The organism is Nitrosomonas sp., from assembly GCF_019635155.1.
Taxonomy (GTDB): Bacteria; Pseudomonadota; Gammaproteobacteria; order Burkholderiales; family Nitrosomonadaceae; genus Nitrosomonas.
In genome coordinates this window covers 1-57,671 of sequence record NZ_JAHBZY010000007.1, presented here as the reverse complement: position 1 = coordinate 57,671, position 57,671 = coordinate 1, and the positions used below count along the sequence as shown (strand labels likewise).

Annotated in this window: 52 protein-coding genes and 1 pseudogene (1 of these 53 running past the window's edge); 31 read left to right on the top strand and 22 right to left on the bottom strand. The window is 46.0% G+C overall.

Annotated elements, in window-relative coordinates; translation table 11 throughout:
- Window positions 1–646, bottom strand: the 5' portion of a protein-coding gene (gene nadA / locus KF839_RS06475) for a quinolinate synthase NadA (RefSeq protein ID WP_292917024.1). It extends 452 nt beyond the left edge of the window; only the first 646 of its 1,098 coding nucleotides appear in the window; its start codon is at window positions 644–646; its stop codon lies beyond the left edge, outside the window.
- Window positions 647–873: 227 nt separating this feature from the next.
- Between nadA and lptC the strand changes: the two genes are divergently transcribed.
- The 8 genes from lptC to KF839_RS06435 all read left to right on the top strand — a co-directional run bounded on the left by lptC (window position 874) and on the right by KF839_RS06435 (window position 6,795).
- Window positions 874–1,440, top strand: a complete 567-nt coding sequence (gene lptC / locus KF839_RS06470) for an LPS export ABC transporter periplasmic protein LptC (RefSeq protein WP_292917023.1) — start codon at window positions 874–876, stop codon at window positions 1,438–1,440.
- Window positions 1,441–1,452: 12 nt separating this feature from the next.
- On the top strand, window positions 1,453–1,983 hold the full coding sequence (lptA, locus tag KF839_RS06465) for a lipopolysaccharide transport periplasmic protein LptA (RefSeq protein WP_292917022.1): 531 nt from the start codon (window positions 1,453–1,455) through the stop codon (window positions 1,981–1,983).
- A 24-nt stretch (window positions 1,984–2,007) separates the two neighbouring features.
- Window positions 2,008–2,730 (top strand): LPS export ABC transporter ATP-binding protein, encoded by a 723-nt coding sequence (gene lptB / locus KF839_RS06460; RefSeq protein WP_292917021.1) that lies wholly within the window; start codon window positions 2,008–2,010, stop codon window positions 2,728–2,730.
- Window positions 2,731–2,784: 54 nt separating this feature from the next.
- The gene (locus KF839_RS06455) at window positions 2,785–4,239 is read left to right on the top strand and encodes an RNA polymerase factor sigma-54 (protein WP_292917020.1); all 1,455 of its coding nucleotides are present in this window, start codon (window positions 2,785–2,787) and stop codon (window positions 4,237–4,239) included.
- A gap of 18 nt (window positions 4,240–4,257) precedes the next feature.
- Window positions 4,258–4,581, top strand: a complete 324-nt coding sequence (gene hpf, locus KF839_RS06450; RefSeq protein ID WP_292917019.1) for a ribosome hibernation-promoting factor, HPF/YfiA family — start codon at window positions 4,258–4,260, stop codon at window positions 4,579–4,581.
- Between the two features lie 126 nt (window positions 4,582–4,707).
- A complete protein-coding gene (locus KF839_RS06445) occupies window positions 4,708–5,178 on the top strand; it encodes a PTS sugar transporter subunit IIA (protein ID WP_292917018.1) in 471 nt (156 codons plus the stop codon).
- Entirely contained in the window at window positions 5,165–6,124 is a 960-nt protein-coding gene (gene hprK / locus KF839_RS06440) for an HPr(Ser) kinase/phosphatase (protein ID WP_292917017.1), read from the top strand. Before KF839_RS06445 ends, hprK begins: the two co-directional genes overlap by 14 nt.
- Before the next feature lie 44 nt (window positions 6,125–6,168).
- Window positions 6,169–6,795 carry a flavin prenyltransferase UbiX gene (locus KF839_RS06435; protein ID WP_292917016.1) on the top strand — a complete coding sequence of 209 codons (627 nt, stop codon included), beginning with the start codon at window positions 6,169–6,171 and terminating at the stop codon, window positions 6,793–6,795.
- A 19-nt stretch (window positions 6,796–6,814) separates the two neighbouring features.
- Here the strand turns inward: KF839_RS06435 and KF839_RS06430 are convergent, their stop codons facing one another.
- The 5 genes from KF839_RS06430 to prmB all read right to left on the bottom strand — a co-directional run bounded on the left by KF839_RS06430 (window position 6,815) and on the right by prmB (window position 10,935).
- Window positions 6,815–7,426 (bottom strand): 5-formyltetrahydrofolate cyclo-ligase, encoded by a 612-nt coding sequence (locus tag KF839_RS06430; protein ID WP_292917015.1) that lies wholly within the window; start codon window positions 7,424–7,426, stop codon window positions 6,815–6,817.
- Window positions 7,419–8,507 carry an A/G-specific adenine glycosylase gene (gene mutY, locus KF839_RS06425; protein ID WP_292917014.1) on the bottom strand — a complete coding sequence of 363 codons (1,089 nt, stop codon included), beginning with the start codon at window positions 8,505–8,507 and terminating at the stop codon, window positions 7,419–7,421. Before mutY ends, KF839_RS06430 begins: the two co-directional genes overlap by 8 nt.
- Before the next feature lie 67 nt (window positions 8,508–8,574).
- Entirely contained in the window at window positions 8,575–8,829 is a 255-nt protein-coding gene (locus KF839_RS06420) for a Rho-binding antiterminator (protein ID WP_292917013.1), read from the bottom strand.
- Between the two features lie 79 nt (window positions 8,830–8,908).
- Entirely contained in the window at window positions 8,909–10,039 is a 1,131-nt protein-coding gene (locus KF839_RS06415) for a lytic transglycosylase domain-containing protein (RefSeq protein WP_292917012.1), read from the bottom strand.
- Window positions 10,036–10,935 carry a 50S ribosomal protein L3 N(5)-glutamine methyltransferase gene (gene prmB / locus KF839_RS06410; RefSeq protein ID WP_292917104.1) on the bottom strand — a complete coding sequence of 300 codons (900 nt, stop codon included), beginning with the start codon at window positions 10,933–10,935 and terminating at the stop codon, window positions 10,036–10,038. The genes KF839_RS06415 and prmB overlap by 4 nt, the downstream gene beginning before the upstream one ends.
- A 135-nt stretch (window positions 10,936–11,070) precedes the next feature.
- Here prmB and tadA point away from each other — a divergent pair, with 135 nt between their 5' ends.
- Genes tadA through KF839_RS06390 form a run of 4 tightly spaced genes read left to right on the top strand, consistent with a single transcriptional unit; the run spans window position 11,071 to window position 16,612 of the window.
- Entirely contained in the window at window positions 11,071–11,553 is a 483-nt protein-coding gene (tadA, locus tag KF839_RS06405) for a tRNA adenosine(34) deaminase TadA (protein ID WP_292917011.1), read from the top strand.
- On the top strand, window positions 11,543–12,022 hold the full coding sequence (locus tag KF839_RS06400) for a L,D-transpeptidase (RefSeq protein WP_292917010.1): 480 nt from the start codon (window positions 11,543–11,545) through the stop codon (window positions 12,020–12,022). The genes tadA and KF839_RS06400 overlap by 11 nt, the downstream gene beginning before the upstream one ends.
- A 58-nt stretch (window positions 12,023–12,080) precedes the next feature.
- Window positions 12,081–13,736 (top strand): FecR domain-containing protein, encoded by a 1,656-nt coding sequence (locus KF839_RS06395; RefSeq protein ID WP_292917009.1) that lies wholly within the window; start codon window positions 12,081–12,083, stop codon window positions 13,734–13,736.
- Entirely contained in the window at window positions 13,733–16,612 is a 2,880-nt protein-coding gene (locus KF839_RS06390) for an EAL domain-containing protein (protein WP_292917008.1), read from the top strand. The genes KF839_RS06395 and KF839_RS06390 overlap by 4 nt, the downstream gene beginning before the upstream one ends.
- An 8-nt stretch (window positions 16,613–16,620) precedes the next feature.
- On the opposite strand, the gene ppk1 is transcribed toward KF839_RS06390, so the two are convergent.
- Both ppk1 and KF839_RS06380 read right to left on the bottom strand, forming a co-directional pair.
- Window positions 16,621–18,702 (bottom strand): polyphosphate kinase 1, encoded by a 2,082-nt coding sequence (gene ppk1, locus KF839_RS06385; protein WP_292917103.1) that lies wholly within the window; start codon window positions 18,700–18,702, stop codon window positions 16,621–16,623.
- A 57-nt stretch (window positions 18,703–18,759) separates the two neighbouring features.
- Entirely contained in the window at window positions 18,760–19,878 is a 1,119-nt protein-coding gene (locus tag KF839_RS06380; protein ID WP_292917007.1) for a PQQ-dependent sugar dehydrogenase, read from the bottom strand.
- 506 nt (window positions 19,879–20,384) lie between these two features.
- Between KF839_RS06380 and KF839_RS06375 the strand changes: the two genes are divergently transcribed.
- Window positions 20,385–20,777, top strand: coding sequence for a hypothetical protein (locus KF839_RS06375; RefSeq protein WP_292917006.1), 393 nt, complete (start codon window positions 20,385–20,387; stop codon window positions 20,775–20,777).
- A gap of 69 nt (window positions 20,778–20,846) precedes the next feature.
- Here KF839_RS06375 and KF839_RS06370 read toward each other — a convergent pair whose 3' ends face one another.
- A complete protein-coding gene (locus KF839_RS06370) occupies window positions 20,847–22,310 on the bottom strand; it encodes a dynamin family protein (protein ID WP_292917005.1) in 1,464 nt (487 codons plus the stop codon).
- Between the two features lie 360 nt (window positions 22,311–22,670).
- Here KF839_RS06370 and KF839_RS06365 point away from each other — a divergent pair, with 360 nt between their 5' ends.
- On the top strand, window positions 22,671–23,378 hold the full coding sequence (locus KF839_RS06365; RefSeq protein ID WP_292917004.1) for a DUF502 domain-containing protein: 708 nt from the start codon (window positions 22,671–22,673) through the stop codon (window positions 23,376–23,378).
- Window positions 23,379–23,408: 30 nt separating this feature from the next.
- Here KF839_RS06365 and ygfZ read toward each other — a convergent pair whose 3' ends face one another.
- Window positions 23,409–24,449: a CAF17-like 4Fe-4S cluster assembly/insertion protein YgfZ gene (gene ygfZ / locus KF839_RS06360; protein ID WP_292917003.1), complete on the bottom strand. Its 1,041-nt coding sequence runs from the start codon at window positions 24,447–24,449 to the stop codon at window positions 23,409–23,411.
- A 114-nt stretch (window positions 24,450–24,563) separates the two neighbouring features.
- On the opposite strand from ygfZ, the gene KF839_RS06355 reads away from it, so the two are divergent.
- Entirely contained in the window at window positions 24,564–24,983 is a 420-nt protein-coding gene (locus KF839_RS06355; RefSeq protein ID WP_292917002.1) for a protein YgfX, read from the top strand.
- 149 nt (window positions 24,984–25,132) lie between these two features.
- Window positions 25,133–25,597, top strand: a complete 465-nt coding sequence (locus KF839_RS06350; RefSeq protein WP_292917001.1) for a hypothetical protein — start codon at window positions 25,133–25,135, stop codon at window positions 25,595–25,597.
- A gap of 94 nt (window positions 25,598–25,691) precedes the next feature.
- Here KF839_RS06350 and KF839_RS06345 read toward each other — a convergent pair whose 3' ends face one another.
- The 3 genes from KF839_RS06345 to KF839_RS06335 all read right to left on the bottom strand — a co-directional run bounded on the left by KF839_RS06345 (window position 25,692) and on the right by KF839_RS06335 (window position 27,416).
- Window positions 25,692–26,054 carry an exosortase system-associated protein, TIGR04073 family gene (locus KF839_RS06345; RefSeq protein WP_292917000.1) on the bottom strand — a complete coding sequence of 121 codons (363 nt, stop codon included), beginning with the start codon at window positions 26,052–26,054 and terminating at the stop codon, window positions 25,692–25,694.
- Window positions 26,055–26,131: 77 nt separating this feature from the next.
- A complete protein-coding gene (locus tag KF839_RS06340; protein WP_292916999.1) occupies window positions 26,132–26,656 on the bottom strand; it encodes a hypothetical protein in 525 nt (174 codons plus the stop codon).
- A 220-nt stretch (window positions 26,657–26,876) separates the two neighbouring features.
- A complete protein-coding gene (locus KF839_RS06335) occupies window positions 26,877–27,416 on the bottom strand; it encodes a hypothetical protein (protein ID WP_292916998.1) in 540 nt (179 codons plus the stop codon).
- A gap of 502 nt (window positions 27,417–27,918) precedes the next feature.
- On the opposite strand from KF839_RS06335, the gene KF839_RS06330 reads away from it, so the two are divergent.
- From KF839_RS06330 to KF839_RS06305, 6 genes are all read left to right on the top strand, one after another.
- Entirely contained in the window at window positions 27,919–28,788 is an 870-nt protein-coding gene (locus KF839_RS06330; RefSeq protein ID WP_292916997.1) for a phosphoribulokinase, read from the top strand.
- A 146-nt stretch (window positions 28,789–28,934) separates the two neighbouring features.
- Window positions 28,935–31,139 carry a UvrD-helicase domain-containing protein gene (locus KF839_RS06325; RefSeq protein WP_292916996.1) on the top strand — a complete coding sequence of 735 codons (2,205 nt, stop codon included), beginning with the start codon at window positions 28,935–28,937 and terminating at the stop codon, window positions 31,137–31,139.
- Between the two features lie 33 nt (window positions 31,140–31,172).
- Complete coding sequence (locus tag KF839_RS06320) at window positions 31,173–31,511, top strand: cupin domain-containing protein (RefSeq protein WP_292916995.1); 339 nt, start codon at window positions 31,173–31,175, stop codon at window positions 31,509–31,511.
- A 29-nt stretch (window positions 31,512–31,540) separates the two neighbouring features.
- The gene (locus tag KF839_RS06315; RefSeq protein ID WP_292916994.1) at window positions 31,541–31,894 is read left to right on the top strand and encodes a Spx/MgsR family RNA polymerase-binding regulatory protein; all 354 of its coding nucleotides are present in this window, start codon (window positions 31,541–31,543) and stop codon (window positions 31,892–31,894) included.
- 174 nt (window positions 31,895–32,068) lie between these two features.
- Window positions 32,069–34,600 carry a 3-hydroxyacyl-CoA dehydrogenase/enoyl-CoA hydratase family protein gene (locus KF839_RS06310; protein WP_292916993.1) on the top strand — a complete coding sequence of 844 codons (2,532 nt, stop codon included), beginning with the start codon at window positions 32,069–32,071 and terminating at the stop codon, window positions 34,598–34,600.
- Window positions 34,601–34,622: 22 nt separating this feature from the next.
- Window positions 34,623–35,822, top strand: coding sequence for an acetyl-CoA C-acyltransferase (locus tag KF839_RS06305; protein WP_292916992.1), 1,200 nt, complete (start codon window positions 34,623–34,625; stop codon window positions 35,820–35,822).
- Between the two features lie 23 nt (window positions 35,823–35,845).
- Here KF839_RS06305 and KF839_RS06300 read toward each other — a convergent pair whose 3' ends face one another.
- The 4 genes from KF839_RS06300 to KF839_RS06285 form a co-directional block, all read right to left on the bottom strand.
- Window positions 35,846–36,826, bottom strand: coding sequence for a BPSS1780 family membrane protein (locus tag KF839_RS06300; protein WP_292916991.1), 981 nt, complete (start codon window positions 36,824–36,826; stop codon window positions 35,846–35,848).
- Window positions 36,827–36,872: 46 nt separating this feature from the next.
- Window positions 36,873–37,826 carry a homoserine kinase gene (locus KF839_RS06295; protein ID WP_292916990.1) on the bottom strand — a complete coding sequence of 318 codons (954 nt, stop codon included), beginning with the start codon at window positions 37,824–37,826 and terminating at the stop codon, window positions 36,873–36,875.
- Window positions 37,827–37,905: 79 nt separating this feature from the next.
- Window positions 37,906–38,310 carry a DUF2782 domain-containing protein gene (locus KF839_RS06290; protein WP_292916989.1) on the bottom strand — a complete coding sequence of 135 codons (405 nt, stop codon included), beginning with the start codon at window positions 38,308–38,310 and terminating at the stop codon, window positions 37,906–37,908.
- 58 nt (window positions 38,311–38,368) lie between these two features.
- Entirely contained in the window at window positions 38,369–39,088 is a 720-nt protein-coding gene (locus KF839_RS06285; protein WP_292916988.1) for an LOG family protein, read from the bottom strand.
- A 15-nt stretch (window positions 39,089–39,103) separates the two neighbouring features.
- On the opposite strand from KF839_RS06285, the gene polA reads away from it, so the two are divergent.
- The gene (gene polA, locus KF839_RS06280) at window positions 39,104–41,845 is read left to right on the top strand and encodes a DNA polymerase I (RefSeq protein WP_292916987.1); all 2,742 of its coding nucleotides are present in this window, start codon (window positions 39,104–39,106) and stop codon (window positions 41,843–41,845) included.
- Window positions 41,846–41,885: 40 nt separating this feature from the next.
- Here polA and KF839_RS06275 read toward each other — a convergent pair whose 3' ends face one another.
- A complete protein-coding gene (locus KF839_RS06275) occupies window positions 41,886–44,387 on the bottom strand; it encodes an Rne/Rng family ribonuclease (RefSeq protein WP_292916986.1) in 2,502 nt (833 codons plus the stop codon).
- 456 nt (window positions 44,388–44,843) lie between these two features.
- Between KF839_RS06275 and KF839_RS06270 the strand changes: the two genes are divergently transcribed.
- A complete protein-coding gene (locus KF839_RS06270) occupies window positions 44,844–45,908 on the top strand; it encodes an RluA family pseudouridine synthase (RefSeq protein ID WP_292916985.1) in 1,065 nt (354 codons plus the stop codon).
- On the opposite strand, the gene KF839_RS06265 is transcribed toward KF839_RS06270, so the two are convergent.
- Window positions 45,899–46,546, bottom strand: a complete 648-nt coding sequence (locus tag KF839_RS06265; protein WP_292916984.1) for an arylesterase — start codon at window positions 46,544–46,546, stop codon at window positions 45,899–45,901. The genes KF839_RS06270 and KF839_RS06265 overlap by 10 nt on opposite strands.
- Here KF839_RS06265 and KF839_RS06260 point away from each other — a divergent pair.
- The 7 genes from KF839_RS06260 (at window position 46,545) to KF839_RS06230 (ending at window position 54,735) form a co-directional block, all read left to right on the top strand.
- A complete protein-coding gene (locus KF839_RS06260) occupies window positions 46,545–47,234 on the top strand; it encodes an ABC transporter ATP-binding protein (RefSeq protein ID WP_292916983.1) in 690 nt (229 codons plus the stop codon). The genes KF839_RS06265 and KF839_RS06260 overlap by 2 nt on opposite strands.
- Window positions 47,235–47,280: 46 nt before the next feature.
- On the top strand, window positions 47,281–49,791 hold the full coding sequence (locus KF839_RS06255) for an ABC transporter permease (protein WP_292916982.1): 2,511 nt from the start codon (window positions 47,281–47,283) through the stop codon (window positions 49,789–49,791).
- 4 nt (window positions 49,792–49,795) lie between these two features.
- Entirely contained in the window at window positions 49,796–50,989 is a 1,194-nt protein-coding gene (gene hemW / locus KF839_RS06250; protein WP_292916981.1) for a radical SAM family heme chaperone HemW, read from the top strand.
- A gap of 45 nt (window positions 50,990–51,034) precedes the next feature.
- Window positions 51,035–51,832: a formate/nitrite transporter family protein gene (locus KF839_RS06245; protein WP_292916980.1), complete on the top strand. Its 798-nt coding sequence runs from the start codon at window positions 51,035–51,037 to the stop codon at window positions 51,830–51,832.
- 70 nt (window positions 51,833–51,902) lie between these two features.
- A complete protein-coding gene (locus KF839_RS06240; protein ID WP_292916979.1) occupies window positions 51,903–52,136 on the top strand; it encodes a hypothetical protein in 234 nt (77 codons plus the stop codon).
- A gap of 628 nt (window positions 52,137–52,764) precedes the next feature.
- Window positions 52,765–54,090 (top strand): HNH endonuclease, encoded by a 1,326-nt coding sequence (locus tag KF839_RS06235; protein ID WP_292916978.1) that lies wholly within the window; start codon window positions 52,765–52,767, stop codon window positions 54,088–54,090.
- Window positions 54,091–54,120: 30 nt separating this feature from the next.
- Window positions 54,121–54,735 carry a hypothetical protein gene (locus KF839_RS06230; RefSeq protein WP_292916977.1) on the top strand — a complete coding sequence of 205 codons (615 nt, stop codon included), beginning with the start codon at window positions 54,121–54,123 and terminating at the stop codon, window positions 54,733–54,735.
- A gap of 419 nt (window positions 54,736–55,154) precedes the next feature.
- Here the strand turns inward: KF839_RS06230 and KF839_RS06225 are convergent.
- The 3 genes and pseudogenes from KF839_RS06225 to KF839_RS06215 form a co-directional block, all read right to left on the bottom strand.
- Window positions 55,155–56,054 (bottom strand): annotated as a pseudogene (locus KF839_RS06225) (IS110 family RNA-guided transposase); the annotation flags it as partial.
- Between the two features lie 66 nt (window positions 56,055–56,120).
- Entirely contained in the window at window positions 56,121–56,867 is a 747-nt protein-coding gene (istB, locus tag KF839_RS06220; RefSeq protein ID WP_292916976.1) for an IS21-like element helper ATPase IstB, read from the bottom strand.
- Window positions 56,857–57,671 (bottom strand): Mu transposase domain-containing protein (locus tag KF839_RS06215; RefSeq protein ID WP_416362351.1); only part of this gene is annotated, 815 nt, incomplete at its 5' end. The genes KF839_RS06215 and istB, both read right to left, overlap by 11 nt.

The window sequence follows — 57,671 nt, the reverse complement described above, 5'->3', positions numbered from 1 at the left end:
CATTCTTGATTTGTTCCGGTGTCAATCCGCCCATCGGCTCGTCAAAATTCCATACCGGCATTTCTTCAAGTGAGATACCTAGCTGATGACCGCTCCATCGGCCAAGATGCTGATCCGGAAAAAACAATACTTTTTCCCGTTGTTTGAATGACCACTGCAAAACCTTGCCAGCATTGCTGGAAGTACAAACGATACCGCCATGTTCACCGCAAAAGGCTTTCAAATCGGCAGAAGAGTTAATATAAGTCACTGGTGTGATCATTTCATCGGGATCCAGCACTTCAGCAAGCTCACGCCAGGCTCGCTCGACATTTGATAAATTAGCCATATCGGCCATTGAACAGCCGGCAGCCATGTCCGGCAAAATGGCAATTTGCTTGGAGCTTGAAAGCATGTCTGCGACTTCCGCCATGAAGTGCACGCCGCAAAAAACCAAATAATCAGCGCTAGTTTGCGCAGCCAAAAAAGAAAGCTTTAAAGAATCGCCGGTTAGATCTGCGTGCCGGTAAACATCCGCGCGTTGATAATGATGCGCAAGAATGGCAGCACGTTCACCTAATGTTTTTTTTGCCGTGATGATGCGTTGCGCGCACGCTTCATCCTGTAACTGCTCATATTTTTCAAAATCGATAGCTTCTTGAGGCATTGTAATTTGTATCTTCCTATCAGGTTATCAAAATTATCTTCGTATTTTATGCCAAGACATGATGGCAGGTTTGGTATTTAAAGACTTGCAATGAAACTGGCAACCAGGATGATTCGTAAAATGGCGATAAGTGTTCTGTTATAATTCAACAAATAAATAAAGAAAGTTATACATCGGAACTAAGCTTAAATAAAAAAAGTGAAAACAAAGATACGAGCAATATTCTAATGATCAAGCGCCCGTTTATTAGTTCACCGGTAATTCTACTTTTTATTTTGGCATTATTGACATACTGGCTTGATCTCATGACTCGCCCTCCTGAGTACATTAAAGATGAAAGTTTGAATTTGAATCCCGACTATATTGTTGAAGAATTGTCCGGTATTCGAATGGATTATGAGCGCCAGATACGGCGCAAATTTACAGCGCATAAGTTATTCCATTTTTTAGATACGGAAGTTACGCAACTGGAACAGGTGAGTTTCGTTAATGTCGATCCCAAAAATCCCCTGATGCGCCTATATGCCAACCGTGCTGAGGTCATGAACAAAGGAGAGGATGTTTATCTGACCGGGAACGTGACGGCAGTCAGAGGTGCTGAAGAAGATAATAGCAATATCAAAATGATAACTGATTTCTTACATTTGATTCCTAAAGAGAATTTTGTAAAAACAAACCAACCGGTCACTATCGTTCGGTTCGACACCACCATTCAGGCAATCGGCTTGGAGTTTGATAACCGTATCGGCGAGGTGCAGCTTCTATCCAACGTAAAAGCAGTCAATACAAAGTAATTTAAATCTATGATGAAAATAATTCTCGCTATAAGTTTGTTGGGTTTATTGTTTACTAATACGGCCCATGCCGAACGGGCCGATCGGAAAAAGCCAATCTACCTGGAAGCGGATCGCGCCACCGTTGAAGATGTTAATCGTAAAGAAGGCAGCCGAATCAGTACCTTTATCGGTAATGCGATTCTGACGCAAGGGACTTTGCGGATTACCGCCGATAAAATGATCATGAAAGAGGATGTGCAAGGATTTCGTCATGCGACAGCTATAGGTGATCTTGTTACGTTCCGGCAGAAGCGGGATGGACTCGATGAATATGTAGAAGGCTGGAGCGAACGTGCGGAATATGATAGCAAAACGGACAAGATTGAGTTGTTTCGGCAAGCACGGCTTAAACGCGGAACGGATGAAGTTCAGGGAGATTACATTTCTTACGATATGAATAGCGAATTCTTCCAGGTAAAAAGCAGCAAGGAACGTGGAGTGGATTCGGGTCCGGACAAGCGGGTGCGAATAACGATTCAACCTAAAAACAAATCTGAATAAATTATTTTAAGATTGTGCAATCCGATGAGTGAGTTAAGAGCCAGTAATTTAAAAAAGCGATATAAATCGCGAACGGTTGTGCAAGATGTTTCTTTTTCGCTCGGAAGCGGGGAAGTGATCGGATTATTGGGCCCGAACGGTGCAGGTAAAACGACTTGTTTTTATATGATCGTTGGATTAATTTCACTGGATAGCGGTGGTGTTTTTCTGGATGACCAAGATTTAAGCCGATTGCCGATACATCAAAGAGCAAAATTAGGTTTGAGTTATCTGCCACAAGAGGCGTCGATATTCCGGCGTTTGACGGTCGAAGAAAATATTCTCGCAGTATTAGAACTGCAAGACTTGAATGAAGAGACGAAACAGCGGTATTTAGACGATTTATTACACGATTTGCATATTAGTCATTTGCGGGATAATACTGCTATCAGTTTGTCCGGAGGTGAGCGCCGCCGAGTTGAAATAGCTCGCGCTTTGGCATCGCAACCCCGTTTTATATTGTTGGATGAGCCTTTTGCGGGCGTTGATCCAATCGCTGTGATGGATATTCAGAAAGTAATCGCTTTCCTGCGGGAACGGCAAATCGGTGTACTGATTACCGATCATAATGTGCGTGAAACTTTAGGAATTTGCGATCGTGCGTATATCATCAGTGATGGACATGTTTTGGCTCAAGGTCGATCGGAAGAAATTATTGATAATGAGAAAGTTAGAGAAGTTTATTTGGGTGAACACTTCCGGATGTAGTGTTGTGGAACGGGTTGTGTTGTTATTTTTTGTAATGGTTGTGTTTTCAGAATCATGAAACCAGCGCTCCAACTCAAATTGTCGCAGCAATTGCGGCTCACCCCCCAGTTACAGCAATCTATCCGTTTGTTACAGTTGTCGACACTTGAACTGAATCAGGAAATAGAGCGAATTGTTCAGGACAATCCACTGCTGGAGGTGTATGAAGAATGGAATACAGCAACCGTTGACAATAATACTTTCGAAAGTCCATTGGCTCCCAATGCGGAAGAGTTTAATAATGATGCTTCTGCAGAAGAAACCGCACCGCTGAATGACGCCGTGGCGGAAGACAGTTTCGATTCCGGATCGGAATGGCCGCAGGAAAATATTTCGGCAGCGAATGATTATGACGATAATGATCGTGATTCATTACAACTACCGGCCAAGCCGCTGAGTTTGCGGGAACATTTGAATTTCCAAACCTCTTTAAGTCAAATTTCAGAACAACAGAAAAATCTCGTACGGTTATTGATCGATAGCTTGGATGAGGATGGTTATCTGTTGCAGGATTTAGGCGAGTTGCTGGAAATGCTCCCTGAAGAATTGGAAATTGATTTAACCGACTTGGAAAATGCGCTTGGCTGCTTACAGCATTTTGATCCGGCTGGCATCGGCGCGCGCAATTTAAAAGAGTGCTTGGTATTACAGCTGAAAGCATTGCCTGGTGAAGTGTGCCACCGGGAACAAGCCATTAAAGTCGTGCAGGAATATTTGGAAATTCTGGCATCGCATGATTTTATACAAATCAAGCGGTTGCTGGAATGTGATGATCAAAGTTTACGGGCGATACAAAAGCTAATCACTCATTTAAATCCGAAACCGGGCGCACAGTTTAATTCGCACAACGAACGCTATATCGTTCCGGATATAACGGTTACCAAAAAAGCCGGAACCTGGATAGCGAGCCTGAATCAGGCTGCAATTCCACGCCTCAATATTAATCATCTCTATGCTAATATATTAAAGCAGGAACATCATTCTGAACGTGGGTTGATAAACCAATTGAATGAAGCCAAATGGCTGATTAAGAATATTCAGCAACGCTCAAGCACCATTCTCAAAGTAGCCAGTGTAATCGTGGAGCGTCAACAGCAATTTTTTGAGCATGGAGATGTTGCTATGCGGCCACTTGTATTGCGGGAGATCGCGGAAGTGTTGAATCTGCATGAATCAACGGTATCCCGGGTAACCACGCAAAAATTTATGTATACTCCGCGGGGCATTTTTGAACTGAAATATTTTTTTGGTAGTCATGTTGCTACCGATTCAGGAGGGGCTTGTTCTGCAACGGCTATCCGTGCATTAATCAAGCAATTGGTACAGGAAGAAAATCCAAGGAAACCACTCAGCGATAATAAAATTTCAAGCATTCTGGAACAACAAGGAATTGTTGTTGCTCGTCGCACTATTGCAAAGTATCGGGAATCGTTACAGATTCCTGCAGCCAATCTTCGTAAATCCATTTAACAGAATAAGGGAACAATAATGAACTTAAAACTTACCGGCAACCATGTAGAAATTACTGATGCAATGCGTGATTATGTCACTTCGAAAATTGGGAAGATTACACGGCATTTTGATCATGTCATTGATGTCAGCGTCATTCTATCGGTCGAGAAACTCAGGCAAAAGGCCGAAGCGAATGTTCATATACGTGGCAAAGATATTTTTGTCGAAACCGATAGTGAAGACATGTATGCATCCATCGACAGCCTGATCGATAAACTGGACCGGCAGATACTGAAGCACAAGGAGAAAAATTTGGAGCGGCGAAATCACGGTGCCTTAAAAGATCAAGAGTTGGAGTGATCCGGAATATAAAGCTTTTTCTTTCTTTGCATTTTTTAGCAATTTCTGAATACTTTTCTCGAAAGCATTTTGACTGCAATTCAAGAAACTGCAGACTTAATTTTTTGTTTATAAAATCTATTTTACATGAATCAGATTTCGCAATTGTTACCATTATCGAATGTCATCGTCGATCTGGATGTTACCAGCAAGAAACGTGTTTTCGAGCAAGCCGGATTGTTATTTGAGAACACCAATCACATTGCGCGGAGTCAGGTTTTTGATAGCTTGTTTGCACGCGAGAAGCTTGGTTCGACAGGGCTGGGGCAGGGAGTTGCGATTCCGCATGGCCGCATTAAAGGCCTGCGTGAAGCTGTGGCTGCGCTGGTGACGATGAAAGAAGGGATACCGTTCGATGCACCCGATGGGCAACCGGTCAATATTGCTTGCATCTTATTGGTGCCGGAAAAAGCGACTGACAAACATTTGCAGATTCTGAGTGAATTAGCACAGATGTTCAGCGATAAACAGTTTCGTGAAAGTATCCTGCAATGCAAGGATGCTGCCGCGATTCACAAACTCATTGCTGATTGGGAGTCACCCGGTGTCGCGAATTAGCATTGCACAACTTTTTGAAGACAAAAGGGATAAACTCAAGCTCAGTTGGATTGCGGGTCAAAGCGGCAGTTCGATTGAACTGAGTGAAGACGAAATTTCCCAATCGGGTCAGGGTATGATTGGTCATCTGAATTTTATCCATCCGGATCGCATTCAGGTGATTAGCAGTGATGAAATTCACTATCTGAACAAGCAGGAAGCTGCTTCTTTAGAGAAGAAGATCAATCAGCTTACGCATAGCAATTTGGCCTGCATCATTGTTGCGGATGATGCGGAGGTTCCCATCGCGATTCTCGACATGGCCAATACGTACAATATTCCCTTATTACACTCCCCGTATTCCGGTCTGGAAGTAATTTGGCTGATAAGAACGTATCTGAGCGGCATCTTGGCGCCTTCGTGCAGCTTGCACGGCGTGATGCTGGATGTGCTGGGAATGGGTGTCATGATTACCGGCGAGAGCGGTGTCGGTAAAAGCGAGCTTGCTTTGGAATTGATCAGCCGCGGTCATGGCTTGGTTGCCGATGATGTCGTGGAGTTGCGCCGGATCGCACCGGAGACATTGGAAGGCCGTTGTCCGCCGATGTTAAGAGATTATTTGGAAGTACGCGGACTGGGGATGTTGAATATCCGCACTATTTTCGGTGAAACCGCGGTGCGGCGGCGCAAGAACATGAAGCTGATCGTACATTTGCAAAATAGCGGAGGAAGTGGTTCCGGTGCTCTGGAACGGCTTCCGATCAGCGATTTGACTGAAAGTATCATGAGCGTCGATATCCGCAAGGTTATTATTCCAGTAGCGGCGGGGCGCAATCTGGCGGTACTGGTGGAAGCTGCGGTTAGGAATTATGTATTGCAATTACGCGGTATCGACGGTACCAAAGAGTTTATAGAGCGGCACGAACGCGTCATGAACGAAGAATCGTCGGATAAAAATCAATCATAGCAGGGAAGCTTCTTTATTCATTCCGATCATGATCTCACATAGCAATGCGGACAAGTATAAGCAGTCCTGACACGATTACCTTGGCGTTTACAGGCGCATCGGGAATGCCGTATGGAATTCGCTTGCTTGAAGTGTTGCTGCAACAAAACAAACAAGTCTACTTACTTTATTCAAAAGTCGCACAAATCGTTGCACAGCAGGAAATGGGATTGGCGCTGCCGTCCAGCGCCAAAGAAGCCGAAGCCTTTCTTCGTGGCCGTTATAACATTTTTGACGAGCAATTGCGGGTGTTCGGTCGCGAGGAATGGTTTGCGCCGGTTGCATCCGGCTCCAACCCGGCCGATGCGATGGTGATTTGTCCTTGCACGATGGGAACTTTGGCGGCCATTGCTGCCGGGATGAGTCAAAATCTAATCGAGCGTGCGGCTGATGTCATGCTGAAAGAAAACCGTCCGTTGATTATCGTACCGCGGGAAACACCGTTTTCCATGATTCACCTGGAAAATATGTTAAAGCTGGCACGAAGCGGCGCTACTCTTCTCCCGGCGAATCCCGGTTTTTATCATCATCCGCAAACCGTGCAAGATCTGGTGGATTTCGTGGTTGCGCGCGTGCTGGATCATTTGAACGTCAAGCATGATCTGATGCCGCGCTGGGGCGGGGAAGGTTGATATTATAGTTTCTTTAAAGTCACTTTGAATTTTGAAGTACTGAAGCAGGAATTAAATGGTGTGCTTTGGTTTGAAAAATTCCGGCTTCTGTGACGATATAATGCATTGAAATATCATGCGCTTGCGGATATATATCCGGCAAGCGCTGCAACTCGAAAGCGATGCCGATGGTTAATGGCTGGTGCTCGTAGGTTGCAAGCGTGCGATCATAATAACCGCTACCGTAACCCAGCCGGTAACCTTGCGGATCAAATCCTACCATCGGCACGATGATTGCATCGAGCCTGACAATCGGGGTGTTGTCCGGTGCCGGAATTCCATAGGCGCCGTTTATCATCGACATATCCGGCAGCCATTCGCGAAAGCGCAGCGGTTGGAATTTCTCGACGACTTCCGGCAAAGCCAGCGTTGCGCCACGTTGTAGAAAATACTCGGCAATAGGGCGGAAGTCATATTCACCACGAAATGGCCAATAGATCCCGATTGTCATCTGTTGCGGCTGCGCTAATCCTTGTTTGAGAAAAGCCGAAATCGCTGCGCTCCATTGCCGGCGCAAATGTTCCGCAACCGCTTCGCGCGTTGCAATCAATTGCTTGCGTTGCTGCTTTTTCCATTCGACCAGATTATCCATATTGTTCGATGAGAGAAGAGGAGGGAGTATAGTTCTGCAAAAAGTTTCGTTTTAAAAGTGCGCGCACCGGCGCCGGAATTCCTTGCACGATCGCTTCCGCCGGTTTTAACCAGACATAATCCGGAGACGTGATCGAATTATCCGAAACAACATGCAATAGCTGCGGGTGAATGCGTAATTTGAAATGCGTGAATTGATGATCGAACGCCGGTAATTCAACCGGTGGTCGAACTGCAAAACCCCATTGCCGATGGCAATAATCCATGACATCGGCGCCAATTTCCATTTCCGGCGGACACCATAATCCTCCCCAGATGCCGGGTGCCGGTCTCTTCTTAAGCAGCAATCGCTGTTGATACTGTAGTAACAGCAATACGGTTTCTTTCCGGGGTAATGGTTTGCGCGGTTTGGCAGTAGGCAATTGCGTGGTGCGTTGTTGCTGCCAAGCGATGCACTGCGGCTGTAACGGGCATATGCCGCACTGCGGTTTATCCCGGGTGCAGATAACAGCGCCCAGATCCATCAAAGCCTGAGTGTAAGTTTCGATATTATCGCCACGATGATCGGCGGGGAGTGATAGCTCGGCTTTTTGCCATAGCAAGTTTTGAATCTTGGGTTGTCCGGGATAACCCTCGATACCGAAAAAACGCGCAAAAATCCGTTTCACGTTACCATCGAGAATGGCTTCGCGTTGCCCGAATGCAAAGACTGCAATCGCAGCGGCTGTCGAACGGCCGATACCTGGGAGCTGTTGAATGGTTTCCCGCGACTCGGGAAATCTTCCATGGTGTTCATGCACAATTCTTTGGGCGGTTAAATGCAAATTACGCGCACGTGAGTAGTAACCCAAACCGCTCCACAAAGTAAGCACATCGTCGAGATGTGCTTGCGCCAAGCTATCAATCGCAGGAAAAGTTTGCATGAAACGCACATAGTAAGGAATTACCGTGCTGACTTGCGTTTGTTGCAACATGATTTCCGATAGCCAAATCGCATAAGCATCACGGCTGCGCTGCCAAGGCAAATCATGGCGTCCATGCAACGGATGCCAACGGATTAAACTTTGAGCGATGAATGACATTGGAAAGTGTGCAAATGATCGGCTGATGAAGAAAGCATCAATGCGGATTAGCGGTTAACGATAAATGTTATTCGAAAACCACTTCCTGGAACTTGGCATTGGGTGTGAGCACTTGCATTTTGGCGAGCAGCATTAGATCAACTTGGTGCCGGTCATCGTTTTCGATGACGAGACACTCGCGCTTCTCAGGCGTATTGACGATATCGATGGCTGTGCCTTCGATAACTTGGCCGTCCTTTAAAATGAGTTTCAACTGATAGCGGTACATGCAAGCGACTTCGACGAAATCGTGAAGCTCGCAGTCAATAACTGTATTTGACATCGTTGTGATTTTCTCCAATGAACAACAGAATGCGTACTATACACGCAAAGGCGATATGCAGCGCAACGGCTATGGATCGCTATAGGCCGGTATGCAGCCCCGGTATGCCGATACGTTGGATTTGAATGGCATTGTTACCTTCCTCATACGCCAGTAGCTTACCTTCCTGATGCCATAACCGGAATGCCAGAGAATAACTCAGCACCCGGATCGGATAATCGCGCGGCAGCGTTTGCAAATAGGGCTGTATCGTAGTGAAATCGGTTGCGCCGTATTGTTGCATGATAAAGCGCAGGCCGCCGTTTGCCGGACCGATGTTATACGCCAGCAATCCCAGGAACAAATCGCCGTTCATTTCCGCCAAGTAATGCTTAAATGTTGCGGCTGCGACAAAGGCATTGTGTCGCGAATCATCCAGCAGAATTTTGTCCGTGCCTAAATACCGGCGTGCCTGATTGATCGCCGCTTCCGGCACGCGGGTAATTTGAAACAGACCGCGCCCGCCATCGCTGCTGGTGCGTGGAATGAATGACGATTCGGTAGCCGCGAGACCGTGCAATAAATGGGAGTCGATTCTGAATGTACGCGCTGCTGCTTCGATGACTTGCCGGTATTCCTGAGAGCGATTGAGCATTTTTTGCAACTGCGCCGCATCCTGTCGCCGGTATGCGGCATACACTTGATGCGCGATCGTCACGCGGCCAGCTTCTTCCTTGCCGCCGACCAGCGTGCGGAAATGGCCGTAAGCCAGTGTGAATTGATCATGAGTGACAAACCACGCAGTCTGCAGTGCAAGCGCCACCGATAAAACGGGTATCCAATATTCCGAGCGTATTCGCAACCATTGCCGCAATTTCCACCAGCCGATCAGGAAAAGGCTGACTATCAGTATCAATGCCAAAATTCCTGCGGTAAACGGTAATAAGTTGGCGAAAAAGCCGGTGCCCGAGAATCGGTTGGCTGCATGGCCGAGTAACAAGATAATGGCGCATGCCGCGGCGATGATTAATGCAGTGATTTCAATACCGACCAGCAGTACTTTTCGTTGCAATCCGTCGAACGGATTTTTTCTGGTGCGTTTGTAAGTTCTTGATACTGCGCGATCGCTGCGCATCACCGTATTACGTTTGCGTTTCAGCTTAGGCTTGACCGGCTTTGATACAGGGTTGTCAGTGCGAGTGGTATTATTCACTAGGATACATTCGGTCATTCATTCCGTAACTGCTCACGCTGTAACAAAAACACAAATTCATCTCCGCCGCTGGTTTCCAACCAGGTAAACGGTAATTGCGGATACGCTTGTTCCAACGCATCGCGGTTGTGGCCGATTTCGACGATGAGGATACCATCCTCGGTTAAGTGCTGGGCGGCATGCCGCAGGATCCGCCGGGTGGCGTCGAGGCCGTCATTACCGCTGGCAAGGGCGCTGCCGGGTTCGTGACGGTACTCCTGCGGCAATTGCTGCATCGATTCGGCGTTGACGTAGGGCGGATTGCTAATGATCAAGTCGTAGCGTTTCTTCTTCAGGGATGAGAACAGATCGGATTCGATCAGCTCGATCCGGTGTTCCAATCCGTAATCCTGCACATTCTTTTTCGCTACGGCGAGCGCATCTTTGGAAAGATCGGCAGCATCGATCTGTACATTCTCAAAAGCATGCGCCAGTAAAATAGCGAGACAACCGGAACCGGTGCATAGATCGAGTGCCATCGTGACGTCATTAGGGTCGGTGATCCACGGTGACAATTGCGTTTGCAGCAATTCGGCAATAAACGAACGCGGGATGATCACGCGCTTATCGACATAAAAACTGAATTCGCCGAGCCAGGCTTCATGCGTCAAATAAGCTGCAGGAATGCGTTCATGAACGCGGCGCTCGAGGATGCCGAGGATTTGTTTGCATTCGGTTGCGGTGAGGCGCGCATCGAGAAACGGTTCGAGTTGATCGAGTGGCAAATAAAGCGTTTTCAGAATAAGATATGCCGCTTCATCAAAAGCAGTGGCGGAACCGTGGCCGAAATGCAATCCGGCTTTGTTAAACTGGCTGACGGCAAAACGTAACAGGTCGCGGATGGTATGAAGTTGTGGGTGTGCTTCGGAAAACATGGATTTCGATAATCGGCTGGTTAAATCAACGTTGATAAATAATTTGAACCGGCGTTTTCCGCCGTTACGCGCTGCAATGTAGCACAAATAATCATTCCTTTAGTTAACTTTGTCATTCCGAATTTAAGAAAATTGATGACGGACTTGGATGTTCAGTTTATGCAAGCGGCCTTGACGCTCGCACAGCAAGCGCAGGCGTGCGGCGAAGTGCCGGTAGGTGCGGTCGTAGTGCAGCACGGCATCATTGTCGGACGGGGTCATAATCGTCCGATTTCCGCGACCGATCCGACTGCGCACGCTGAAATCATGGCGCTACGCGATGCCGGAAATCATTTGCGCAACTACCGCTTGCTGGGTTGCACCTTGTATGTCACCTTGGAACCGTGCGCAATGTGCATCGGTGCAATTTTTCATGCACGTATTCAACGTTTGGTTTTTGCCGCGACTGATCCCAAGACGGGTGCGTGCGGCAGTGTGATTGATTTAACGATGGAAAGCCGTCTGAATCATCATTTACGAGTGACTGCCGGGGTACTTGCGCCGGAAGCCAGCAAATTACTGACACAATTTTTTGTGCAGCGCCGCAAACTAGCCGAGTTACGCGATCATGAAAATTAAAATCGATATTACCGCTCAGGAATTGGAATTATTCGATGCGCAAGAACGAGTCATCAGGCGATACCGCATTTCTTCGGCCAAGAATGGTACCGGTCAGGAAAATGGCAGTTTTCGCACACCGCTCGGTAAACATATCATTCGCGCCAAAATTGGCGACGGCCAACCGCTCAACACTGTCTTTATCCGACGCCGCCCAACTGGTGAAGTCTATTCGCCGCAATTGGCGGAGCAGTTCCCCAAACGGGACTGGATTCTTACTCGCATTCTATGGTTATCCGGCTGCGAGCCTGGATTTAATCGTTTAGGTTCGGTCGATACCATGCGCCGTTATATTTATATTCATGGCACACCGGATAGTGTGGAGATGGGGCAACCCGGATCGATCGGGTGTATTCGTATGCGCAACAACGACTTGGTGGAATTATTCGATTTCGTCAGTGCTGGCACAGCGGTTGAAATTATTGCATAGAAAATTGTAATAATTTACCTTAAAATTCAGAATTATCTGACATATACCGGAGAATGACATGGAGCTTCTCAAATCGAAGAAACACTTAATCAGTTGGTTATGGTTGCTTTCCGGTTTAATCGCTGCACCTAATTATGCAGCTGCTGAAGAATGGATTTATACCATTCGCCCCGGAGATAATTTGTGGAATGTCACCGAGCGGCATCTAAACAGTATGCGCTATGTTCATCAATTGCAGCAGCTCAATAAAATCATCAATCCTTTTTCGATTCCGCTAGGAACTAAAATTAAAATACCGGTGGCTTGGTCAAAACAACGAACCGATGGTGTGACTGCGCGCGTAGTGAATGTACAAGGGGCCGCGTTGTTGAAACGTTTGGATATCGACGAAAATATACCGATTGAATTGGGAATGCAGCTTTTCGCCGGCGATGAAATCCGTAGTGAAAATGACAGTTTTGTCACCATAGAGTTTACCGACCAATCGATTCTCCGCTTGCAGGACAGCAGTTTCATTCGTATCGATGCGATGAAAATCTTCGGTGATTTTGGTTTGGTGGATACTTTCGTAGATTTGCAAAAAGGCCGAACCGAAAATGCCGTGCCGAAGGAATCCGAAATCGGCACCCGATTCCGGATTAAAACACCCTCGGCAGTGAGTTCCGTGCGCGGTACGGATTTTCGTGTAGGAATAGTCAGCGGGGAAGAAAGCACCAGCAGTGAAGTGCTTAGCGGATTGGTGCAAGTGACCGGTGACACAAAAGAAGTCGGCATTCCGGCGGGTTTCGGAACCGTCACTGCGACAGGCTTACCTCCCAGCGCTCCGGTCAAGCTGCTGCCGCCGCCGGATCTTGGCAACACACCGTCACTTTATGAACAGTTACCGCTGGCTATTACATTAAATCCACTAGACGGTGCGGTTGCTTATCGTGCGCAAATCGCCAGCGATCAAAAATTCGAGAATTTAAGAACTGAATTTACCACGGAAAAATTACCGTTCCGCGATGGTGATATTCCTGATGGCGATTACTGGCTGCGTGTACGCGGTATTGATGCGAACGGTATCGAGGGCTATGACGCGGTAATCGCTTTTACATTGAATGCTCGTCCCGAACCGCCTTTTATCATTGCACCGCTACCGGATGGCGTGGCGGATCCCATAACTCGGGAATTTAAATGGGCGATACAACCCGAAGCTTCGCACTATATTGTAATGGTGAGCAAGGATGCCGGATTTTCGGATTTGGTTGCGAAGGATACACAAGTTAAAACCAACGATTTCCATTTGACCGAGCCATTGACCCCAGGTCAATATTTTTGGCGAATCGCATCGGTTTCCGCTACCGAGGGCATTGGGCCGTATACGGATGCAATGCCTTTCCGTATGCCTTTTCCCGGCCCGGCAATGGAAGAAACCAAGTTCGATAAATCGCAAATGACATTCGGGTGGCGAGCCGGCGGAGCAGGTCAACGTTTTCACTTTCAATTGGCACGCGACCGGGAATTTCAGAAAATCCTGCATGACGAACAAACTTCGGCTACACAGCTGAGTGTTCAACGCCCGGATGGCGGCACTTATTATCTTCGCACCAAAACCATTGAAGCGGATGGCTTTGAAGGACCCTGGGGACCACCGCAAGCGATCGATATCCCCTATGCTAATCCCTATTGGATGCTATTGCCATTCGCACCGCTAATTGATCTATTAATATGATTCAGTGGTCACAGAAGATTTATCGCGGCACATTTCTGTTGCGCGTATTTCTACTGCTTTCAGGTGTAGGAGCCCTGTCTTATTTTGATACGCTGGAGCGAATTGATGCGGTTTTTTATGACCGGCTCTCGGCGGTACGGCACGATGCTCCCGACAATCATATCGTCATTGTTGCGATTGATGAGAACAGTCTGCGGATCTTAGGACGTTGGCCTTGGTCAAGAAGTGTTCACGCGGAGCTCATCAATCGTCTTCAGAGTGTCGGCAGCCGTGTGATCGCGCTTGATTTATTGTTCGCGGAACCACAGGAAAGTGATTTTTATGCGGATGAGTTGCTTGCATCAGCAATGGCGCACCATGGTCCGGTCATTTTACCGGTAGCCCCGGCTGAGAGCGGTTTTGAGCACGTCTTCTTGGTTGAACCGCTTAGTATCTTTCGTAAGCATGCAATTCTGGGGCATGCCGATATCGAATTGGATAGTGACGGCGTGGCTCGCCGTATTTTCCTGAAGGCAGGCATCGATCAGTCTTCATGGCCGGCTCTGGGGCTGGCAATTGCGGATTACGCGAAAACCCGATCGGCTACGGATAGCCATCAATCTCTCTCCGATTACGGCATTACAGCAGCCGGGCGTTGGGTCCGGACGCAGGAAATGCTAATACCTTATGCCGGACCGCCTGGCAGCTTTCAACAATTGTCGTATATTCAAGTATTGTCTGATGATCAGGTATTGGCTGGTTTAAAAGATAAAATCGTGCTGATCGGTATGACAGCTACCGGCTTGGGAACGAGATTTGCGACACCGGTTTCTCCGATTAACCGGCAACCTATGAGCGGCATTGAATGGCATGCAAATGTTGTAAATATGCTGTTACATGATCGTGCCATCACACCGTTTCCCAACCTCGTGGCAAGTATTATCTCAGCCGCGTGGGTGTTGATGATCTTGCTTGTGGCCGGTGTTTATTTACGTGATATTTCCGTTCTCTCATTATTGGCGATGCTAATGCTCGGATTGTTGCTGGTCTGGCTTTCATTGAGCCACTTGTGTATCTGGTTTCCTCCGGCAGCGGCCATGCTCGGCACGATTTCGATTTATCCATTGCTCAACTGGAAGAGAATTAACGAATTCATGCATTCGTTGTTTGAAACCAAAGTTCAATCCAGCGCTGCATTGGAATCGGTAGGGGACGGCGTCATCACGACCGATGCGCACGATCATATTATTTATATGAACAAGGGTGCGGAAAAGATTCTCAGGATGCCCTTGAATGTTGTACAAGGTGTTTTACTGACCAAACTGATGCGATTGAGTCGAATGCACGATAGCGCTTTAGTGGAATCGGACGATTTTGAATTGCCGCTACCTGCCCCCGATGCCAGTTCGATGCAATGCTATATAAAAACATCCGACAACGACAAACGCGCGGTTCGCATTACCCGGCATGCACTGCGCGATGAGCATGATACCCTGATCGGCTATGTGGTGGCATTGGCGGATATCACCGATACCGTTGAATTAACGAAGCAGATCGCTTACCAGGCAAGTTACGACAGTTTGACCAAATTGCCCAACCGGGTTTTGTTAGTGGCTCGATTTGAAGAATTGGCGGCGGCTCCGGTCAATCATATGATTACCGTTTTTTTTGTAGCATTGGATGGTTTTAAAAAGGTAAACGATGCATTAGGTCATCGTGCCGGTGACGAATTATTAAAAATGGTTTCACGGCGGCTTGTCGATACCGCGGGATCAGATGCTATCGTGGCGCGTTGGGGAGGTGATGAATTTGTATTATTGTTCAACTCGCTGAATAAAAAAGAAAACGCATTTCAGATGGCGCAGAGGATTCTTGAAGCAATCCGGCAGAAATTTCATTTGCTTGATCAGGATATCTTTGTAACTGTAAGTATCGGCATTAGTTTTTTTCCGGACAATGGCGTCAATTGCGAAGAAGTTCTGGAGCGTGCCAGTACCGCAATTCACCGGGTGAAAAATGAAGGGGGCAACAATTTCGGATCTTACTCAACCGAATCTTCGGTGGCATGGACGCGAGACCGGTTGGTGTTGGAAAAGGAATTACGGACAGCCTTGAATGGCGATGAGTTGCTGGTGTTATATCAACCGATTGTCGATGTATATCAGCGGCGTATTGTACGTTTGGAAGCATTGGTGCGGTGGCCGCACCCGAGCCGGGGTGAATTATCTCCGAGCGAATTTGTTCCGTTGGCGGAAAGCGTTGGGTTAATGGGACAATTGGGAGAAAAAGTGTTACGGACGGCGTGCCTGGATGTTCAGCAATTATTACTCGCCGGGCGAGCGATTCATGTTTCTGTCAATGTGCATCCTCATCAATTGTTGCATGGTAACTTTGTGCATACATTGTCACAGGTATTAATCGAAACGAAATTTCCGCCCGCTTCATTGATACTCGAAGTTACAGAATCAGCTGTTGTTTGTGATTTAGGGCGGGCTTCGGAAATTTTGACGCGAATTCGGGCACTGGGTGTTTTGATCGCGCTCGATGATTTTGGTACCGGGTATTCTTCATTGACGCTGTTGCGGGAATTGCCGATCGATATTTTGAAAATCGACAAATCGTTTATCCGGGCCTTGGATCAGAATCTCAATGATTTAACAATTGTCCAGGCCATCATCGGCTTGGGAGGAAACCTTGGATTGGCGATTGTCGCGGAAGGCGTTGAATCGGAAAGGCAAGTGCGGATATTGCTCGATAATCATTGTTATTTGCAGCAGGGTTACTATTTCAGCCGCCCGGTACCGTTTGATGCGATGATGCAACTGCTCAGCGAGGCGGACCAGCCTAACCCGGTTTCTATTGAAAGATTATGCGGCTTGCTTGAAGTAAAACAATGATTCCACGATCAAGAAGGTGCGATATTGCAATAATGCTGCAGAAGCAGTTGCTGCGCCGAACGCAGTTTTGCAGTGCCGGGTTTCAAATGTTTGTACGAACCATCGCTTTGTAACAGCCAGGCTTGCGTGTTATCCGATAAATAATTTAATAAGCCATAATCCAGCACCGTATCGCTGGTGCGTTTTTCTTCAATGGGAAAACAAACTTCCACGCGGTAATGAAGATTGCGTGTCATCCAGTCGGCGCTGGAGCAAAAAACCAATTCTTCGCCGCTATTATGAAAGTAATAGACGCGGGTATGCTCCAGGAACCGTCCGACGATGGAACGGACGGTAATATTCTCGGATACGCCTTTGACGCCGGGACGAAGGCAGCAAACGCCGCGGATGATCAAGTCAATTTTGACATTTGCTTGCGATGCTTTATAGAGCGCGGCAATGATTTCCGGGTCGACCAGCGCATTCATTTTGGCGATGATCCAAGCTTTTTTCCCCTCCTTTGCAGCGTTGATTTCTTTTTCGATAAAAGTGAAGATACCTTTGTGCAAGGTAAAAGGGGATTGCAATAATTTTTTTAACTTACCGGCGCGTCCTAATCCGGTTAACTGATGAAACAGTTTATTGACATCTTCACCGATGGCTTTATCACAGGTCAGCAAGCCATAATCGGTATAGATCCGGGCAGTGCGGGCATGATAGTTACCGGTGCCCAAATGAACATAGCGGCGCAAGGTTCGCCCTTCTCTTCTCACGACCAGAATCATTTTGGCGTGTGTTTTATAGTTAACTACACCGTAAACAACATGTGCGCCGGCCTGTTGCAGTTCGCTTGCCAATTCGATATTGGCTTCTTCGTCAAAGCGCGCGCGCAACTCCACCACGACGGTCACTTCCTTCCCAGCGCGGGCCGCACCTTTCAGGATCTCAACGATCACCGAGTCGGCGCCGGTACGGTAGAGTGTTTGCTTGATCGACAAGACGTTGGGGTCGGCGGCTGCTTGGCGCAAAAAATCAATGACTGGCGCAAACGATTGGAAAGGGTGATGCAATAGGATATCGCCATTATGCAATACATCGAAGATATTATTATTTTTTAGCAGGCGTTTTGGAATATCAGGCGTAAAGGCGGCGAATTTCAATTCCGGGCGATCGACCAAATCGCAGATAGCGAGCAATCGCCCCAAGTTAACGGGGCCAGTGACTTGATAGAGATCGTCGGGTTGCAGGTCAAATTTTTGTAACAGAAAGTGACTCAGGTTATCCGGACAATTGTCGGCGACTTCCAACCGTACTGCATCGCTGAACCGGCGCGACGGTAGTTCACCTTCCAGAGCGCGTAGCAAATCGTCAATTTCTTCATCGTCGATAAACAAATCACTGTTGCGCGTGACTTTGAATTGGTAACAGCCGGTGACATTCATACCCGGAAACAAATCACGGACGTGCGCATGAATAATCGATGACAACATTACAAAATCATGATTGCCGCCACTCAATTTTGCCGGAACATGAATAATCCGCGGCAATGAACGCGGCGCTTGCACGATGGCCAATCCCGAATCCCTGCCGAAAGCATCCTTGCCTTCCAGCGAGATGATGAAATACAGATTCTTGTTCAGAACGCGCGGAAATGGATGCGCCGGATCGAGGCCGATCGGACTCAGTACCGGTAATACTTCGTTTTTGAAGTAGCGCTGCATCCAGCGGCCGATTTGAGGTTTCCATTTCGAACGGCGCAGCAACCGGATATTGTCCTTAGCCAGTGCGGGGATGATCATGTCATTCCACACGCTGTATTGTTCTTCGACAAAATGGTGCGCGGTTTCGCTGACGCGCGCCAATACTTCCGCGGGTGACAGATTGTCGGCACCCGTTTGGGTTAAGCCGTATTTCACTTGCTGCTTCAATCCGGCTACGCGGATTTCAAAGAATTCATCCAGATTAGTACTGGCGATGCATAAAAAACGTAACCGCTCGAGTAACGGTAAACTATCGTCTTTGACTTGCTCGATAACACGGCGATTGAATTCCAGCAGACTGAGTTCACGATTAATATATAGCGATGCATTTTTTAGATCGATTGCCTCCATAGGGGGCGATGATTGCTCGGGTGGAGTTGCAATAGGCGCTGCCGTATTTCTCATTTGTTATTGTTTAGGCGTTAGTTTGAGTAGTTTGCCGTTTTCTTCATCGGTCAGCAAATATAGCGCGCCATCGGGACCTTGTTCGATATCGCGGAAGCGGACCGTATTCAATAACAGCTTTTCTTCATTGCGGATTTTATCGTTATCCAATGTTAACCGGGCGATGTGCCGGCCTACCAGTGCGCCGACAAATAAACCGCCGCGCCATCCAGGAAACAGGTTGCCGTTGTAAAACACCATGCCGGATGGCGCAATCGATGGGGTCCAATGATAAATCGGCTCCTCGAAACCTTGCCCGGCATGCTCATCCTTTATGGGCGTTAAATCGTAATGCGTGCCGTAGCTGGCTTTAGGCCAGCCGTAATTTTTACCGGGTTCGGGGATATTGATTTCATCGCCGCCTTTGGGGCCATGCTCGTGGATCCACAGTGCACCGGTTTTGGGATTGATCGCGGCACCTTGCACACTGCGGTGACCGTATGACCATATTTCGGGTTTTGCTTTGGGGTCGTTGACAAACGGATTGTCGGCGGGAATCGAGCCATCGGGACGGATGCGAATGATTTTTCCAAAATAATTATCGGTTTTTTGTGCTTCTTCCAGATAATTACCCCGATCTCCCAAGGTAATAAACAAATTGCCATCCGGTGCAAATACCAGCCGTGAACCAAAATGCACGCCACCTTCGGTTTTGGGCAATTGCCTGAAGATGACTTTCAAATTTTCCAAGCTGCCATCTTTTAATTCCGCGCGAGCGACTGCAGTGCTCGCTTTAAATCCTTCCGGTTCGGCGTACGACAGATAGATTATCCGATTTTTTGCAAATTCCGGATCCAGTGCAACATCCAGTAATCCGCCTTGTTGTTGCACAAATACCGCGGGGACGCCTTTGATAGGCTCGGATATATGTCCGTCCGGTGCAATGATACGCAAGCGCCCAACTTTCTCCGTCACCAACACCTGGCCGTCCGGCATGAACGCCATGCCCCACGGGAATTGCAATCCTTCGGCGACCAAACGAACATCAAACTCGGTTTGGATGCGTTGAGCGTTTGCATTGGATAAAAATAAACCGGAGGCTGGCAGCAATAGTAGCAATAAAGCCGCGAATTTATGAATCATTGTGTTCCTTTGTATGCGTCACAGTGGTTATGTGGTTAACAATGTAACATTCCTCTGCGGCGTGCTCAACACTTGCCACAAGATAAGTTGATCTGTGAAAGTGCCGCTCAAACCGGTAAGAATGAACCTCGATTACTTTTTGCTGCAAAAATTGTAGACAACACCGTTGCGATTTCTCAGAATGAGCAGGGTAGCAACAATACATTGCAGTATTTCGTGAGGGGGCTTCTTCATTAAAAACTATGAGCAAAAGCAGATACAAGAATTTATAGTCTGAATATCCCGTTATATATTTTTGTGGAAGTTATGTAGAATAAATAGTCTGGGTGCAATGACTATAACCATGTCTGTTTTGATTCTATTAACCGTGGGTTAAGTATCAAAATATCAGAAACACTGTGTACGCGTATTTATTTGAAATTGAAGCATGAAGATTCAGTCAATTTTATGATAGTGTGCATCGGGCAATTATCATTTTGTAATTAATTTTTATAAGGGAGAGTTTTATGAGTATGGAAAGTGAAGTGAGAATGAGATTTGGAGGTTTTTGGAACTCCCTCATTTTACTCATTGTGATTATTATTTGCCTGCGCTTTTCAAGTCTTGAATTTGCAGATGAAAGTTTAACCAAACGGATCTTTTGTGCATTACACCTATTTTTAGGATGTATTGCTGCAGGTTTCTTACTGGGGATTTTTAAAATATTCCTCGCATTCTCCAATCAAACTTATACCCGCGCGCCTGCGTCAGCAAATTTCGTATTAGGCCTCAAATATGGAATCGTTGCCGGTGGAACACTAATTCTGATCGTAGGAATGCTGCAATTGGATAACTTCTTGGGAGTCTTTCAACCGATTATCACAAGTTTAATAGCAAAGTTAACTGCTATTTTTGCATAACATGAATCAGGCCAATCGAATACCGATTGGCCTCCTGATCCAAGAGTTTCATGCTATTACACTCATTACTCAAACCTGCGAATTTTCTCCGCCATTACCCGAAGGATTGGTGAATTGGTCGTTTAGACTTTGAATGTAATCGTTGGCTTCATTGATGACTTCATCAATCGTTTGTTGCGTGGTTTCATTCCAACCGGAAGGCCCCTTCAGGAACATTGGCCGTATTGCCGCGGTGCTTTTGTTGAAAGCTTGCATAAATTGTTTATAAGTATCTTGATCGTTACCTAATTCGCTAGCCAATTTCTTCAACAAACTATTTGCAACCGCACGGCGGATAGAAAAATGGATATAGAGGATCGTGATGACCAGCAAGGCCGCGATGACAATGGACGCAGTATCATGCTGTTGCAGTTTCTCTTGAAACATCGGTAATAAATTCCAGGAATCCGTCATATGTAAACCGGTTCCGGCTAGTAATACCAATGAGATGAAAGCTAAACTGTCAAAGAGCATCACTTTGCTTTTCCATCTGTTCAACATATCGGAAAGCTTAACAACAAAATGATTCTTGATACTCTTAGCTGTTTGCTCAAGCTTACCGACGATGCGGTACGAACGTTCGACTTCAATTTGGCGAATGCGCGCGTTGATATCAGCCATATCCTCTTCGCGTTTTTTCTCAAAACGTTGACGAATATGCGGATTGGCGATCGGAACGGCAGCACTGGGATTATAAATCCGATAAAAACGACCAGTAACCAAACCGACCTCCGCTAAGGAGCGTTGCCAAGCCGATACAACCTCTTCAGGATTGTCTTCTTGGGCAGTGACATCGATCTGATTCAGGATATACAGAAATTTGTTGGCGTCGGCACGGCTTACACTGGCTGAAACCAGGTACGCCAACGTGTCCTGCATGGCCTTCGGTTCCGGGTGGCGAGCATCAAAAAAGACCAGAACCAGATCGGATAAATTGATGATGTGCTGCGTTAGGCGCAATGTAGACGCGCGTTGATTATCAGCGTCGAAACCCGGAGAATCGATCAGGATTTTTCCACGAAGGTTTTCCGAAGGACAGGTTTTAAGCTGCAAGTAAGCATCAATTCGTTCTTGCCCGGCTTCAGAAATTTCTTCGATACTGCGGCTGATCTGAAAAAAAGGAAAACGCGGATCGGCATCCAATGCAATACCTGGAAGGGTTTTCGCTTCATTGTGCCGGCTGTAGCAAATTACCGTAAATTTATCATCGACAGCTTGGTTCCCGGTACGTTGCAACGGAACATCCAGATATGAATTGATGTAAGTTGATTTACCAGCGGAAAATGTTCCCAAGACCGCAATCATCGGCCACCATGTCACAAAAGTTGCATACGATTGATCTTTTTCAAGCAATCCCATACTGTGGCCTACATAATCCATTTTACGGAAGCTTTTGACTGCATTGGCCAGCGTCGGATTATCCGGATGCTCGTCAGTCAGATGTTTTTGTAAGCTTTTTAAGTATTTATTAATTTGTGATGAGCTTTGTGACATAACGATCCCTTTTATTTTCTAAAGATATATTTCATGAACATTGAGTAAATAATGCGACATGCGTGTTTGCAGTTAAAACATCAAAGTCGATATCGCTGATAACTTAAATAACCACGAATATTGGCCAGTCATTGGAAAAACAATCACTAAAAAACCCGATGGATTTTATCAAGACAATGTTGGCTTGCCAATCAATGGTGTTGCATAGATTTATGGTAGCTATGTGCTTAATGATATTATCATAGCCAATTTAATAAGAACCAAATTTTGGATAATAGCGTGTTCCAAAATAGCGCTTACCGGATAAAAAGAAAAACATTCGTATGAAATTAAATCAATGGGTAAGGGAAACTTCAAACCATGACAGTCGATAGCGATCAAGAACGAAGCACCGCACGTTTCGCACATGTGGCACGGTATATTCTAATCGGCTTTCTGACAGTTGCGCCCTTGTGGGTTACATGGCTGGTGTTTGATTTTTTATTAAACTTATTGGCAAGCATCGGTGATCCGCTACTAAAAGGAATGGCGCGCGCAGTGCGCCCATTCTCTGATACGACTGCCAGTTGGTTGCTGGACTCGAATTTTCAGCATGCTGTTGCCGCATTGCTGACGATCGCGAGCTTGTATGGCATCGGCTTGCTGGCTTCTTTTGTTATTGGGAAAAAAGTAATCGGCATTTACGAAAATATCTTGGCACGATTGCCTCTAGTCCAAACAATTTACGGCGCGACCAAGCGCTTTTTGCACACCATCAGCCAACCGCCAGTGACCGGCCAGCGGGTGGTATTAATCAGTTTTCCTTCGTCGGAAATGAAAGCTGTCGGTTTTATTACCAAAATCATGCGGGATAAAGACAACGGAAAACAATTAGCCGCTGTCTATGTGCCGACTTCACCGAATCCGACATCCGGTTATATTGAAATCCTGCCAATGGACCATGTGATATTGACCGATTGGACCACCGAAGAAGCGATGACATTCGTTGTAACAGGTGGCACCAATGCACCCGAAAATGTGCGTTTTTCGCAAAAACCAAAACGACAAGAGCAAACAGTTCCTGAGTGACAGCCTCAATCTTCGGAGTCTCTGATTGGCTTAAACCGGTAGCGAATAGGGTAGTGATTGAAATTCCAATACCGGACCTTGAGTTGAAAGACAATGAATTTCATTGGCATCGATACTGCTTAGTTGCACGACTGCTAACGCATCAAATCCACCGTGTGGCGAAGGCTCAGCATTCACGATATTTCCGCTTAGTTGATCATTCATATCCATACTATAGAGTGCATCGCCGGCTGCTATCGTTTCAGTGGTTGCTATGTGGACTAATCGCATGCGCCGTTTAAGTTTTCCTAAATACTGGGTACGTGCAACGATTTCTTGTCCTGGATAGCAGCCTTTTTTAAAACTAACGCCGCCGATTGCATCGAGATTAATCATCTGCGGCAAAAACATTTCCTGTGTTTCAGGCAGGATATTTGGAATTCCAGCTCGAATCTCCAACCAATTCCAGCAATTGGCCCCCACTGGCCTGGCGTGCTGGCTGAGTTGATTCCATGTTGCCTGAGCATTTTCTATAGTGGTTATAATCTCTGCGCGATTCTGTGAGAGATAAAGCGCACTGAATTTTTCAGAGTGCTGAAGTTGCATCGGATAGGCAAAATCATTAACCGAATTTTCGATATCGCGTATCAATGTAATCGCATTTGCACCGGCAATGCCGAAACGTATCCATGTATCGCTGCAGTTCGTGATTTTAACTTTGGCACGCAATACATAAAGCGATAATCGTTTCTGGACAGCGCTCAGCAAGCTGGCAGGTAATTGCATGAATAAATCATTCTCGCGTTGCCACACAATGAAATTTGCCAACACCCTGCCTTTGGGAGTGCAATAACTACCGTAGTTTGCTGCATTCAAGCCAATTTCACGGATATCGCAACTGAGTTGATTCTGCAGAAATGCTTGGGCATCGTCACCGGAAAATTGCAGAAGGCCCCAGTGCGATAAATCAGTCATCACGGTTGTTGTTTCAGCAGCCAGAAGTTCAGCGGAAAAATTGCCGAAATCGAACACGCAATGATTCTTGATGATAGCTTGCCGATCAAGTAAGTGGTTTTGCCATTCAGTGTTCATAAAATATTGGTAATGAATAATTTGAGCAGATTATACGATAAAGAAATTGACTAAAATGAGGATCAGATTCGCATGGAAATTGATTGATGACAGATTCCTTTCGTGATTTTCGTTATGACTACTTTAACCATTCAACGCAAGCCATCGTATGTACTTGCAGTGATTTTACTAACCGCACATGTGGTTTCAGCTATTTTGTTATGGCTATTGCCGATATTTTGGATTATCAAAAGTATGGTTTCTATTCTGATCATCATCAGCCTTGTCTATTACCTGCGCAAAGATGCCTTGCTGTTAGCGAAGAACGCAGTGACTGAACTAACTTTGACCGAAAAAAACCAATGCACGATGACCACTCGATCAAATGCGATAATTATCTGTACCATCTTGAATAATAGTTTTGTGGCGCCTTATTTGACTGTTTTGGTTCTGCAACCGGAAGGAAATTTTTTTGCTGATAGTATCGTAATCCTGCCGGATGGTATCGATGCGGAAGCCTACCGGCAACTTCGTGTGTGGTTACGCTGGAAGTGAAAACCAATTACATGAAAGAAAATTTGATTGATTGTCGCATGCGATTAGTCAAATAATGACCGAAATAAGCTTAGATGCTTAATCACAGCTTCACTACCGGATATTGATCATTATTGTCTTCCTATAATTCATGCACGTACGTATCACTTATGAACATGACAGTTGAAAAAATTTTTACGATGATGTTTCTACTGTTCTTCTTAACTGGTTGTAAAACAATGATGGCTACCAATCAGCAGCCGTATATTGATGTTAAGTTAATCGGTGTTTGGTCTGGAGAATTTTTGGAGACAGGGGGCTTGTTAAAACGTTGGACGCAGATACGAAATGCCGATGGTTCGTATACGGTCGACTTTAGTTTCACTGGTCCGAATGGTGAGAGCACATATTTCACCGAATCGGGGCGATGGTGGGTCGAGAAAGGGTTGTTTCACGAAATTTCATTACCCGACATGAAATTCCCCGACAAATACCGCTACTCATTCAAAGAAAAGGATTGTGTTTGGTTTGACTTGACTGAAAGTGATGGATTCGCTGAAGAGTCGGGTAGTTATCTATTTAGGGAATGTCTGATAGCGGATTCACCACCGGTAATCATCAATAATCCTATTTGAGTGATGTGAACATGGGCGAGAAGTTGCTCAGAAGAACTCAGGAGATTCTCGCCATCGAGTTTTAAAAATGAACATAATGGCGAAAAAATGCATGTCAGCGCATCTGTGATTCGACAAAAACAGTTTCCCGATTGAATTCATCCCATATATAAGCGGGTTTAACAAAAGGGGTCGTAGGGATCAAGAAAGTAGCAATATCAAAAGCCCCGCTTAATGAACGCCCGACCGCATTCGCTATCCCTGTTAAGAAACCGATAGTCATGCCATGAACGACACCATCGCGATTACCGACGATGGTAATCGCTTTCGGAATTTCCACAACGCCTGTTGCTGCATTGGCGAGACCGTTACCAAGTTTATCCATGACTTTATCGGGGTATTGTTCGGCAAATACCAATTGCGGTGCAGTTAACGAGATTATGAACGCAATCAGTAGGGTTTGAAGCAATTTGGCCATAGCTAATCCTTATATTTCAAATAATGGTTAATTAAAGATGACTGAGATCGGATAGTGTGTGGTGCTAGTAATTCCAATCATTTTTTATTCCCTTGTTGGGCGGACTGTTTCAAAATCCCAATAATTTTTTCAACCTCACGTTCGATCTGGTTTTCCGGGTAACCCTGGTTCTGCAAGTCAGTTCTAATTCGGTAAGCTATTTCAAGCACGAGCAAGTCCTCGATATTTTTGTCACCTTGTTTAAGCGCTTCTTGGAATTCCGTTTGGAAGCGACTGATCGCATTCAGCATAGGGCCATTATTGATTTCCAAACCGGATAAGATGGAATCCAATTCATACTTCAGATTTTCAGAAATAACCGGTTGAATTGACGGGATTGCCGACTCTGGCTGATACGGCATATATTTGGGTATTGAAACCGAGACAATAATCAAAGCTACTCCTGAGCCAATTGTCATTAATACAAATTGCCAAAGCTTATATTCTTTACCCCGTAAATTTATTGTTTTGATACGCTTTGCACCAAGCCGCGCTTGGACAATTATTCCCGCAAAAAACAAAATGGCACCAAGCGCCATGATAATAGGTACGATCGGATGCACAATGTTACTCCTACATTATTATTTTAAAATGGAATTCAATAAACGCATTACCAGCATTTTTTAAATTGCAGATTATATCTGATTCAGCATCGATAATTTTCTGAGTATTTTAACGCATTATCAAAAGGGGTTACTGTTTGTTCAATATTCCGAGAGTCATTTACGGAATAAACGATCAAAGATTCCTTCAAGTAAATGAGCGCTTATACCGGCGACGATTCTATCGTGGTGGCGGTGGTGGCGGATTACCAGGTGGTGGCGGTGGCGGGGTGTAATTAGAAGACGGCGGTGTGAGGTTTTTCGTGCGATTCGCAGGTGGATCTTCAGTAATTCGACCGGCTACCGGAACGCGATGGCCCTTGGCGTACATGCACTGGATATAGCCAATATCATAACGCTGCTGGTTGACATAAGCGGATGTGCTGGCAGTGCCGGAACCAACCAATCCGCCTGCTACCAATCCCGTGCCAGCACCAATAGCGGCTCCACCGCCGCCAGCAATTGCAGCACCAGCGGCTGCTCCAAGACCGGCACCGATGGCTGCGCTCTCAATACCGCTTGATTGCGCTGCATGGCGCGGCGAAACACCGCCTACTTGTTCGTACGCATATCTGCGACATTCGTAATCATCATACCGGAATTGCTCAAAACTTTTTCCGGTTCCCGGCAATGTCATTACACTGGGCCCTGTTGGCAATTGCACACATGCAGCCAATAAATATGCGATACAAAGCGTGAATAACGGTTTGATTGCTTTCATTTGGAATTTTCTCTCAAAATTATTGTGCGTTGGGCCGGAGAACGACTTGTAACCACTTTCCAGCATATTTCTGAACAACGGGATAGTAACCTTCTGAGCTCTTACAATGATACCAGCAGTTAATTTCAGATTGTGCATTGATAGTTTCGCGTAGCTATCTATAAGAGGCTGTGAGCCTGCAGGTTAAGCCATTATGCATTTTTCATTTGAATCGCTGTTTATATGAATTGCCCGGTATCCCAACGGATTCTACAGGTAATTTATGCCTGCACGGAGTCTTGGTATACAATACACACGAAATTTTAGGCAAGGTATCTGACCGGTATTATTTTTTGTAAGTTCCATTGTTTACACATTCAATTCTGATGGCTTGATGCCCTGATTTCGATGGTGCACGAAGTAGGTCTGACCAATAGAAGCCGTATCATCGTTATGCAAAATTTCCATCGAAGGCTAATATGGTCCGGTGATTTTATTATTATATTTTTAGGAGAAAATTAGAATGTCGCAAAAACACCCGGTTATCGCCGTTACCGGATCTTCAGGTGCAGGCACCTCAACGGTAAAGACCAGTTTTGAACATATTTTTCGCCGCCAAAAGCTCAATGCAGTTGTTATCGAAGGCGATAGTTTTCATCGGTACGATCGTGAGGCGATGAAGCAAGCCGTGGCGGAATCAGAAAAAAATAACGGACGTCCGATCAGCCACTTTGGGCCGGAGGCCAACGAATTTGAAAAATTAGAAGCGTTGTTTAAAGAATACGGTGAAAAAGGAACGGGTCAAAAGCGTTTGTATCTTCATAACGAAGAAGAAGCCGAACCTTGGCAACAAAAACCAGGAACATTCACACCTTGGTCGTCCATTCCAACGGGTTCCGATTTATTGTTTTACGAAGGTTTGCATGGCGGTGCTAAAAGTGATACCGCGGATGTTGCGAAATATGTGGATTTGCTAGTCGGCGTGGTACCTATCGTCAACTTGGAATGGATTCAAAAAATCTATCGTGATACCAGTGCACGTGGATATTCCGCAGAAGCGGTGACGCATACCATTTTGCGCCGCATGCATGATTATGTGCATTACATCACGCCGCAATTTTCCCGCACGCATATTAATTTTCAGCGGGTACCAACCGTCGATACGTCCAATCCATTTATAGCCAGAGAAATTCCGACATTGGATGAAAGCTTGGTGGTCATTCGTTTCAGATATCCTGAAATGGCCGACTTTCCTTTCCTGCTAAGGATGATCCACGATTCGTTTATGTCACGTCCCAATACGATCGTTGTGCCCGGTGGAAAAATGGGCATGGCAATCGAATTGATACTGACGCCGCTGATTCTGGATATTGTCGCAAAAAGCAGAGCATAGTCGTCTTGACGAAATTCCGGTTAATTCATGAATTACGATAAATTGAAATTTTCAATTTATCGGATTCTGAATTAATCAATGCGGCGAAATCCAGATTATTAGTTTTTTCAGATCGAACCTGAAATTAATCGAAATATACAAGCTGCATGACTTCCTTACTTACGGATCTTAATCCACAGCAGCTGGAAGCGATTACGCTGCCATATCAGTCCGTCTTGGTGTTGGCGGGCGCAGGCAGTGGCAAAACACGCGTGTTAACGACGCGAATTGCGTATTTGATTCAATCCGGCCAAGCCAACCCTCATAGTATTCTGGCGGTGACTTTTACCAATAAAGCCGCTAAGGAAATGCTGACTCGAATTACTGCGATGTTGCCAATTAACCCGCGCGGAATGTGGATTGGAACATTTCATGGGCTCTGTCATCGCATGTTGCGGGCACACTTTCAAGACGCCGGATTGCCGCAAGCATTCCAAATTCTCGATTCTGCCGATCAATTGACGTTGATCAAAAGAATCCTGAAAGATTTGCAAGCCGATGACAAGAAGTTCCCGCCACGCCAAGTGCAATGGTTTATCAATAATGCCAAGGAAGCCGGGTTGCGTGCTGCGTATGTAATCGTCGAAGATACTTTTTCTCGCCGTATGTTAGAGTTTTATCAAATGTACGAGCAGCAATGTCAGAGAGAAGGCGCGGTTGATTTTGCGGAGTTGTTATTACGCAGTTACGAATTGCTTACTCGCAATGAGCCGCTGCGCCAGCACTATCGCGCACGATTCCGCCATATTCTGATCGATGAGTTTCAAGATACCAACCAATTGCAATACAAGTGGCTGAAACTGCTCGCCGGAGCGGAAACCGATCATGCGGCTGCGGTTTTTGCAGTAGGCGATGACGATCAAAGTATCTATGCCTTTCGTGGCGCCTATAGCGGTAATATGAAAGATTTTGAGCGTGATTTCGGTATTTCCACGGTGATCAAGCTCGAGCAGAATTACCGCTCGCACGGTTATATATTGGACGCGGCCAATGCCTTGATTGAACACAATAGCGAACGTCTCGGCAAGAATCTGTGGACTTCGGAAGGAAGAGGCGAACCGCTGCGGGTATACAACGCACCGAATGATTTTGATGAAGCCGCTTTTATCGTAGATGAAGTCAAAGCATTGCAAACGGAAGGCATTACATTATCTGAAATCGCTTTGCTGTATCGCTCCAATGCCCAATCCAGGGTATTGGAGCATAGTTTGTTTAACGCTGGAATATCTTACCGGGTGTACGGTGGAATGCGATTTTTCGATCGTCAGGAAATCAAACACGCACTGGCTTACTTACGCCTAATTGCCAATCCGGATGACGATAGCGCATTATTGCGAGTGATTAATTTTCCGGCACGCGGCATTGGTGCCAGAAGTTTGGAGCAATTGCTGGATGACGCAAAAGCACAAAGCATCAGCCTATGGCAAGCGGCTCTCAGAAAAAGCGGTGGCGAAACGGAGATTCTGCAGAAACCTTCAGAAGCAGTGAAAGGCATTGCTGGTTTTGCGCGGATGATTTTGCGAATGCGCCAAAATTGCGCCGCCTTGCCGTTACCTCAGATTATTGAGCACATGCTGACTCACAGCGAATTATCTTCGTATTACGCTAAAGAGCGGGAAGGTGCTGAACGATTGGAAAACTTGCACGAACTTATTAATGCCGCGACCAGTTTCGTGCATGAAGCGGAAAATGACAGCCTCATGGAATTTCTGGCGCATGCATCATTGGAGGCGGGCGAGCATCAAGCGGGTAGCGGACAGGACGCCTTGCAGCTGATGACGATTCATGCCGCCAAGGGATTGGAGTTTCATAGTGTTTTTCTGAGCGGACTGGAAGAAGGGTTATTCCCTCACGAAAATAGTCTCAATGAGACAAACGGTCTCGCGGAAGAAAGACGCCTGATGTATGTTGCCATGACTCGTGCACGTCGCCGCTTGTATTTAAGTTTTGCCCAAAGCCGTTTGCTTCATGGTCAAACACGATACAACATCGCTTCCCGATTTTTGGATGAAATACCGCAAGATTCTTTGAAATGGTTGAAATCCCTACCACATAATAATTTTGGCGTTTCGTTAAAGAAAACTGGCAATTCTTCAAGCCTGTCATCCTTTCCCGGATTTACAAACCATCATCAAAAAAATTTGACCGGTATTCCTTGGAAAATCGGGCAGAGTGTATTGCATGACAAGTTTGGAGCCGGTGTGATTATCGATTACGAAGGTAGTGGCAGCGATACCCGCGTGCAAGTTAAATTTACACAAGCAGGCACAAAGTGGTTGCTGACGTCGCTTGCAAAATTGACGGCATTATAATTCAACCGGTTAATCCAACAAATGAGGTGAATCATGCTTAAAGCGGTATTAATGGATTTAATGAAACGTATACCCGGGAAAGCCAGCCCGGAATGGCCTTCCGGTGAACCCTTCACGTTGGCGTTTGCGCATGGCACCATGTCGGTCGAGGTGTATGCGCCTAAGGATGTAGATATCCAGACACCGCATGATCAAGATGAATTGTATTTCATTCACTCTGGTTGCGGCGAAATCGTAGTGGCCGGTGAACGCCATTCGTTTGAACCTGGAATGGTGTTTTTTGTAGCGGCCCATGCAGAGCATCGCTTTGAGAATTTCACTCCGGATTTTGTCACCTGGGTCGTATTTTGGGGTCCGAAAGGCGGTGAATAATTTGAATAAAATTTTTTAAGAAGCTATTGATGCTGAAATTTTATGGTTATAAAAAATGTGATAGTTGCCGGAAAGCGGAGCGGTTTTTGCAACAAGCCGGCATCACCTATCAATTCATCGATATTACCGGGAATCCGCCGAACGCCGCCGAGCTTGCCGAGATTGTTTTGCATGCGAATATTCCTCTCAATAAATTCTTTAATACCAGCGGTTTACAATATCGCGAATTAAGCATTAAAGAACGATTGCCGACATTGTCCGATCATCAAAAATTAAATTTGCTGGCCAGCAATGGCCGTTTGATCAAGAGACCGCTTATTACGGATGGACGCCGCGCAACTGTGGGGTTTGATGATGAGCATTTTGCCGCAGTATGGTTGTGAAGTTATCGGCTGGCGTTGTCGCTTTCTAACCGGTTGCCGGGTATCTCATTGCTACCGCTTTCGCTGCGATTATTAATCAAGCTTGCGCTTTAGCGCTCATGCTTGTACTCTTCTATTCAAAGCCAATTTTAATAAGGCTAATCAATAACCAACCGGATTCGGCAGGAGGTGAAATTGAGTGATCAGCGTTTCTTAGTGCGTAAAGCAGCGGTACTTGGAGCCGGTGTAATGGGCGCACAAATTGCGGCGCATTTGGTGAATGCGAATATCGAAACATTATTGTTCGAGTTGCCGGGTGACGCGGATAATCTCAATAGTAACGTGATTAAAGCGGTGGAGAAACTCAAAAAACAAGAACCTGCGCCGCTATCGGTTAAAAATAAAGCATCCTGCATTCAGCCGGCCAACTACGATCAGCATCTCGAATTGCTTAAGGAATGCGATCTGGTTATAGAAGCGATCGCGGAACGCATGGATTGGAAACGCGATTTGTATGTCAAAATCGCCCCCTTTCTTGGCGAACATACCGTATTCGCTAGCAATACTTCAGGGCTGTCAATCAATCAGCTCGCTGAAGCATTTCCGGAAAACTTGCGTCATCGCTTTTGCGGTATTCATTTTTTCAACCCCCCTCGCTATATGCATTTGGTTGAATTAATACCTTGCCATGTCAGCGATGCAGTCATGCTGGATCACTTAGAAGAATTTCTTGTGACCTATCTAGGGAAAGGAGTGATTCGGGCGAAAGACACTCCCAATTTTATCGCGAACCGTATTGGCGTATTTTCATTGCTGGCTACGATGCATCACAGCCGCTCATTCGATTTTGGCTTCGACTTGGTCGATGCCCTGACTGGCGTATTGATCGGCCGCCCCAAAAGCGCAACGTTTCGTACTGTTGACGTCGTGGGATTGGATACTTTGGCGCACGTCATCCACACAATGCGCGACGCGTTACCGGAAGATCCGTGGCACCGGTATTTTGAGGTTCCGGATTGGTTGCAAGGATTAATCGAAATAGGAGCGCTTGGGGAAAAAGTCAAACGCGGTGTGTATCAAAAAATTAAAAACGAGATTCATGTTTTGGATCGGGCCACTAAAGAATATCGTTTGTCTGGTGCGGATGTCGACGACGATCTTAAGCGTTTGTTGAAATATAGCAACCCGCCCGAAAAATTTGCCGCACTGCGTAATAATCAACAACCGCAGGCACAATTTTTGTGGTCGATATTTCGCGATTTGTTTCATTATTGTGCGATACAGCTTGAATCAATCGCTGATAATGCGCGCGACCTGGATTTGGCAATGCGCTGGGGATTCGGCTGGAACCAGGGGCCTTTCGAAATTTGGCAAGCTGCCGGATGGAAGCAAATCGCTTTATGGATTCAGGAAGACATCGATGCAGGAAAAAGTATGGCGCAAGTGCCGTTGCCGCAATGGGTTATGGCGATTGCTAATAGCGACGGGCTACAAGGTGTTCATTCCAAGCAAGGATCGTTTGCACCCGCTGCCGGTAAACTCCATGCACGGTCACAATTGCCGGTTTATCGGCGTCAGCTTTTTCCCGATCGGCTGATTGGCGAGGATACAACGTATGGTGAAACCATATTTGAAACTGATGCGGTGAGGTTATGGCACAGCGGCGACAGGATCGCCGTGCTCAGTTTTAAAAGCAAAATGCATACGATCGGTATCGATGTGTTGGAAGGTATTCAACAAGCGATTAAAGAAGCCGAACAAAACTGGCGGGCTTTGGTGATTTGGCAAACAGAGCCGCCTTTCTCCGCCGGTGCGAATTTACAAAAAGCTGCAGAAAAACCCAAACCCGAAACGCAATCAGGCAATGCGCCACCGGCTCCGCCTCAACCGCCCACAGCTTTTCAGATGTTACTGAAGAAATTGAGAAGAACGACCCAGGCTGCGGTTCTTCAAGTTGCACGCGAGCTGGATATGGCGGATGTATTGATGGCGAAAAAATTGGCAGAAGTCGAGGAAATGATCAAGCAATTTCAACAAACTTCGCAAATGTTGCGTTATTCAACGATACCGACGGTTGCTGCCGTGGATGGATTGGCGCTTGGTGGCGGCTGTGAGTTTGTTATGCATTGTGATCGCGCCGTCGCAACCATGGAAAGTTATATCGGATTGGTGGAAACAGGGGTTGGATTATTACCGGCAGGCGGCGGCTGCAAAGAATTGGCCATGAGATCCGCGCAAGTCGCCAGAGACGGCGATCCATTTCCGCATTTGAAATATTACTTCCAAACGGTTGCTATGGCTGAATTGGCGAGAAGCGCGGAGCAAGCCAAAGAGCTCGGATACTTACGTTTTGCCGACACCATCATCATGCATCGCTTTGAATTGTTGTATGTGGCGAAGGCTCAGGCGTTGGCGATAGCGGAGGCGGGTTATCGGCCTCCATTACCGATGCGCGAAATCCCGGTCGCGGGCAATACCGGCATTGCAACCATCCAGAGCCAATTGGTTAACATGCGCGAAGGTGGATTTATTTCCGAGCATGACAATTTGATCGCCAATAAAGTAGCTTACGTGATGTGCGGTGGCGATCTGACACCTGGCAGTTTGGTTGATGAAGATTGGCTCCTGGATCTGGAGCGTGCTGCTTTCATGGAGTTATTGGCAACCGAGAAAACACAAGCACGAATCGAATACACACTTAAAACCGGCAAGCCGTTGAGAAACTGATATCACGATTCACGGAGATCTTATGACAAAACAAACTCAAGAAGCTTACATTGTTGCTACTACACGCACACCGGTTGGTAAAGCGCCGCGTGGCATGTTTAAAAATGTACGGCCTGACGATATGTTGGTCCACGTATTGCAGACCGTGATGAAACAATGTGAAGGATTGGATCCTGCCGCAATTGATGATGTGATTGTTGGCTGTGCCATGCCGGAAGCGGAGCAGGGTATTAATGTCGCGCGCGTGGCGCTGTTGCTGGCGGGTTTGCCCAATAGCGTGGCCGGTATGACAGTCAATCGTTTTTGCGCTTCCGGCTTGCAATCCGTGGCATTGGCTGCTGATCGCATTCGCCTGGGCGAAGCCGATGTCATGATTGCCGGCGGTACTGAAAGTATGAGCATGGTACCGATGATGGGTAATAAAGTGGCGATGAACCCCATGATGTTTCAACACGAAGAAAATGTGGCTATTGCTTATGGCATGGGAATGACAGCTGAGAAAGTGGCTGAACAATGGAATGTATCGCGCGAAGATCAGGACGAATTTGCGCTAACCAGCCATCAACGAGCGATCAAGGCAATCACAACCGGTGAATTCAGAGATGAAATCGCTCCGTATGCGGTCGATGAAAAACGCCCCGATTTGATGACGCATACCATACGGGAAGAAATTGCCGTCAAAGATACCGACGAAGGACCGCGTGCGGATACTAGTTTGGAAGCATTGGCAAAATTGCGTCCGGTTTTTGCCGCCAAAGGCTCAGTAACCGCTGGCAATAGTTCACAAATGTCGGATGGTGCGGGAGCGGTAGTGTTGATGAGTGAAGCCGCGTTGAAACGTTTCAATCTGACCCCGCTTGGCCGCTTTGTAGGGTTTTCGGTAGCCGGTGTGCCGCCGGAAATTATGGGGATCGGCCCCATTAGAGCCATTCCAAAAGTATTAAAACAAACCGGCATCAAGCAGGATGATCTGGATTGGATTGAATTGAATGAAGCATTTGCCGCACAAAGCCTTGCCGTCATCCGTGATTTGAATCTGGATCGCAATAAAGTTAATCCGCTTGGCGGCGCTATTGCACTGGGGCATCCACTCGGAGCTACCGGTTCTATTCGCGTTGCAACCTTACTACATGGTCTCAGGCGTCATCACAAAAAATATGGCATGGTTACCATGTGCATTGGTAGCGGCATGGGTGCAGCAGGTATTTTTGAGGCTTTATAAACCTGCTGTACGGTAGACGGTAATTATTCTTCCGTTTGCTGAGCAGCTTGGTGCTGCTGCCGGTGTTTCTCGTTGCAAAAATAATGATCTTTGTCGGCAATTGCTTCATGACGCGGGATACGCAGATGGCATTGAGCGCATTCCACCAGTTCATCCAGTTCTTTTAGCGGATTCTCGGAAGAAGTTTCGGCTTCGGTTTTTTTGTTACTCTCACGAGCATCCGATTCTTTCGCTACGTGACTCCAATTGGCTTTCTGGAAATCCGGCTGGGTATCCGCATTTTTAAAGCGAATAGGTTCTCCTAGAAAAATATCTTTATAACTCACATAAATCGACGCAAAAATCGTGGGAATCAATACGACCAATCCGACGCCATACGGCATGACGCTGATAATAGTCAAGATAATAAGAATGACACCATAAATTTGAAATGGAATGATATTTTTCAAACATGCAAAAAAACTTTTTTGCATTGCCGGAATCGGTTCAACATTATGAAAAACAACCAATAACGGAGAAAACCAGGAAGCCATCATCAGCGGAATGGAGAGCGTTAACGCAAGCAATATCGATGTCAGAAAGCTGCTCATAACACCCATCAATTCAGTTTCATCAACTCTTTTGCCATAGAGCATCATGTCGGTCATTTGTGACCCGCCGATTAGCATGACCAAACCGATAATCAATACTTGCCCAATGAGATAGATACCCCCGATAGTAATTAATGGCGCAACATTACTCTTAAACGCCGCGAATAGATGCGCGATTTCAAGCGGTTTACCTTGTTCCATATCTTTACAACCCAGCATGATTCCAGCAAGAAAAATCGGTGAAACTAATGTAAAGATGAATTGCCCCAGCAGAGGGATCAATGCAATGGTCACAGCAATAAGCATCAATGTAAAGCAGACAAACACCCAAGCGAGCGGTGCTTTTGCGAAAAGATAGAAGCCGCTTAATATCCATTGCAGTCCTTGTTTCGCATTAACTTGGTGAATTTCCATTATATGTCTCCAATAAATTTCGACGGCAAGTTCTTGAGCAATCTGCTCAGGTCTTCCAAAATTGCTTTAGTTTTTCAGGAGCCGCGGCATAATTCTTCAGGATTTCCCGGAAGTGCGCTGGATCCTTTGCGTGCGTTAATTCGCCGGGGCGCGGTAAATGAAAATCATATAATCGTGAAATCCAAAAACGTAAAGCACCGGCACGCAACATTGCAGGCCAAAGATCAAATTCATGATCTGTAAGCGGACGAAAAGCATCATAGGCTTTTATGAGCGATAGTGTTCTTGTTTTATCTAAAACTTTATTTTCCGTCATGCACCAATCGTTAACGGTAATCGCTAAATCGTATAGTAAAACATCATTGCATGCGAAATAGAAATCAATGACGCCTCCGATGCGTTGTTCGACAAATAAAATATTATCGCGGAATAGATCCGCGTGAATAACGCCACTCGGCAGGTTTTTAGTGTGCAATGTCGCTTGGAATTCTAATTCGCTTTTTAGTAATAATTTTTCCGCTTCGGATAAAAATGGAGCGATTTCAAGTGCTTTGGCCTGCCACCAACTGAGTCCCCGGGGATTTTGCATGTGACCGTCATAAAATCTACCGGATATATGCATTTTCGCCAACACGCCACCAACCGCAGCACAGTGTTCGGGAGTTGGTGATAATACCGATTGCCCGGACAAACAAGTCACCAAAGTGGCGGGCTTACCATTCAAAATGCTTAACAGTTGTTGATCCATCCGTGGAATCGGAGCAGGACAAGGAATGCCGCGTTGCGCCAAGAACGCCATCAGATTTAGATAATAAGGTAATTCCGCACAGGTTAATTTCTCAAATAATGTTAATACATATTTGCCTTCTGTCGTCGTTACAAAATAGTTAGTGTTTTCGATACCGGAAGATATGCCTTGCAAAAGAATAAGTTGACCAAGTGCGTAATCTTTTAGCCAAACCGCAAGCTGGCTATCCGTAACAGGAGTAAAAACAGACATGGATTAGTTGAATAAAAGAGCGGGGCTATAAAAAAACAAAAGATTATTTAATTACAAATAGTTGAAAAATATTTTTTAACTAGAATTTTAATATCTGCCACATGGGTGGACTGACATCAATACCTGCCTCGCCAGGATGGTTGTGGTAATCACGCGCGGTATTTTTTTTCAAATAGTACGGAGGTCCAATGCGAGGTATGACTTTAATCATCAACAATTCTCCATTGACACGATGCTCTTCAATAATATTTTCTCCACGTTTAATGATGGTAACTTGCGTTTCCAATTCGGGATCCATTGGAATATCCGGCAGATCTGGCGGTGGATCCTCCAACTCCTCTGGTAACTCGGGAGGTTCGGGTAAAGGAATCAGGTTTTCCGGGTGTGATGGTTTTTTCGCTTGCTTAGGCTGTTCGGACTGCACCATGCTAGGCATGGTAATGCCCATTAGCAGTAATATTAAAATAAATTGATGCAAGTGCATGTCAGTCGCCGTTAAGTCCAGATATACCGGATATTTTACCTAAAATTGTTCATATAAGTTATAAATTGAGCTGAATTTCTTTTTCTGCGGCTGTGGGTTCGAATCCGCTGGTTTCATAATATTGAAAGATTGCCTTGACCACTTGATCCGGCTCATCGATGACCTGAATTAAATTCATATCGTCCGCGGAGATGAACCCCTCTGTAATCAATGCATTCTTAAACCAATCCAATAATCCGCGCCAGAATTCCGTATAAACCAGAATAATTGGCATTTTCCGAGTTTTTCCTGTTTGAACAAGCGTCAAAGCTTCCATCAACTCATCCAAGGTACCGAATCCTCCCGGGAGAACCACATAGGCGGTTGCAAATTTGACAAACATATATTTACGCGCAAAAAAGTGCCGGAAAGTTTGACTGATATCTTGATAGGCATTGCGGTTTTGTTCGTGCGGTAATTGAATATTGAGGCCGATGCTGGGGGATTTTCCATAATAAGCGCCTTTATTAGCGGCTTCCATGATTCCGGGGCCGCCGCCGGAAATCACCGCGAACCCGGCGTCTGAAAGTTGTTTCGCAATTTGCTCGGCTAATTGATAGTGCGGATTGTCGGGATGAGTCCGGGCGCTGCCAAAAATACTGACAGCAGGTTGAATTGTGTCGAGACGTTCCGTTCCTTCGACGAATTCTGCCATAATCCCAAACAATCGCCATGATTCTTTGGCTGACCAGGGTTTCTCGACTGACATTTGAGTGCTCAGTTTATCTCGTAGACTCATAGGAAAATGATAAGAATGAAAACATTATTGTTGGTTGACGGTTCATCGTATTTGTATCGCGCATTTCATGCATTGCCGGATTTGCGTAATCGCCATAATGAACCGACCGGTGCCATTCATGGTGTGCTCAATATGTTGAGACGTTTACACAAAGACTACCACGCGGATTATAGCGCGTGTGTTTTTGATGCAAAAGGCAAAACATTCCGAGATGAACTTTATCCGGACTATAAAGCACATCGACCAGCCATGCCACATGATTTGGCGGTTCAGATCGAATCATTGCATGCGTGTATACGCGCAATGGGATGGCCGATGTTGATCGTTGATGGCGTTGAAGCTGATGATGTCATCGGTACATTGGCCAAGCAAGCGGCTGCAGCCAATATGCGCTGCATCATTTCAACCGGAGATAAAGATATTGCGCAATTGGTTAATCCGCAGATTACATTAGTCAATACGATGACGAACGAGGTATTGGATGAAGCCAATGTGCTTGCAAAATTTGGAGTACCTCCTGAGCGTATCCTGGATTATCTGATGCTAGTGGGCGATGCGTCCGATAGTGTTCCCGGTGTGCAAAAAGTTGGACCCAAAACAGCGGTTAAGTGGCTTACGCAATATGGATCGTTGACGAATTTGATTACGCATGCTGATGAAATCAAAGGCGTAATCGGCGACAATTTACGTAACACATTGGATTGGTTCGATACAGCACGCCAGCTGATTACGATCAAATGCGACGTGAAACTACCGGTTAAAATCACCGATCTTGCGTTGCAACCCCAAGATACTGAAGCGCTAATCCGCCTTTATGAAAAACTGGATATGAAAGCTTCGTTGCGGGAATTGAAGCAGCAGATCGGTTCTCATCAGGCAAATCCGGAAGATTCCAGTCATCATTCCCCTGCGGGTATTGATTGCGTCAGCAGTGATTCCACGTCAGTTAATTCAGGGAACTATCAGACTATTTTGTCGGAAACGGAGTTGGATACGTGGCTTAAACGATTGGAAGCTGCTTCGCTGGTTGCGCTGGATACCGAAACAACCGGTCTCGATCCTATGCAAGCAAAGCTTGTAGGCATATCGTTTTCAACAGAAACGCACCATACGGGATATCTGCCTCTGATGCATAACTACACCGGTATGCCGACGCAATTACCGCTTGATTGGGCGTTGCAGAAGCTGAAACCTTGGCTGGAAGACGTCTCCCAGGCTAAATTAGGGCAGAATATCAAGTACGATAAGCATATCTTTGCAAATCATGGCATTCAATTGAATGGAATTGCGCACGACACCTTATTGCAGTCGTATGTGCTGGAATCGCATCAACCGCACAATATGGATAGCTTGGCGATGCGACACTTAGATATTAAAACAACCAGTTATGACGATGTTACTGGGAAAGGCGTCAATCGTATCGGTTTCGATCAAGTTGCCGTTGATAATGCGACACAATATGCTGGTGAAGATGCGGATATTACGCTACGCCTGCACCAGGCGTTATATCCGAATATCCAACTGAATGATCGCTTAAGCGACATTTACCACAACATTGAGATGCCCATTCTCAGTGTGTTGTTTGAAATTGAACGTAACGGCGTATTACTTGATTATCGATTACTGCAAAAACAAAGCCACGAGTTAGGTGAGAAACTTCATGCATTGGAAGTGCAAGCACATGCGATCGCTGAGCAACCTTTCAATCTTAATTCCCCTAAGCAAATCCAAGACATTTTGTTTAATCAGCTTAAATTGCCGGTTATCAAAAAAACGCCGACCGGCGTACCTTCAACCGATGAAGATGTGTTGCAACAACTGGCGCTCGATTATCCATTACCTAAATTGCTACTCAATTACCGCAGTTTAGCAAAATTAAAATCCACCTATACCGATAAGCTGCCATTAATGAAGAACCCTGCTACCGGTCGGGTACATACCAACTATGCGCAAGCGGTCGCTGTAACGGGCCGCCTGGCAAGTTCGGATCCGAATTTGCAGAATATCCCGGTGCGAACAGTGGAAGGCCGCAGAATTCGTGAAGCATTTATAGCCCCCCCAAATCATCGAATCATATCTGCTGATTATTCGCAAATAGAATTGCGCATAATGGCGCATATTTCTCAAGACGAAGGTTTATTGAAAGCTTTTGCAGCCGGTGAAGACATACACAAAGCAACTGCGGCTGAAGTGTTGGGGATAATGCCGGATCAAGTCGATCAAGAACAGCGCCGGTATGCAAAAGTCATTAACTTCGGACTCATTTACGGTATGTCGGAATTCGGATTGGCGTCACAACTCGGTGTTGAACGCAGTGTGGCCCGGGCTTATATGGAGCGCTACTTCGCTCGATATCCTGCAGTAGAACGATACATGCAGCAAACTCGGGAAAAAGCGAGAAAATTAGGCTACGTCGAAACAGTGCTAGGGCGCAGGCTATGGTTACCTGAGATTAATCACGCCAATGGCAATCGCAGGCAAGGTGCGGAGCGGGCTGCGATTAATGCGCCCATGCAAGGAACCGCGGCTGATATTATTAAGCTTGCAATGATCTCAGTACGTAATTGGCTGCTTCAAAATAAATTACGCAGCAAGCTTATCATGCAAGTTCATGATGAATTGGTCTTAGAAGTCCCCGACGATGAAGTTGAGTTAATAACCGGAAGGCTACCTGAGCTAATGGGCAACGTATTAACGCTGAGCGTACCATTGCGCATTGAAGTGGGAGTTGGAGATAATTGGGAACAGGCGCATTAGTTATCATGCCGCGATACGCCTATTCCTTGCAATTATCAGATCATTCGCGCGTTTCTATTTGAATTAGCGGTTCTGTTGAAGTTTCAACAGTTGATTTGGTTTTTTTTCTCGGTCTTTTAGGTATCACGACTTCTTCAGAAACCATTTCCACCTTATCGGGCGGAGTTTCAATCATTACAAGCCCGGATTCAGAAAAATCGGGAAGTTTTTTACTAGCATGCATCACAGTTACATTTTCTTTAGCCGCTTCAACAGCCGGCAGTACCGGGTCAATGGTCAGGCTATTATCCGCTAACTCCTTGCGCGTTTTAGACGTGCTGACAGTTTTGTCAGGCCCGATTGGTGGTGGCGCCTCTTCTTTATCGACGTGAGCATCATTAACCGCAGAAACTTGATTGTTCGTTGGTTCGGTTAAATCATCATTTTTGGGTGTTTTGCTGACGCTATCGAATTGCTCGCGGGCTTTAGTAGTACGGTTACGGCGAGTTCGTTTGCGATCACCGGTTTTTATATTGATGTTATCAGCGCCATCCACTGATTTTTCTGATGTAGTGCTGCTATCCACTGATATATCATCAGCCGGCGTCTCATTACGTTGCCGTGCGGATTTACTACTCTTCTTCAGCTCGGTGATGTTGTTATCATCGCTATCAAGCTCGATGACTGTGACATTATCCTGATTCAATAGATTGTTTTCGGGTTCATTCTGTTTTGACTGCCGATGTCCCGTTGCATCTTTATTGCGATCACTGCGTATACGTCCGCCACGGCGACCTCTTGAGCGCCCGCGTTCTGTTGTCGTTCTCGGCTTGTCGATTTCGGTTGGTTGTTTTTCCTCTAAATTAATTCTTGTTTCTTCAATGTTTGCAGGTTTGAACCAGCTGAAAAATTTATCCAGAAGGGATGTGTCACGCGGTCTTCCTTCTCTAATCGGCGCTGGTTGAGCGGGTGTTATGCCTTGAACGGCAGCTTGCGGTCGCGTCGGCTTACTCTTCTGTTCAATTGCAATTGCCTGATTCTCATCAGTGCTTTTCTCAACCATCTTATAGCTGGCAACGGATTCGTTAGCTTTAACATCTTCATGACGAATACGGGTCACCGTGTAATTAGGGGTTTCAATATGTATATTAGGAACCAAAACGATATTGATTTTCTGACGTACCTCAATATCGTATATTTCCGGTCTCTTTTCATTAAGCAGATAGGTTGCCACATCGACCGGTAATTGAACGTGCAAAGCGAATGTATTTTCTTTCATCGCTTCTTCTTGAATAATTCTGAGTACATGCAGCGCAGATGAGTCGGTGCCACGAATAAAACCAGTACCTTGACAACGTGGACATGGAATATAGTTGCTTTCACCTAGGGAAGGGCGAAGACGCTGGCGGGACAGTTCCAGCAACCCAAAACGGGAAATCTTGCCAACCTGGATGCGTGCACGATCCTGACGTAATGCCTCATGTAAACGCGCTTCAACTTCACGCTGATTTCGCTGCACGTCCATATCGATAAAGTCGATAACGATTAGTCCGCCTAAATCACGTAACCTCAGTTGCCGGGCGATTTCATCAGCTGCCTCAAGATTCGTATTGAGTGCGGTATGTTCGATATCCAACCCACGAATTGCGCGCGCTGAATTGACATCAACGGAAACCAAAGCTTCGGTATGGTCAATAACGATTGATCCTCCCGAAGGAAGCGGGACCTGCCTGGAGTAGGCGGTCTCGATCTGATGTTCAATCTGAAAACGCGAAAACAATGGCACATCATCGTGATAGAACTTTAGGCGATCCACATTGGCCGGCATCACATGCGCCATGAATTGACTGGCTTGCTCAAAAATATCGCGACTGTCAATCAAGATTTCACCGATTTCTTGATTAAAATAATCACGAATTGCTCGAATTACTAAACTACTTTCTTGGTAAATCAGGAAAACACCGCTTTGGCTATTGGCAGCTTCTTCAATCGCATACCAAAGTTGTGTCAAGTAATTCAGATCCCATTGAAGTTCTTCCGCGCTCCGGCCAATGCCAGCAGTTCGAGCAATGATACTCATGCCATCCGGGACTTCAAGTTGAGCGATCACATCGCGTAAATCATTACGCTCGTCGCCGGTAATTCGACGCGACACGCCACCGCTATTCGGATTGTTGGGGATTAATACCAGATATCGGCCAGCAAGAGAGATATAGGTGGTAAGTGCGGCGCCTTTATTGCCTCGTTCATCTTTATCAACCTGGACGATCAGTTCCTGGCCTTCTTGCAAAAGATCTTGGACACGCCCCGTTGCAGTAACATTTTCTGCGAAACAAGAAGGTGCGATTTCCTTAAAGGGTAAGAACCCGTGACGCTCGCAACCATAATCCACAAACGCAGCTTCTAAACTTGGTTCAATTCGCGTAATAACAGCTTTGTATATATTACTTTTGCGTTGTTCCTTACTGACTGACTCAATATCAAGATCAACTAGAAGTTGACCATTTACAATTGCAACCCGTAATTCTTCAGGTTGGGTTGCATTAAATAACATTCTTTTCATTTCCAAACCTTACGTGTTCAATTTATTAATTTCCTAATCCCAATTTGAAGGGAAAGATTTTTTATGTACGTGGATTTTAATGACGAGGTCTGGGTGTTGTATTTTACCTAAATTTATCAATTATATAATTCTTTTTTTTAATGTGTTTTAATATGTTAACTAATTTCTTTGAAGTGTGTTGCAATACCAATTAATTTCTGGAGTTCCGTTAATTTTTGTTATATTGTCGATTAGCTTCGAGTAAGGTAACAGATTTTACATAAAGTTCCAAATACAACCTAGTTTTTCAGCAATATTTATGGATTTAGCTACTCAATCGATAAATATATTAATTAAACTTTAAATATAATGTTGATGTGCATTTTCGGACTTTCTCCAGCGTGTTAATTTTTACAGAAAGAAAGCTAAAAAGAAATAAAAAATTTGCCCCACCGCTAATAAAATTTTCTTATCATTTTGAACGATCATCGCACGACAATTTTGAATCCTGACAATTCATTAACAGCAGTCTGTAAAGAATATATTGAGGAATCAGGAAATGATCAGAGAATTGACAATTTCCTGTTTAAGCGGTTAAAAAATATTCCTAAGAGTCATGTCTATCAATTGCTCAGGAGTGGTCAAATCCGCGTTAACGGAAAAAGAGTAACCGCAAAATATCGCTTGCAGCTCGGTGATCTGTTACGTATTCCGCCAATTATCAACACTACAAGTAAAGAAGCTAGATCACAAACTACAATCAATCCCCAAAAAAAATATTCATTTTCGATTTTGCATGAAGACGATGTACTGTTGGTTATCAATAAGCCCAGCGGCATGGCGGTTCACGGTGGAAGCGGTATTAGTTTTGGAGTAATCGAACAAATACGAGCGCAAAACCCGACTTGGAAGTTTCTTGAACTCGTGCATCGATTGGATAGAGAGACATCCGGTGTGTTACTTATCGCAAAAAAAAGAAATGCATTGGTTGAACTTCATCGGCAAATCCGTGAAGGATTGATGGAGAAACATTATTCAGTCATGGTCAAAGGAGAATGGCGGAACGCCAAACAACACGTCAAGTTAGCGCTCAACAAATATGTAACAGCAAGCGGTGAGCGTCGTGTGGCGATTTCATCAGTAGGGCAGTCGGATAGTAAACAGGCGCATACGATATTCAGCCTCCGGAAAACGTGGAAATCATTCAGTTTATTGGATGCTGAAATTAAAACCGGACGCACTCATCAAATACGGGTACATTTGGCGCACCTTGGCTATCCCATTCTCGGTGATGATAAATACGGCGATTTTGAGATCAACAAACAACTGAGCAAAGCAACCAGCCCATATCAGTTGACGCGCATGTTCCTGCATGCACGCACGCTGAAAATAATCCACCCGGCTTCAGGAATTGCCATGACATTGGAGGCGCCGCTACCGGAGGATCTGCAGAAATTTACCGAGTCTTTAGATAAACCAGAAACACTTGCAGAGAAAGCAAGCAAACGAACGCCAGATGCTATAATCAGAACTCAGGGTTGATCTGGTTTGATGGCGATTTTATCGGTATTGAGCATGGTTTGTAATACCTCCCAAACGTTTTCCGCAATCATTTTCTGCGCCGTTTCATTTGGATGAATTCCATCATTTTGAAAAAAATCATGGTTATGACCAAATCCTGCCAACAGGAATGGAATTAATTTTATTTGATATTTCTCAGCTAATTGCGGGAAAACTGCTTGGAACTTTTTCGTGTAAGTTGCACCATAGTTGGGTGGTAATTGCATGCCGACAAGCAACACCGATGCATTCGTTTGCGAACACTTCTCAATGATAGTCGCCAGATTCTCATAAATGGATTTAATGGTTGCACCGCGTAATCCATCATTGGCCCCCAGTTCCAGGATAACGATCTCGGGCCGATGATTTTCAAGTGCTTGCTCAATCCGATTGCGCCCCCCCAGGGATGTTTCGCCACTGACACTGGCATTAATGATTTGATAGTTCGCATGTTGCGATTGCAGCCGTTGCGATAATAGATTAACCCAACCGGCTTCTACCGGTATGCCATAGCTCGTTGATAAGCTATCGCCAAAAATCATGACTGTTTTGCTGACTGCCACCGCAGGAGCAAAAAAAGAAATAACAATCAATAAAATAAACAGGAATTTTTTTTTCATGTCAATTGATAACCAAAGTAAACAACTTGTTCTTCGTACCGATGCGCTTACTAAACAAGTGACAACCGGTGAGCAGCAATTGACCATTTTGCACGATATCAATTTGCAAATCATGTCAGGTGACGCCGTCGCTATTATAGGTGCATCCGGATCCGGTAAGTCGACTTTATTAGGTTTGCTGGCTGGATTGGATTTGCCGACATCCGGGAAAGTTCATCTGAATTCGGTTGATATCTTTGCATTGGACGAAGATGATCGAGCCGCGCTGCGCGGCAAAATAATGGGGTTTGTTTTTCAATCGTTTCAATTATTGCCGGCTTTAACAGCATTGGAAAATGTGATGCTACCGCTTGAATTGGCGCGTACTCCTGATGCGGAAACACCGGCAAAGCGCTTACTGGAGCGCGTGGGATTAGGGCAACGTTTGAATCATTATCCCAAACAACTATCCGGAGGGGAGCAGCAACGAGTGGCGATTGCACGGGCCTTTGCAACGAATCCAAGATTATTGCTAGCCGATGAGCCGACGGGTAACCTGGATTCGGCAAACGGTACTCAGATTATTGAATTAATGTTCGAACTCAATCGCGAACATGGCACAACCTTAGTTTTAGTCACGCATGACGAAGCATTATCACGGCGTTGCTCGCGTCAAATACGCTTGGTTGATGGTCGGCTGATCCATTAATGACCAATGCACGATCTTAATCATCATTCGAGTTATCAACATCATCATGTATCAAATTAAATTACCTTTTCAAATGATGTATCGCGATTGGCGCGCGGGCGAGCTGAATGTGCTGTTATTAGCGCTGATCATTGCAGTAAGCGGCATGGTCACGGTCGGTTTTTTCGCGGAGCGAGTAGAGTTGGCGCTCGCTCGTGAAAGCAATCAGCTTCTGGGAGCGGATTTGTTGCTCATTTCCAGTAAACCGATTCCCGAGCAATTTGCCGAAGAAGCCAATCAGCTGAATCTCAAGATTTCATGGCTGACTAAATTTCCCAGCATGATTTCCAATGGTGAAGGTAATCTTTTAACACAGATAAAAGCGGTTACCGAAGGTTATCCATTGCGTGGGCGCGTTCATTTATCCAAACGATCACCCGGCGGCTCTGTTTCGCAACCGCAGCTACAAACAGCGAATGGAATTCCACCACGAGGCACCATTTGGATTGATGAGAAAGTCATGACGCAACTCGAGTTGCAACGCGGGGATATTGTCGATGTCGGCGCCGCCCAGTTGACCGTAACTGAGTTGATCGCACGCGAACCGGATCACTCGGTTGGATTTATCAATATGGGCGCACGCGCCATGATAAATGCCGACGATCTGGAAGCAACCGGCTTGATCCAGGAAGGCAGCCGTGCATCTTACCAAATGCTGATCGCCGGTGAAATCGATTCCGTGAAGCAATTTCGTGACTGGGCAAAGAAGCGGTTGGCTAATTATCAACGATTGGAAGGCATTCGCGATGCGCGACCCGAAATCAAAGCGGCATTGCAGCGCGCGGAGAAATTTCTAAGCTTGACCGCGCTTGCCAGTGTCGTGTTGGCCGCAGCAGCGATTGCATTAGCGGTACGCCGTTTTACGCAGCGGCATCTGGATGGGTGCGCCGTAATGCGCAGCCTGGGCGCCAGTCAAAATCAATTGCTGTTCTTATATCTGGTTTATTTCATCGGATTTGGCCTGATCGCCAGCGGCATCGGCTGTTTGATCGGTTTTGGCGCGCAGCAAGCTTTAACGCATTGGCTGACGGATATTGTCGAAACGGACTTGCCATGGCCGAGCGGCTTGCCGGTATTGCAAGGGTTGCTGATTGGGTTGGTATTGCTGCTAGGTTTTGCTTTGCCGCCCGTGCTTAATCTGCGTAGCGTTCCAGCCTTGCGAGTGTTGCGGCGCGATGTCGGGTTATCGAATTTTCATAGCATTGCGGGTTACTTATTGGGTTTGGTGGCGTTATCGTTGTTGTTCATCTGGAAAGCGCAAGACCTGAAATTGGGTCTTTATGTCGTCATCGGTTTTGCTGCTGCCATCGTCATTTTCGGTTGTCTCGGCTGGTTACTGATTGGTATTCTGGCAAGCATCAGGCACCAAGCCGGTGGCGCTTGGCGTTATGGTTTGGCCAGCATCCGTCGCCGCTCGGTCTCCAGTATTTTGCAGGCGGTTGCGCTCGGATTAGGATTAATGGCATTGCTGATTTTGACCCTGATTCAAGATGATCTGGTTAAAGATTGGCACGCCAGCTTGCCTCCGGAAGCGCCGAACCATTTTTTGGTGAATATCCAAGCCGATCAACTGCAGCCATTGCAAGAATTTTTTCAACACCATGCCATGGAACAACCGGCGATGGCTCCCATGGTTCGTGGTCGCCTGGTGCAGATTAATGGTAAAAAAGTATCCACGAAAAATTATTCCGATGATTTGCACGCTGAACGTCATATCCGGCGCGAATTTAATTTATCCTGGACCAGCGAACTGTCGCTCGACAACCAAATCGTGCAGGGTGCTTGGTGGCAAGGTGACAACATTGAACCTGAATTATCCATTGAAGAAGGAATTGCAGCCACCATACGCGTCAAATTAGGCGATGTATTGACTTTTGACATTGCAGGCAGCCACTTCACCGCGAAAATCACCAGCATCCGGAAAGTCGACTGGGATACTTTCCGGGTCAATTTCTTTGTGCTGGTGCCGCCCGGATTGCTGGAAAACTATTCGGCAAGTTATATCACCAGCTTTTATGTGCCGCCATCCGATCTTGCAGTTATTCATGATCTGGTCCGAGCTTTTCCTAATATTCTGGTTGTCGATGTTGCATTGGTGATCCGGCAGGTACAACAGATGATTCAACAAGTTTCCCAAGCAATCGAATTTGTATTTGTATTCACGGTATTGGCTGGTTTCGCCGTATTATATGCCGCGATTGCCGCCACGCAGGATGAGCGCATTCAAGAGGCGGCGATTTTTCGCGCATTGGGCGCCAAACGTGAACAGTTGTCTCGGGCTTGGGCCGCGGAATTTGCGATACTCGGCGGCTTAGCGGGATTATTCGCATCCGCCGGCGCGACCGCAATGGGGTTTGCCATCGGTAAGCATATTTTGCATCTCGAATATACGTTCAATCCTTGGATTTGGGTGGTGGGTATTTCAACCGGCGTTATCGGTGTCTTAATCGCCGGTTTGCTGGGCACACGCTCGGCATTGTCGACTCCGCCATTATTGACGCTGCGAAAACTTGGGTAACCCGATGACAGCTTTGCCAGTCCCGAAATTTAAGGCGCTTCCGCCGCTGAGTCTGTATATCCACATACCATGGTGCTTGAAAAAATGTCCGTACTGCGACTTCAATTCGCATGAAATCCGGGAGCAGGGCAGCCAAGCATTAGAAGACACTTATGTGAAAGCGCTGATCAAAGACCTCGAAGCGGCGCTGCCGGATATTTGGGGAAGGCGATTAACTACCATTTTTTTCGGGGGAGGCACCCCCAGCCTTTTTAGTGCGAATGCAATCGATACCCTGTTAACAACCATCCGCATGCTGCTACCGCTGGAACATTTTGCGGAAATCACGCTGGAAGCTAACCCTGGAACCTTTGAAGCGCAAAAATTCGCCGATTTTCGCAAAGCCGGCATTAGCCGTCTGTCCATTGGTATCCAAAGTTTTAACCGGCAACATCTGCAAGCGCTGGGGCGCGTGCATGACGATCAGGAAGCATATCGTGCGGTCGAAATCGCCATGAAAAATTTCGACAATATCAACCTCGATCTGATGTACGCATTACCCCGGCAATCGCTGCAGGAAGCGCAACAAGATATCGAAACGGCGTGTACTTTAGGTGTCACGCATATTTCCGCCTATCATCTAACATTGGAACCCAATACGCTATTTTACCGCTATCCGCCAAAACTCCCGGATGACGAGCAAGCGGCACAAATGCAAGAAATTATCGAATTAACCACTGCCAATCATCAGTACCGGAATTATGAAACTTCGGCATTTGCATTGAACGGCAAAGAATCCCGACATAATTTGAATTACTGGTTGTTCGGCGATTATCTCGGCATCGGTGCCGGTGCGCACAGCAAAATCAGCTTTGCCGATAAAATCGTACGCCAAATGCGCTATAAACAACCCAAAGAATACCTTGCCAAAGCGCATGCCGGCGAATCGCTGGTTCAGTCACAGCACGAATTGACGATCGGCGATCGAGGTTTTGAGTTCATGATGAACGCGCTCCGGCTATCCGGCGGCTTTGACACGGTTTTATTTCAGGAACGAACCGGGTTGCCGATCGCTGCCGTGCAACAGCAGCTTGAAGAAGCCGAGCATCGCGGCTTGCTCGTGCACGATCATCTCCGCATCAAGCCGACTATACTCGGGCGGCGTTTTCTCAACGATTTACTGCAAATCTTTCTACCTGAAAAAAATCCTGTTGGATAATGCGCTAAAATCGCAGCCTCGATTTTTCCATTCAGGGTAAACACGATGGCGTATATCAAACCGGAAGAAATCATTGAAAACATGCTGCAAGCAGGTGCTAAGAAAGCTGACCTGCCGGTCAAGCAATTGCTGATTCGCGGATTTCTCTCAGGCGCTTTTTTGGGTTATGCGACGACCTTGGCAATCTTAACGGCGACACAAACCGGCTGGGGAATCGCGGGCGCCATGGTTTTTCCAATCGGATTCGTGATGATCGTACTGCTTGGACTGGAGCTTGCAACCGGCAATTTCGCGCTGATCCCCATCGCTGTTAAAGACCGCCGGACGACATTTTCGCTGCTACTCAAAAACTGGACCTGGGTTCTAATCGGCAATCTCGCCGGCAGCGTTGCGTATGCTTATTTGTATTGCATCGTCGCCACCAAAATGGGCTCCATCGACCCGGCTACCATACCGGCTTTACAACGAACGATCACCATTGCTGAAGCTAAAACGCTCGAATACGCGAAACTCGGTTTTGACGGCACCATCACCGCATTTACCAGTGCCATGCTGTGCAATTGGATGGTTACACTGGGCGCCGTCATGTCGTTCACCTCAACCGCCACCATCGGCAAAATCGCCGCCATGTGGTTACCGATCATGACGTTCTTCGGTTTAGGCTACGAACACGCAATCGTCAACATGTTCGTAATCCCCACTGGTATCCTGCTAGGTGCGGATATTACCATTGTAGACTGGTGGCTTTGGAACGGCATCCCGGTAATCGCAGGCAATCTGTTCGGTGGTATGTTGTTTACTGGTTTTTTGCTGTATTGGAGTTATGGGAGAGCTACTAATTAAGCTAGAATAGCTCGCCACATCAAACGAATTTCTGGAAAGAACATTCTCATTTCGATAAAAAACTACCACGATGAAAAAAATGCTTATTCGCACCAGTATTAGCGCAACACTGATCATCCAATTAACCGGATGCATAGCGCCGCCAGTCGCTGGAATTCCCGTTGCACCAGGAATACCGCCTGGCGTTGTGTATGTAGCGCCTACCTATGTCAGCCCAGGTTCTGGGTATTTATGGAACTACAACATTAATTATGGCTGGGGATGGCACCATCCGAGAAACGGATGGCATCGAGGCTGGAGATAACCTGTTAAACAGATGGTCTTGTCACGTGCTATTTACTACTTGCTGATTGGTATTCAGGTAAGCTTACCACGAGACACGAGGGTATATACGAAAATCGGAATATCACGACATCTGGAAGTGTGTAAGCGGGGATACTCGGATACTCAACAGAAAACTAATCACGGATGACCCACCGTTGGCCGGAAAGCAAACTTTCCGCTTTGCTAAACAAAACCTCACTGCTGAAAGCTCAAGGGTCGCGCCGCCGACCAGCGCGAAGGGTATGCCCCGTAAAGGGCATGCTGCCCGATTCCTATAATACAGTCTTTCTTTATCCTGACTTCTTTTTATTGCTAAACAGTTTTTGAGAGATTTCTTGTTCTTTATGGCTCGCCAAAGCGGGCAAAACCGGTAACTGGAATTTAGTTATATTTTTCAACAGTGTTGCTAAGATATAATGGTCTGCAATTGATTTAGCATACTACGAATCATGATCTACAGAACTGCATACCGTTCCTTTTAGGATGATATACAGTTAGCAAACGGGCTAATATCATAGTTTTATTGCTCCTCATTTTGGAATATGGTATATACGGAAACTATATAATTACTTGTTATATGTTGGTGCACACAATTAAAGGATTCTCCAATGAGTACTGAGGTATGGATTACACTAGTTTCATTAAAAAAGACATCAAGCTTTTCTTTAACGGGTCATCCTGATGAAATTGGCGGACATATACTAGAAGTACTTCACGTGTTTGGTGCGGAAATTGACAGGGATAACTTTAAAATAACAATAACTTCTCTTTTAGAAAATACTGAACCATTAAGAAAGCGCGTTAATGGATACGTTTCTAAGCATCGAGGTCACTCTCCAGTCATAAATAAACTAAATGACTTCTTTCGATTGCTTGATGATAATGAAAAATTCTACTTATTACCTGGAATAAAAGAGCTTACTCAAAAACAAGAAATGGATACTCGCATCGAGCTTTTATCTCATGTAAGGGGTGATATAAACCTTACTTACATTCAGGAGAAGTTCTCTGAAACATTTGATGACTTTCTTGATAAGTACTCAATAGAAGGGAAAATTTCCGATAAAAAGATAAAAGTAGGGGAAGGGCTGAAAAGTAATCGAGTTTGTCGCTTTTGCAATAACACAAGAGATAAGGTAACTAGCTTTTCTCAGGAAGCACATGCCATATCTGAATCATTAGGAAATAAAACCGTTATATTTAATGAGGAATGTGATGGTTGCAACAAATACTTCTCTGAAACAATAGAGCGGGACATAGATACATATCTGAAAACCTTGACAACCTTTTTCAAGGTGCAGAATAAGGATAACAAAGTTCCTAAAATAAAAGGAAAAAATTTCGAATTCTCTCATAATCCAACAGGTGTAGGTCCAGACCACATATTAATGTACAAGCCTTCTGGCGACGATGAGGGTCGCGATAAATCAACTCCCCCTAAAATAATCCCTCTTGAGTTTAATGCCAAAGTGAAAATGCAAAACATATATAAAGCACTTGTTAAGTTTTCACTTAGCGTTATCGATAATGATGATATTAATAAGTTCGGCAAAACGATAAGCTGGATATCAAGCGATTTTTTCTACAAAAAACTTCCTAAAATCGCATTGCTGAAATCCTATCATGGTTTCTCAAAAGGAGCCGAGCTTAAAGTCTATTTAAGAAAAGATGATGACGCTCGACTCCCTTTTGCTGTAGGCGAGTTTCAATTTACGTTTTTAAAGTATGTTTTCATCATTCCAACGTTCGACGATGACGAATATGATTTTACCGAAAATGATAACTATGAGTATTTCTGGAGTTTTTTTAAGTTTTACCATCTTGAAAAGAACTGGGATTATCAGTGTTTTTCAAATTCAGAAGCGAAGGACTTTGTCTTTAATATGATCTTAGATATGAAACCATATAACAATCAAAATCAGTCGGACGCATAAATGCGCCGCTGTTTTGGGCGTTAGGCAGCTATGAAAATCGCCGACCACATTAGGCACTCGCTCGAAGCTTGCGACAGCAGAGACCTTGATAAAGCGATGCTATTCGCGTGCTTGGCAGTCGACGGCACTGCAAAGAAGATGTATCCGCAGATCGACAAGGGTGGAGAGAGATTCAGGAAGTTCATTGTTGAGCACCTCGACATCATCGAGCTGATGCATGGCGGCCTAGACCTTCAAGAGACAGTCTTCCCATTCAAGGACAGTAAAGGAAACGTTGGCATCAAGTTCCAAGACATCGTCTACGAGAAATTTCGCTGCAATCTTGCCCACGGCAACGAACTGCCGGATGGATATGGAGTGACGATCAAGGTTCAGGATGGTATTCAGCAGTTCATGATCGACATTAAAAACCAGTCGATGACTTTGCCAGAGAGCGCAATCTACGCTCTCGGACTCCCGTGCGTTCTCGCGCCTGCAAATGCGGATCAAAGGATCGGGAGCAATTCTTACCACTATCGCGATCCAATCAATCACTACGTTGTTGATCACTGGTGGGGGAACGTCGAGTGCGCCAGAAGGATCATGGATTTCGAAAATCAGGTTAAGGTCAAAATGGACTTTTCGAATGTTTGGCCGTCAGCCTAAGCTGCCTAACATTTCGTTCGAGAGGGACGCTACGCCGGCAAGCCGGCTTCGCGCCCCTCAACTCAAACGTTACACATAAATTTGCCATCTATGTAATATTCCTAGCCAATATGCAAGCTCGCATGTACCCATTTAAGTAACATACATGGACGCCCACATTTGCCAAGCTTTCAATCAATGATAAGTCGAAGGTAAAGATTGCAGCCATACATTCGGATTTTTAGTGAAGCTGTTGCTTCTATCCCTGATGGAATCCGCTGAGTAGCTCCTAATCACGGGGGCGCACTTTATATGCTGTGTTACTTACAGGTTTTTCTACTCACGGTCTTACCAGTATCGCCATCATTTCATAATTGCCTGTGCAATCGTAGAATTCCTTAATAATTCGTTGTTACTCAGATTTTATTCAACCGCCTCGATTATATGTTGGCAACGATAGTTGCCGAAGTATAAGCGGGGTGGAATGTCTGGTTGTTGGCCAGGAGTGCCCAAGCGATCCGAGCATTCTTGTTCGCCAGAGCAACCGCTGCTACATTTTTGTTACGCCGAGTCATCAACTTTCTCAACCAGCTCTCTGGCTTTGCCTTGTTCTCGGCAAATCGAATCACGGCTCTTGCTCCGTGGATTAGCAGTGTTCTGAGATAAGTATCGCCGCGCTTGCTGATGCCCAATAGATTCTGTTTGCCTCCACTGGAATGTTGCCTGGGAACCAATCCCATCCATGCAGATAATTGACGACCACTCTTAAATTCCTTGGCTTTCCCTATTGTTGCCACAATTGCACTGGCCGTGAGCGGGCCTATTCCAGGAATCTCCGCCAGTTTACTACTAGCCTCGTTCTCACGGTGCCACAACTGGATCTGCTTCTCCAATTCAACTACTTGGCGATCTATTTCCCTCAGGTTCTCTGTCAATCGTTCCAGTAACTTCCGCATCACGCCAGGCAAGTTGTTCTCACTATCCTCCAGTATTTCCGGCATTCGCTTCATGATCGAATGTATCCCCTGTGGCATCACGATTCCAAACTCTGAAAGCAATCCTCGTATCTGGTTCGATTGCGCAGTTCTCGCCTTCACAAATCCCTGTCTGGCACGATGTACCGATAGAATGGCCTGTTGCTCTATGTTCTTGATTGGCACAAAACGCATGTTGGGTCGGCTCACAGCTTCACAGATTGCTTCCGCATCTGCCATATCGTGCTTGTTTGTCTTTACGTAGGGTTTGACAAACTGAGGCGACATAAGCTTAACAGTATGTCCAAATTCACTCAGTTTTCTCGCCCAATAATGTGAACTACCGCATGCTTCAATACCAATCATGTCAATCAACACCTAAAATTTACCAGGTATCAACATCCAAAAGTTACCAGTTGAAGGTAGTAAAATTCAGTTGTTGAGTGCGTTATTACGGTGTTTAAATCGATAGGAATCGTTACCGGTTTCGAGGATGTCACAGTGATGGGTGATGTGGTCGAGTAAGGCGGTGGTCATTTTTTCATCGCCAAAAACTTGCACCCATTCAGCAAAGTCGAGATTTGTAGTAATGATCAGAGAAGTCTTTTCGTACAGTTGACTGATGAGGTGAAACAGCAAAGCACCGCCGGACTCTGGGAAAGGCAGATAGCCCAGTTCATCAAGAATGACGGCGTCGATCTGGATGAGTCGCTTGGCAAGCGAGCCGGACTTGCCCAACTGTTTTTCTTTTTCCAACAAGTTGACCAGGTCAACGGCATTATAGAACCGCACACGTTTTTCCTGGTGAATAGCTGAAACTGCCAAGGCGATTGCCAGATGGGTTTTGCCGGTTCCGGTGCCACCGACAAAGATGAGGTTGTTTGCCTGCTCCATGAAATCGCCGCTGGCCAGTTGCTCAATACGTTCTCTGGTCAACGGGTTTTCTGCCCAGTCGAAGTGGATCAGGTCGCGGTGATGAGGAAATCTGGCGGCATGCAGCTGATAGTTCAAACTGCGCGCCTTGCGATCTGTCTGTTCAGCGGCAATCAACCGATCCAGCCAGACTTCAGGCATCACCGACTTCTGGCGGAAATTACCTTCAGCTTGCCATTCCTGCCAGGCAGCAGCCATGCCATGCAGATGGAGCGCTTTGAGCTGCGCGTAACGGTCAGTGATCATTGCGCAACCTCCACAAACTGTCATAGCGACTACAGTCGGCTTTCGGTTCGGTCTGCAGTCTGGGCACGGATAACGCGCTTAATCGTTTGGGGCGTGCTGTTTCGCTTAAACGGCGCATTTCATTCATGACAATGGCGGCAGCAATAATGCCGGTTTGCAGGGTTAAATCACAGGCAACTTCGAGTGTTTCAAACCCGGTGTCGCCCAGCGCTCTGGCCATCAGCAATAATTCGACAAATGCCCTGTCGCCTTTGTCCTGCTTCAGAATGCGGTCGCGAACCACTCGAATGGATACCGGCAAATCCCACTGTTGGAATGGCGCCCCATGGCGTAGTGCGCCAGGCTTCTTTTCCAGTACCGGCAGATAATGCCAGGGATCGCAAATCAGTTGACCGCGGCCATAACAACGTGCGTGTTCGGCAACAACTCGATTCTGTGCAACGATCCGTAACCGGTCTGCCGTTATCCGCACCGAAACAACACGATTCGACCATTCTGCTGGTACGCTGTAGCGGTTATGATCAGCCTTGATCAGATACGTGCTGGAAACCCGCATGGTCTTTTCAACATAGCCGTCAAATACGGCTTTGACAGGAATGAGTAACGGTTGTTCTTCTGCAAAGCAGTCGGCAATGCTGCGCCCAATCTGTTCCGGATGTTTGCGTTGCGACAGTTCCTCACAGCGCAGTGCCAGCCAGGCATTTAACTCAACAAAGTCCTTGAAGCGCGGGGTAGGTGTAAACAGCCATTGAATCGCCCCGGGTTTTCCGGAGATAAAATGATTTGAGAGGAGGGAAAGATGAA

Bases quoted from the DNA above. Each gene is read 5' to 3' on its own strand.
- lptC (WP_292917023.1), top strand. From the start codon at position 874: ATGATCAAGCGCCCGTTTATTAGTTCACCGGTAATTCTACTTTTTATT.
- lptA (WP_292917022.1), top strand. From the start codon at position 1,453: ATGAAAATAATTCTCGCTATAAGTTTGTTGGGTTTATTGTTTACTAAT.
- lptB (WP_292917021.1), top strand. From the start codon at position 2,008: ATGAGTGAGTTAAGAGCCAGTAATTTAAAAAAGCGATATAAATCGCGA.
- KF839_RS06455 (WP_292917020.1), top strand. From the start codon at position 2,785: ATGAAACCAGCGCTCCAACTCAAATTGTCGCAGCAATTGCGGCTCACC.
- hpf (WP_292917019.1), top strand. From the start codon at position 4,258: ATGAACTTAAAACTTACCGGCAACCATGTAGAAATTACTGATGCAATG.
- KF839_RS06445 (WP_292917018.1), top strand. From the start codon at position 4,708: ATGAATCAGATTTCGCAATTGTTACCATTATCGAATGTCATCGTCGAT.
- KF839_RS06435 (WP_292917016.1), top strand. From the start codon at position 6,169: ATGCGGACAAGTATAAGCAGTCCTGACACGATTACCTTGGCGTTTACA.
- KF839_RS06430 (WP_292917015.1), bottom strand. From the start codon at position 7,426: ATGGATAATCTGGTCGAATGGAAAAAGCAGCAACGCAAGCAATTGATT.
- mutY (WP_292917014.1), bottom strand. From the start codon at position 8,507: ATGTCATTCATCGCTCAAAGTTTAATCCGTTGGCATCCGTTGCATGGA.
- KF839_RS06420 (WP_292917013.1), bottom strand. From the start codon at position 8,829: ATGTCAAATACAGTTATTGACTGCGAGCTTCACGATTTCGTCGAAGTC.
- KF839_RS06415 (WP_292917012.1), bottom strand. From the start codon at position 10,039: ATGACCGAATGTATCCTAGTGAATAATACCACTCGCACTGACAACCCT.
- prmB (WP_292917104.1), bottom strand. From the start codon at position 10,935: ATGTTTTCCGAAGCACACCCACAACTTCATACCATCCGCGACCTGTTA.
- tadA (WP_292917011.1), top strand. From the start codon at position 11,071: ATGACGGACTTGGATGTTCAGTTTATGCAAGCGGCCTTGACGCTCGCA.
- KF839_RS06400 (WP_292917010.1), top strand. From the start codon at position 11,543: ATGAAAATTAAAATCGATATTACCGCTCAGGAATTGGAATTATTCGAT.
- KF839_RS06395 (WP_292917009.1), top strand. From the start codon at position 12,081: ATGGAGCTTCTCAAATCGAAGAAACACTTAATCAGTTGGTTATGGTTG.
- KF839_RS06390 (WP_292917008.1), top strand. From the start codon at position 13,733: ATGATTCAGTGGTCACAGAAGATTTATCGCGGCACATTTCTGTTGCGC.
- ppk1 (WP_292917103.1), bottom strand. From the start codon at position 18,702: ATGGAGGCAATCGATCTAAAAAATGCATCGCTATATATTAATCGTGAA.
- KF839_RS06380 (WP_292917007.1), bottom strand. From the start codon at position 19,878: ATGATTCATAAATTCGCGGCTTTATTGCTACTATTGCTGCCAGCCTCC.
- KF839_RS06375 (WP_292917006.1), top strand. From the start codon at position 20,385: ATGAGTATGGAAAGTGAAGTGAGAATGAGATTTGGAGGTTTTTGGAAC.
- KF839_RS06370 (WP_292917005.1), bottom strand. From the start codon at position 22,310: ATGTCACAAAGCTCATCACAAATTAATAAATACTTAAAAAGCTTACAA.
- KF839_RS06365 (WP_292917004.1), top strand. From the start codon at position 22,671: ATGACAGTCGATAGCGATCAAGAACGAAGCACCGCACGTTTCGCACAT.
- ygfZ (WP_292917003.1), bottom strand. From the start codon at position 24,449: ATGAACACTGAATGGCAAAACCACTTACTTGATCGGCAAGCTATCATC.
- KF839_RS06355 (WP_292917002.1), top strand. From the start codon at position 24,564: ATGACTACTTTAACCATTCAACGCAAGCCATCGTATGTACTTGCAGTG.
- KF839_RS06350 (WP_292917001.1), top strand. From the start codon at position 25,133: ATGAACATGACAGTTGAAAAAATTTTTACGATGATGTTTCTACTGTTC.
- KF839_RS06345 (WP_292917000.1), bottom strand. From the start codon at position 26,054: ATGGCCAAATTGCTTCAAACCCTACTGATTGCGTTCATAATCTCGTTA.
- KF839_RS06335 (WP_292916998.1), bottom strand. From the start codon at position 27,416: ATGAAAGCAATCAAACCGTTATTCACGCTTTGTATCGCATATTTATTG.
- KF839_RS06330 (WP_292916997.1), top strand. From the start codon at position 27,919: ATGTCGCAAAAACACCCGGTTATCGCCGTTACCGGATCTTCAGGTGCA.
- KF839_RS06325 (WP_292916996.1), top strand. From the start codon at position 28,935: ATGACTTCCTTACTTACGGATCTTAATCCACAGCAGCTGGAAGCGATT.
- KF839_RS06320 (WP_292916995.1), top strand. From the start codon at position 31,173: ATGCTTAAAGCGGTATTAATGGATTTAATGAAACGTATACCCGGGAAA.
- KF839_RS06315 (WP_292916994.1), top strand. From the start codon at position 31,541: ATGCTGAAATTTTATGGTTATAAAAAATGTGATAGTTGCCGGAAAGCG.
- KF839_RS06305 (WP_292916992.1), top strand. From the start codon at position 34,623: ATGACAAAACAAACTCAAGAAGCTTACATTGTTGCTACTACACGCACA.
- KF839_RS06300 (WP_292916991.1), bottom strand. From the start codon at position 36,826: ATGGAAATTCACCAAGTTAATGCGAAACAAGGACTGCAATGGATATTA.
- KF839_RS06295 (WP_292916990.1), bottom strand. From the start codon at position 37,826: ATGTCTGTTTTTACTCCTGTTACGGATAGCCAGCTTGCGGTTTGGCTA.
- KF839_RS06290 (WP_292916989.1), bottom strand. From the start codon at position 38,310: ATGCACTTGCATCAATTTATTTTAATATTACTGCTAATGGGCATTACC.
- KF839_RS06285 (WP_292916988.1), bottom strand. From the start codon at position 39,088: ATGAGTCTACGAGATAAACTGAGCACTCAAATGTCAGTCGAGAAACCC.
- polA (WP_292916987.1), top strand. From the start codon at position 39,104: ATGAAAACATTATTGTTGGTTGACGGTTCATCGTATTTGTATCGCGCA.
- KF839_RS06275 (WP_292916986.1), bottom strand. From the start codon at position 44,387: ATGAAAAGAATGTTATTTAATGCAACCCAACCTGAAGAATTACGGGTT.
- KF839_RS06260 (WP_292916983.1), top strand. From the start codon at position 46,545: ATGTCAATTGATAACCAAAGTAAACAACTTGTTCTTCGTACCGATGCG.
- KF839_RS06265 (WP_292916984.1), bottom strand. From the start codon at position 46,546: ATGAAAAAAAAATTCCTGTTTATTTTATTGATTGTTATTTCTTTTTTT.
- KF839_RS06255 (WP_292916982.1), top strand. From the start codon at position 47,281: ATGTATCAAATTAAATTACCTTTTCAAATGATGTATCGCGATTGGCGC.
- hemW (WP_292916981.1), top strand. From the start codon at position 49,796: ATGACAGCTTTGCCAGTCCCGAAATTTAAGGCGCTTCCGCCGCTGAGT.
- KF839_RS06245 (WP_292916980.1), top strand. From the start codon at position 51,035: ATGGCGTATATCAAACCGGAAGAAATCATTGAAAACATGCTGCAAGCA.
- KF839_RS06240 (WP_292916979.1), top strand. From the start codon at position 51,903: ATGAAAAAAATGCTTATTCGCACCAGTATTAGCGCAACACTGATCATC.
- KF839_RS06235 (WP_292916978.1), top strand. From the start codon at position 52,765: ATGAGTACTGAGGTATGGATTACACTAGTTTCATTAAAAAAGACATCA.
- KF839_RS06230 (WP_292916977.1), top strand. From the start codon at position 54,121: ATGAAAATCGCCGACCACATTAGGCACTCGCTCGAAGCTTGCGACAGC.
- istB (WP_292916976.1), bottom strand. From the start codon at position 56,867: ATGATCACTGACCGTTACGCGCAGCTCAAAGCGCTCCATCTGCATGGC.